Here is a 57,258-nt window from a genome sequence, read left to right as displayed (position 1 = left end):
CCCCCTTCGCAGTCGCTTCCCGGTAAGCTTACTTTAGCATCGAAAATGACTCGACGTTTCTTCTAATTTGCTGAATCAGAACTTATGCATTCATTCCTCTAGTTGTTACTGAACCTCACTTTGTGAGAGCGGAACTTACGATCCTTATTACAGTCTGTGTTGCAAACTTGTTTAACTTACTATAATCAAAAAAATAGCCGACACTCGCATTCTTTTGCTTGCACATGACCTTACGTCATATGATTCAATAAAAATGGGAGGAAAGGGATATGGATCAATCGATTTACACCGTTGGTGAACTTACGGCGAGTATCCTGATGAGATTAACGAAAGAATACTTGCATTTATTGAACGAAATTCCAACGACAAAAGATGATGAACCCCTGATTTTGTCTTTCAAAAAGAGCCCGGCTCCTGCTTCGGGCTCTTTTTTAGCCGATTTTATCCGTCAAGCACATCAATATTTCTGTGGACGTGAAGAGGAGAATTAAGTGGAAGATTCCATTATCGGATATGCCTTATACCTGTATATTTAAGAGGCAGCACGCCCCTGCCTTTGTTGCTGCTTTTCCACGTTTCCTTCAGAAACCTTGATCGCCCTTCCCGCCCAGAAAAAGAGAAGGGCGATCAAGGGGATGATCCCGGATTCTGGGGGAAGTTTTGGGATAAAGAGACGTAAACCATCACCGATCAACCCATACCATGTATGGGTGACTTCGTTTAACAGGGGAACATTTAGAGGGGTTAAGGATACCAGCACAGGCAAGTGAAGCAGCCCCCACATCACCATGCTGTTGCTTGTTGACTGGCCGTAAACATGAGCGGAAATGGAGCCAAAACCGGCATAGGCATAACAGGTGACAACCGCCACCATCATCACCATCCATTCCAACATGCGGGCGGCATCGTCGCCAATGGGAAACCATTGCCAGATCAACCATGGAAACACCCATTCTTTCAGGAGTATAATGGCTGTCAATACAAACACCATCTCTCCCAACATGGCTGTTCGTCTCCTCCGATGGCTTGACTCCATTTGATACACCCCCCTGCATGTACATCTATGTAACCACCGCATAAAAAAGAACCGCCCTTTTGGGGCGGTAGTAATGGATAGGAGTGGAGAGAAACCATACTATAAACTTATTATAAGCAGGGCATGATCCCAGGTCAAGAGTTTTTCACAAATTTTCTGATTCGACTTAACCATTCGTCAATCGATGGAGTGTATGCTCAAAGCCAGGGAACGATATATCGATGGCACCGGCACGCCCCACCGTAACCCCACCATCAGCAATCAGTCCTGCAATCGCAGTCGCCATGCCAATGCGATGATCACCGTGACTGTTACAGTGGCTACCTTTTAAAGGCGTGCGCCCTTCAATCACCAATCCGTCCGCCGTCTCTTCCACCACGGCACCCAATCGACGCATCTCTTGTGCGGTTACAGCGATACGATTCGTCTCTTTCACCTTCAACTCCGCCGCATCACGAATAACCGTTCGACCATTCGCCTGTGTGGCGACAACGGCCAATATCGGAATCTCATCGATCAGCCGGGGAATGCGATCACCTTTTACCTCGACCCCCTTAAGAGCGCTAGATGTTACTGTGATATCGCCTACCGCTTCACCAGACCATTCACCGGTCTCTACTATCTCGATGGCTCCCCCCATCTCACGGAACGAATCCAAAATGCCTGTGCGGGTGGGATTTAAGCCGACATTGCGAATCGTAATATGGCTGTTAGGCACAATGAGAGCCGCTGCAATCAAAAAAGCGGCAGAGGAGATATCCCCAGGCACTCGTACCTCCCCAGGGCTGGATAATTGCTGATCTCCGGACAGCGAAACCTCATTTTCGCTCTGTTGTAGCTCAATCCCAAATGCCGGCAACATCCGTTCCGTATGATCGCGCGAGCGGTACGGCTCCTGGATACGGGTGATACCGTCCGCCCGCAATCCCGCCAAGAGCAGACACGACTTCACCTGTGCGCTGGCAACCCGGCTCACATGTTCGATACTCGACAGATTGCCACCACGAACCCCCAAGGGGGTAAAAGAACCACCTTTTCTCCCTTCGATCTGTGCCCCCATCCGGCGCAAGGGTTCCACTACCCGATCCATCGGACGACGCGCAATCGATTCATCCCCGATCACTGCCGAATAAAAGGGAGACCCTGCCAAAATCCCTAACATCAGACGGATCGTAGTACCGGAATTCCCCACATCTAAGAAGGAATCCGGCTCCGTCAACCCGTTCCAACCACGGCCATGAATCGTGACCACTGTTTCCTCTTCCCGCTCAATCGCTACCCCCATACGGCGAAAACAATCAATCGTACTTAAACAGTCCGCACCGGGTAAAAACCCTGTTACCCGCGTTGTGCCTTGTGCCACCGCCCCAAACATCACCGCCCGATGCGAAATCGATTTGTCACCGGGTACCGTAACCTCTCCCTGCAGTGAAGCGGCGGGTTGTATCGTCAATGTTTCCACCATCAAACCCCCTTTAGTCCACCGGATCGGTATCCGGATCAAAAATGGAATATCCGTTTTGGGACAAACACGCTTTAGCTCGACTCCATTGTTCTTGATCTGCTAACACCAACCGCAGAGCCCCAGGACGCCCTTCCCTGCTTTGCATCACCCCAATGTTGACAATACTGATCTCCTCTCGACCGAGGAGAGTCGTCACCTCTCCAATGCCGCCGGGACGGTCAGGGAGATCGACATAACACTCCCAGGAAGGTTGGATTACCCCTTTCTTTCGTTCCGGCAATCCTTCCCGCGCCTGTTTTGCCTCTTGGAAAAAGGATTCAATCGTTGCTCCCTCTCCCTGTTGAATGGCACGCTGGATCGCTTCCATCTCACTTGTCCAATCCGCCAACAGTTCAAGAAGAGCCTCTCGGTTGCTCAACAAAATATCTCGCCACATTACCGGATCACTGGCAGCAACCCGGGTCAAATCGCGAAACCCTCCCGCAGCCAAGCGATGGTACCATTCATTTTCCTGATTGTAGCCCGCAACTTGATTAACCAGTGCCGCCGCCAACACATGCGGAAGATGACTAATCGCCCCCACGACGCGGTCGTGATGATCGGCTTTCATAATCACCAGACGCGCCCCCGTGGAACACTCCAAACACTCACTTAACCGTCGCACTTGATCCATCGATGTATCCACTAATGGTGTCAATACATAGTAAGCATTTTCAAACAGATGGGCACGTGCCGCCTCCACTCCTGATTGATGGGACCCCGCCATCGGATGTCCGCCGATAAACCGCGCTGCCAATGCCGGGTGGGAAACAGCTGTACGCAAAATGTCACCCTTGGTACTCCCGACATCGGAAATGATGCATTGATCCTGGAGCGGCAACTGAGCCAGCTCTGTTAAAATGGCGGAAGCCACTCCCACCGGCACCGCCAGGAAAACCACATCCGCCTCACGTACAGCTGCTTCGAGGGATGTGTGACCGTGATCGATTATCCCTAAGGCTTCCGCCTTTGCCACCGTTTCTGGGGAAGCGTCATAGCCATGCACCGTCACGCCACCCCTCTCTTTTAGACCCAGCGCGAGAGAACCTCCGATCAGGCCAATCCCAATCACCGTCGCTTGTTTTATACGATCGAACTCGGCTTGTCCAGACATGCCGCTAACCCCTCCAAGAACAGCCGATTTTGTTCCGGTCGGCCTACCGTCACCCGAATGGTTGTCGGATATCCCAGAGCGGAACCTGCGCGAACAATGATCCCCCTTTGTAGTAATCCTTGAAACACCTCATCCGAGGATCGACCCGTATCCAGCATGATAAAATTGGCTTGTGAGGGGAACCAAGACAAGCCCCATTGTTCCAGTTGTGATTCAATCTGCTGCATGCATTGACGATTAGCCTGCTTGCATAGCTGCACAAACCCTTGATCCCCCAATGCCGCCAAAGCCGCCCGCTGGGCGAGACGATTGGCGTTAAAAGGCTCCCGTACCCGCTCCAACTCCATTACGATCGCAGGATCTGCGATCGCATATCCGATGCGGAAGGAAGCCAAGCCGTATATTTTTGAAAAAGTACGCAACACCAGCAAGCGCGGATCCGATTGCGCGAAGGCCAATGTATCCGGGTAGTCTTCTGCCACCACATATTCGTAGTATGCCTCATCGACGACCACCAGAACTTGTGGAGGAATACGATCTAAGAATTGTCGTAAGGCCGCTTCAGAAAAATAAGTTCCGGTGGGATTATTGGGATTACACAGCCAAACGATGCGTGTCTTTTCATTGACCGCAGCCGCCATCGCTTCCAAATCATGCGTACCGTCTACCAGCGGAACCGTCACCGGACGGCTTCCCTCAATCCGAACTTGTGTATCGTAACGGGGAAAAGTGATCTTTGCCATCACACTCTCCGTACCTGGCTCCAAATAAGCGCGGGCAATCATTTGAATAATTTCATCGGAGCCGTTGCCAAAAACAAACCGCCCTTCCTCGATACCGAGGTGATTGGCCAATTGCGCACGTAACTCCGGTGCTTGCCCCTCCGGGTATAGAGCCAAGTTTTCCCGCTCCTCCAGCAGCGACTGCCACACACGCTCCGAGCAGCCAAAGGGATTTTCATTGGAGGCTAATTTAATCACTTCTGTTAATCCAAACTCCCGTTTCACTTCTTCCAGGGGCTTGCCGGGTTGATAGACTGGCAAGCCTTGTACCGTCGATTTTGCTTTCATCTTCAAGCCTCCTGGTTTTTCTTTTTCTCTCTATCTTACAACAGTGCGAAAAAAACCCCAAGAAAAAACCCTTGAGGGATAAGGAGAATCGAGCAAAGCTGCTCTTTAGTGAATCATAAGTGAGTGTAGATAAGAGAAGCCCGGTGTCTAACGGAAACACCGGGCTTCATTCCTATGTTACCTTCCCCCCGACAACACATATTCCGCAACCACTAAGATCACGCCCGATCGGTTACCTTCCTGATGTTACCCTTCCCTTTTTTCCTACCAAGTTGCGGATCATCTGCCTTACCTCATCCAAAGCGGCTGCACGACTCTCCTCCTGTTGCAGCCGTTCACCCAACGACTCCAGTAGCCGCACCAAAGCGCTTCCCACCACAACAGCATCGGCGTGCTTTGACATTTGTTCTACATGGTGTGGTTGGGAAATGCCAAATCCGACTGCGATGGGCACCGGACTGGAGGAGCCAACCTCATCCAAAAACGATTCCACCCCATCGCTAAAATGCTGCCGGATACCGGTTGTACCAAGGGAGGAAACACAGTAGATAAAGCCACCTTTGCGTTTCGATACAATCGCGCGGATGCGTTCATGCGAGGTGGGTGCTACCAAGGGAATCAAGTGCAACTCGGCATCGGTGGCCATACGATCCAACGCCTCACTTTCCTCCAACGGAAGATCCGGAATGATAAAACCGTCAAAACCGGCTTCTTTCGCCGCAGCCACCAACCGCTCCACACCGTAATGCAGCACGGGATTGTAGTAGGTAAACAAGATAAGTGGGGTTTGTACTCCAAGCTGGCGTGCTTGCTGCGCCAACTTCAGCACACCCCTTAAATTCATACCAGCAGCGAGTGCACGATCCGACGCCGCCTGGATAACCGGTCCATCCGCCAAGGGGTCGGAAAAAGGAACCCCTAGCTCAATCGCCGTCACACCCTCTTCATCCAACAGTCGGATCAACTCCAGACTGGTCTTGGCATCTGGATCTCCCGCCGTGATAAAGGGAATCAAACGATAGCGGTCGTTATACCTTTGGAAAGCTTGATCAATCCGATTCATCATGCAACCCCTCCAACCCCTGCCGAATCGACTCCACATCTTTATCCCCTCTGCCGGAGAGACAGACGAGCACTACATCCTGATGCGAACGGTTTGCAGCCAGCTTTAACGCTTCCGCAATGGCGTGCGCCGACTCCAACGCCGGCAAGATCCCTTCCTGCTGGCATAATGTCTGTACGGCTACCAATGCTTCCTGATCCGTCGCTGTTGTATAGCGCACACGCCCACTCTCCTTGAGATAAGCGTGTTCCGGTCCCACCCCGGGATAATCCAACCCCGCAGAAATCGAGTGGGCGGGCAACACTTGCCCATGCTCATTCTGCAACAAATAACTGAGGGAACCGTGTAGAACCCCTGGACTTCCCTTGGTTAACGTGGCAGCGTGACGATCGGTATCCACCCCGGCACCAGCCGCCTCCACTCCCGTCAGTCTCACCTTGTTATCGGAGAGGAAAGCAGTAAACATCCCGATGGCATTGCTGCCGCCTCCGACACAGGCAATCACCTCATCCGGCAAGCGCCCTTCCCGTTCCAACAGCTGCGCACGGGCTTCATCCCCGATCACCCGCTGAAACATCTTTACCATCTCCGGATACGGGTGTGGACCAACAGCGGAGCCGATCAGATAAAACGTATCTTCCACATGAGAGACCCAGTGACGGATTGCCTCATTGGTGGCATCTTTTAAGGTGCGGGTGCCGGAGCTGACCGGGACCACCTCTGCTCCTAACAGCTCCATCCGAAACACATTGAGCCGTTGTCGCCGTACATCCTCTTCTCCCATAAACACACGACACTCCAACCCGAGCAGAGCCGCCACCGTCGCCGATGCCACCCCGTGCTGACCGGCACCGGTTTCGGCGATCAGCTTTTTTTTGCCCATCCGTTTTGCCAGCAAACCTTGGCCTAAAGTGTTGTTGATTTTATGAGCGCCGGTATGGTTGAGATCCTCCCGTTTTAAATAAATCTTGGCCCCACCGATCGACCGGGTTAAATTTTCCGCCAGTGTTAATGGTGTCGGGCGACCGGAGTACTCCGTCAACAATCGGCGTAACTCAGTTTGAAAGGCGTGATCCGCCAGCGCCTCACGATACCCCGCCTCCAACTCCAGCAAAGCGTTCATCAGTGTCTCCGGAACAAACCGGCCGCCAAAAGAGCCAAACCGGCCCCGTTTATCTGCTTTTTCCTGCAATCCCACATTGCTCAACCTGTCTCACCCTCTCCACCAATCGTTTCATTAAAACCGGATTTTTACGGCCAGCCGTTTCAATCCCGCTGGAGACATCCACCCCGTCCAGCCCATAGCCCAACAGCTCTGTCACATTTTCTGGATTGATGCCACCTGCTACCCATAACGGAACCCCGAGGGAATGCCACTGTTGGCGGATAGCGGGAATCCGCTCCCAGGCAAAACGCTTACCGCTCCCCCCGTGTACGCCCGCCACCACAGAGTCGAGCAATGCGTGATCGATCCAGGGGGCATACGTCTCTGTGTCCGAGATTTCATCCGATTCCGCTTTCATGTGAAACACCTTGATCACATTGACCCCCATCGCTTTCAACCTGCGGCAAAAGGCAGGGGATTCTTCACCATGAAGTTGGATGCCATCCACCCTTACCGTTTGCAGGAGCGACTCTACTTCCTCCGCAGTGGGATCCATCATGACAGCAATCGTACGCACCGATGGCGGCAATAGCACCTGTAACCGCCGGATACGCTCTGGCGTCACCGTCCGTTTGCGTTGCGGCACCAGAATAAAACCGGCTGCATCCACATCCAGCTCTTGGATCACTTTTACATCTTCCTCAACTTGCAATCCACACAGCTTAATCATCGTGCGGCTCATACCGTTACCTCTGCCAATAAGTTTTCCACTCCGGCACGAGGAGAGGATTGCCGCATCAGATACTCGCCGATCAACACACCATCCACTCCTGCCGCCTGCAAGCGCTGCACATCTGGTAAAGATGCCACCCCGCTCTCGCCGATCACCGGGATTCCAGCAGGCACCAAGGGACGCAATCGCTCCGTCACTGCCAAATCGGTTTCAAAGGTGGACAAGTTGCGGTTATTGATGCCCAATACATCCGGTTCTGCCGCCAACGCCCGCTCCAACTCATCTTCCCCATGAACTTCGATCAATACTTCCAACCCGTAAGCGCGAGCTTCACGCCGTAGTGCAACCAGTTCTTGTTCCGTCAACATCGCCGCAATCAATAAAATCGCATCCGCCCCCAGATAACAGCTTTCTTCCACTTGCAACGGATCCAGGATAAAATCTTTGCGCAACAGCGGCAGCTTGACCGTCTTTCGCACCTGTGCCAGTGATTCTTTTTTTCCGCGGAAAAAAGGTTCATCCGTCAGTACCGAAATCGCCGCCGCTCCTCCGGCTTCATACCCTTGCGCCGTTTTTACCGGATCTACTTTACTCCGGATCACTCCCTTGGAAGGAGAAGCCGGTTTTACCTCCGCGATTACCGCCAAACCTGGAGCAGCAACGGCTTTTGCCAGTGAGCGTAGGTCGTCTTTTGCCGCGGGGAATGGGTTCGCCTCCACTTGCCGCCGCAACGCTTCCACCTCTACCCGCTTCGCCTCCACAATCCGCTTAAGAAACATGGGTCATCACCTCCGCCATCTCCGCCAACTTCTCTTCCGCTTTTCCGTGATCGATCGCCGTCGCTGCTCTTTCAACACCCTCACGCAGAGAAGAGGCGCCACCGGCGAGAACAATCACTGCCCCAGCATTGGCCAATACCACATCCCGGGGGGCACCGAGCTCACCCTTCAACACACGACGGATAATGGCGGCATTAACGGCGGCGTCACCACCTGCCAATTCTGATAACGCATGCCGCTTTAAGCCCAATTCTTCTGGGGTGATATCGATCGTGTGGATGTTTCCATCCTTGGCTTCACTGATGCGGGTCTCCCCGGATACCGAAATCTCATCGATCCCTTCCAATCCCGCTACCACCATAACGTGTTCCGCTCCTAAGCGCATCAACACTTCCGCCACCGTTTCCGTTAAGGATGGATCATATACCCCTACCAGTTGCCTTTTTACCCCTGCCGGATTGGATAAAGGGCCCAGCAGATTAAAACAAGTGCGAAACCCCAACTCGCGCCGGGTCGGCATCACATGTTTTATCGCCTGGTGAAAAAGGGGGGCAAACAAAAAGCAGATCCCCTGCTTCTCCAATACTTCCGCCGCCTCTGCTGGCGACAGCTGCACCGGCACACCCAGGGCTTCCAGCACATCGGCACTGCCGCTACGACTAGAGACGGCGCGGTTCCCGTGCTTAGCGACGGTGACTCCCGCTGCCGCCGCCACAATCGCCGCTGCAGTGGATATATTGAAAGTTTTGCCACCGTCACCACCGGTGCCGCACGTATCAACCGCAGCGGGAACTGCCTGTGGCAGCTTTACTGCATGAGCGCGCATCACCGCTGCAAACCCGGTTAGCTCCTCCACCGTCTCCCCTTTCATCCGCAACGCCGTTAACGCTGCTGCGATCTGGGTTGTCGGCACTTTTCCCGTCATCATTCCGTTCATCAACACTTCCGCTTCTTCCTGCTCCAGATTGCCTCCAGTCACGATTTTTCCTAAACTCTGCTTCAACTCATCCATGCTCATCTCTCCTTTGCTCCTGTTGCCGTAGCGGATAATAGTTGCTCCGTCATGGCCAAAGCCCGTAACATACCCCGTGCTTTATTACGCGACTCCTCGTATTCATTTTGCGGCAGAGAATCGGCTACAATCCCGCCGCCGGCTTGGACAAAAGCATCCCCGTCGCGGAAGTGAATCGTGCGAATGGTGATACAACTGTCCAAGTTGCCATCAAAGCTGAAATATCCGATTGCACCACCGTAACTGCCCCGCGCTTCCGGCTCCAACGAAGCGATAATCTCCATTGCCTTCACCTTAGGCGCTCCTGTCAATGTGCCAGCGGGGAAACAAGCACGAAAAGCATCCAATGGCGAACGATCCGGTGCCAGCTCCCCCTTTACATGGGAAACCAGATGCATGACGTGCGAATAATTTTCCACCTTCATCTGCTCCGTCACCTGAACTGTCCCATAACGGCACACCCTGCCAAGATCGTTCCGCCCCAGATCCACCAGCATCACATGCTCCGCCCGCTCTTTTTCGTCTGCAAGCAACTCCTGTGCCAGTGCTTCATCTTCCGCAGGAGTGCGACCCCGTGGGCGCGTACCAGCAATCGGGCGGGTCTCCACGATCCCGTCCGTCACCTTGATCAACATCTCCGGTGACGTTCCCACAATCGCCTCATCCCCCAAGGACAACAGATACATATAGGGAGACGGATTTAGCGTGCGCAACACCCGATAAACGGCGAGAGGCGGCGGGGCATCCTGCCAACACCAACGTTGGGACAATACCAGCTGAAAGATATCGCCTCGGCGGATCGCCTCCTTCGCCTCCTCCACCGCTTCACAAAAACGATCCCGGGTGGTATTGGAACATGCGCGATCAAAGTCGACCGCCATCTCCTGCCAAGCGCCCGACAGCGGCGGTTGCCCGTCTTGGCGCGGTGCCGTCAGCGATTTTCCCCATTCCAGCAAACGGTCGCAGGCCATACGGTAGCTGCTTTCTAGATCGATCTCAGCGGAAATATGCAGATTGATCACCAGCGTCATTGTCCGCTTTAAATGATCGAAAATAATCAGCTTATCACAAAACATCAAATGGATATCGTCAGAAGCGGCTGCCGTAGCACGGGGGACCGGTTCCAGCTGGGTGATGGCTTCATAGCCGATATATCCCACCGCCCCACCCAAAAACGGTGGAAACCCATGGTAGCGGGGAGCACGATAACGTTGCAACAGTTCTGCCAGTGCATCAAAGGGATTCTCCACCACCACTTCCCGCTCACTGCCCTGCTCGGTGACCTGGATGTGATTGTCACGGGAGCGAAACAGTAAAAACGGATCAGTACCAATAAAAGAATAACGCCCCTGCCGTTCCCCGCCATCCGCACTTTCCAGCAGAAAGGAATGGGCGGGTTCACCCAAACGTCGATACAGACTGACGGGTGTTTCCGTATCCGCCAACAAGGTATAACATAAAGGGATCATCGTGTACGCGTGGGAGAGATCCTGTACACGGTCAAATGAGGGTTCAATCACGATATCGCTCCTCTCGGTCATCGTTGCCGAGTTGAGTCAAATCGCGACAGAGGAAAAAGAAGAAAAATTAAAAACCCAAACACAGAGGGTTTGGGTTGGAAGTCCGTACTTATGGCTCCGCTCTCCTCTGCTCGACTTACTCATCTCATCTAAAATCTCAGCTCTACTCACTTACTACATACTGTAACGAAGAAAAGGATTACTGTCAACGCTTAATCTTCCGCTAAATCCGGTCGTAGACGCTTCGCTTCACCTAGATAGACATGTTTTACTTCACGCTGAGACTGGGTGGTATCAGTCAGGATCAACAGGCGGATACAGCGGGGAAGACTGCCGGGAACATCGATTTCACTGGCACACATCAAGGGCACCCACTCCCATCCCGGCATGGTACGAATCGCTTCAGCGGGGAAAGTGGCGTTTAAATCGGAACTCATGGTGATAAAGACACTGGCGATATCATCAGGCTCCACACCGTTGGCAGCTACGATTGCTTCCAGCAACTCCCGCGTCGCCGTCAAAATGACTTCCGCATCATTGGCAGTAACGGTCGTCGCCCCTCGAATCCCTCTCACCATGATAGACCCTCCCCTTTCAATTGTGTCAGCACCTGACGCACCGCCGCCTCCGGTACCTCTTTCACGATTTCCACCGAGCCGATCCCTCGCGGCAACACAAACGTAAGCGCGCCTTGGGCCGCTTTTTTATCCCGGCGCATCGCGACTAGTAACTCATCCACTTCTGCTGTTGTCGGTAGCTGATACGGTAGACCGTAGGATTGAATCAGCGCCTGCGTCCGTTGGGAGACATTAGTAGTAAGGCCTAACCGTTCTCCCAGCAACGCCTCCCCTACCATGCCGATAGCTACCGCCTCCCCATGAGTAAACTGACCGTAACCGGCGACCGCCTCCAACGCATGGCCAATGGTATGACCATAATTGAGAATGGCGCGCAAGCCTGACTCCTTCTCATCCTGGGAAACCACTTCCGCTTTCATGCGGCAGCCGCCTGCAATCGCCTCCACCAACCGAGCGGCATCCAGCGCCATCAGTCCCGCTCGATTTTCCTCCAGCCAACGAACAAAGGTTTCATCCCAGATGAGCGCTTCCTTGATCACTTCCGCAAACCCGGAAGCAATCTCCCGCGAAGGCAAGGTTTTTAGTGTATCCACATCAAAAACCACCAGATCGGGCTGATGAAACGCTCCAATCATATTTTTACCCAAGGGGTGATTGACGCCTACTTTTCCGCCCACACTGCTGTCATGGGCCAACAACGTGGTGGGCAACTGCACAAAGGGGATGCCACGCATAAAGGTAGCGGCCAAAAAACCGGCGGCATCGCCGACAACCCCACCACCGAGCGCCAAGATGCCGCTTTTACGATCCAACCCCTGGCGGAGCGCCTCTCCCGTCATCTGTTCCAACGTTTGTAGCGTTTTGGAGGATTCCCCAGCGGGAAATACCACACTTCCCACCGTATAACCCGCTTGTTGTAACGTAGTGACGGCCTCTTTCAAATACAAAGGGGCTACCTGCGTATCCGTCACCACAAACAAGCGGCGCTCCGGCGTCCAGCCCACCTCCTCCAACAAAGACGGCAATCGTTGCAACAACCCGCTCCCGATCTGAATCGGATAGCGGTGCGTCGTTGTTTCCACCCATAATGTCCGCATATCAGAAACCCTTCGCTTTCTCGCGACGGGCTTGCACAGCCTGCACCAACTCCTGCAAGGTATCGGCAGAAAATTGCTCTACCAGCGCTCGTGCCACTTCCCACGCAACCACATTTTCCGCAACCACCCCAGCAGCGGGGACAGCACAGTTGTCGGAACGCTCAATGCTGGCGGCAAACGACTCCTTGCTGTCGATATCCACACTTTTCAGCGGTTTATACAACGTGGGGATCGGCTTCATCACTCCACGGACCACAATCGGTTCACCGGTGGTCATGCCACCCTCAAATCCACCGAGGCGATTGGTCGCCCGATAAAACCCTTCTTCTTCTGACCAGAGGATCTCATCATGTACCTGGGAACCACGCAAGCGCCCCGCTTCAAATCCGATTCCAATCTCCGCCCCTTTAAAGGCATTGATGCTGACCACCGCTTGTGCAATGCGGGCATCCAATTTGCGATCCCAGTGAACATGGCTGCCTAAACCAACCGGCACATTTTCTACGATTACTTCCACGATCCCTCCCAGGCTGTCACCATCCTGTTTGGCCTGATCGATCTCCTGGATCATCGCCTTTTCCGCATCCGGGTCAAGACAGCGCACGGGGGAGGCCTCCGATACCCGTGCAATCTCCTCTACTCGCCATTCTGCGCTCGGCTTCGCCTCAACCGAGCCGATTCGCACCACATGACTAGCAACGCGAATCCCGCATTCCTCCAGCAGCAGACGAGCGACAGCACCGACGGCGACACGGGCGGCAGTCTCACGGGCACTGGAGCGCTCCAGTACATCGCGCATATCGCGATGGTCATATTTAATCGCTCCATTTAAGTCGGCATGGCCGGGGCGCGGACGTGACACCCGTCGTTTTTCCGCCTTCTCGCCATCCGGCTCAGGGCTCATCACTTCCACCCACTTGGCCCAATCCTTATTTTCAATCGCCAGTGCCACCGGTGCCCCAGTTGTCTTACCAAAGCGAACGCCGGACAAAATCTCAACTCGATCCGTCTCAATCTGCATACGGCGTCCGCGGCCATATCCTTTTTGCCGTCGGGACAGCTGTTCATCCACCTTATTTTTGTCAAAGGGCAGCTGACTCGGCAACCCTTCCACGATCAATGTTAGTTGCGGTCCATGGGATTCTCCCGCTGTCAAATAACGCATCTGTTTCCGTCCTCTCCATCCTAGCCTATTTTTGCTTGCACAGTAGCAGCACGAAGAAAGTTAGAGTTATCTTAACACAGGTAACAGGAGGAGAGAAATCTCTTTTTTCTATTTCCGGTTTGTAAAGCAAACTTGTTTACATTGTCCGGTCGCAAATAAACCCCCGCTCAAGCCGGAAGGGGGCGAGCCTCTCAATAATGGAAAAACACCTGGAATAAAATATCCCAGGTGTTTTTCCTTTTTAATTTAAGCAATCAGTATACCCAACGATTCAATAACTTCTCCCAGGATGCGATCTCCTTTTCATCGAAGAAGAGAGCGATCTCACGCTTGGCACTGGTGGGAGAATCGGAACCGTGGATAATGTTTTTGCCCACGGTGACGCCATAATCGCCACGAATCGTCCCCGGCGTTGCTTCAGCCGGTTTCGTTTTGCCCATCATCTGCCGAGCGGTCGCAATCACATCTTCACCCTCCCATACCATGGCAAATACAGGGCCAGACGTGATAAAATCGACCAACTCGCCAAAAAAAGGTTTATCTTGATGTTCCCCATAATGCTGCTCTGCGACAGAGCGGGGGATCACCATCAGCTTGGCGCCTACCAACTGAAATCCTTTGTTTTCAAAGCGGGAGACAATTTCACCGATCAATCCGCGCTGTACACCGTCCGGCTTAACCATCAGGAATGTTTTTTCCATGTTTAAGCTTCCTCCATCTTAACAATATGTATCGAAAAGCGATTCGTATTTACGCCATCGAAATTGTAGCAAAAAGAGAAACGAAAAGCAATGGCGGTCACAAGCGGCGCTTTTCCGCTGGAACTGTCAATACGAGCGCTTCCCTATAAATTGAGCGATAATATGCAATGAATGGCGTGCCTCACCTGGAGGGAGCCCCTCCAAGCACTGGAGCGCCTTATCCAGATAGCGGCGGGAAACCGCATTGGCATACGCGATTCCGTCGGAGCGACGTACCCGCTCTAATACATCTGCGATGCCAACACCTTCCCCCCGAGCAGCCAAGTAATCTCGAATCCGCCTCACATCGTCCTGGGAACCGTGATGCAGCAGATAAATCACTGGCAGAGTCACATTACCCTGCCGCAAATCACTGCCGGCCGGTTTACCTAACTCTTTTTCGTCCCCGGTTAAATCCAACACATCATCCGTAATTTGAAACGCCATCCCTACATAGTACCCATACAAACGCAACCGCCGAACTACCGCTTCCTCCGCCGAAGCGACCATCGCCCCCACCTGACAGCTGACCGCCATCAGCAGTGCGGTTTTCCGTTTGATACGCCGCAGATAACAGATCAGATCTTGATCGGGATTGTAAAACTCCCGAATCTGTTCAATCTCACCTCGACACATCTCCCGAATGGAGCGGGACAGTACTTGATGGACACGAGGATCGTCCAATTGGGAGGCAATTGAGAGCGCACGTGCAAACAGAAAATCGCCGGTATACATCGCCACCCGATTATCCCACTCCGCTTTTACCGTCGTCCGACCCCGACGCGTCTCGGAATTATCGATTACATCATCGTGCACCAGCGAAGCCATATGGATGATTTCCAAGGGAACAGCCACCTTTTGCAGCCTGTCCATATCGTAATCCCCAAATTGGCCCGCCAACAACGTAAACACCGGGCGTATACGCTTACCGCCGGCTTCCAACAAATGAGCGGCAGAACGGTCCAGCTCAGTGTGATTGGAGCGGACTGAACGAGACAGCTCCCGTTCCACTACTCGCAGATCTTGGCGCAGATTTTTATAGATGTCCACTAGCTTCATGTTTTTCACCTTGGTTTGCACAAATCTCGGCCCCTCTCGCCTTCCTTGGGGGTGCCGTCCATCAGCGCAGGAAAATGGAGGGGCTGATCAAACCCCTCCTTTGACCCGTCCGACATGCAATGCGGCAATGCCGCCTGTCAATGGCTTCACTTCCACTTGTTCAAAACAACCGTCTTCCTCCATCACCCGGGCCAGCTCCTTGTAGTCCGGAAAATTGACCAGTGACTCCGGCAACCATCGATACTGTTCATACCGATCGGCAAACCATTTTCCCAACCAAGGCAGGATCCGTTGAAAATACAGATAATAGACAAAGCGGAACGGCGGCCACGTCGGTTTAGAAAGCTCAAGGGAAACTACCTGCCCCCCCGGTTTTACCACGCGGGCCATTTCCTGAAGCACATGGCGGTAATCCGGCACATTGCGCAAGGCAAACCCGATGGTGGCATGATCAAAGGTGTCATCGGGAAAGGGAAGCTCCATTGCGTTGCCTTGAATTAACTCCACCTGTTCCGTCCGCTGTCGAGCCGCCACCTTTTTCTCTCCTACCTGTAGCATATTGCGACTAAAATCTAATCCGACCACCCGCCCCGTCGCGGAGGCTTCCGCCAGGGAGATGGTCCAATCACAGGTGCCGCAACAGACGTCGATAGCAGTATCCCCCGCTTGCACGGCCATTTTTTTCATCGCGGTGTTACGCCAGGCTTTATGGCGGCGAAAACTTAAAAGCGTATTCATGCGATCGTAATCGTCTGCAATGCTTTCAAACACCTGGTGTACAAACTTTTGTTTGCTTTCGCCTGTGATTTTCGTCTGTCGGCTAATATTGCTCACCCTTCCCGCACCATCCCTTCATGGACATGGGGGGCGATCGTTCGCTGCATATGATGCAAAAGCTCATGACGCACATCCAAGGGACGCACTTCCTTCGCCAATCGCCAGGTATCCGCGGCTAAGCTTTGAAGTAAGTGGTCCGGAACACCCACTACAACATCCGGTGCTTGGTTCATCCGATCCAACGCCATTAAATGGCCCGCCAATGATGGCCACGGGTCCAATTGGTTGCCATCCTGACAAAAAAAAGAAGAGACCGCTGCGATCAACCCACCATGAATCCGTCTCATTAAATCGACAACCATCGGTCCCGAAGGTGACTCTACTTTCCGCAGGTAGTATAATTCCATCTTTGCTTCATTTACCTTACAGACTGCTTCGGATAAACAGGTGATCCCCTCAATTTCACCAGCCTGAGACAAGGTTTGATAAAAAAGGCTGCTAAAATAATCGCCTGCCAACACCGTCAACTGGCGTGAGTAGAGGCTGCCGTTTTCATCCGCTGAAATCCGCTCGTGAGTATCGAGCGCCATTTGCAGCAGTGTAGTAGTGACGCAATACAAATGCACACGTTCCAAAGACAACGGACGCGAACGAAGGGCATGATAGAGAACCGTAACAAAGAAGGCCGGCACTCCCGGTCGCTGGATATTCTGATCCACGAAGGTATGGCTGGCCTGCCTCTCAATATCTGCTATGATGAGATTGATGCGGTTCTCCGTCACTGTCATTCGTTACGCCCCCTCCACCCATTGTCCAATGCCTATCCTGTAATCGCCACTTAAGTATAACACAATTTCAAGAAAGCGGCACTGAGCCTTAATCGTCCCGGTCCGCCACTGTCAGGTGAAAATTTCGTTGTAAATATTCTTGCGGAGTAAAGCCAGTACCATTTTCCATCTGAGTATCATGTCCCAACTGTTGGCGGGAAGCGCGCAGAACCAAGATCTTTGTCGAATCTCCCACAGTTGCGCTCACATGCAGCTCCTCCACATTAGCCGTATAGACGAGAGCGGAGCGGGTTAAGCGAAATAAATCCTCATATACCCCATCACTACTGGAACCGCTCCACCTTCCGACCAGCTCCAAGCGGCCATCGTTCCAGTCCGCTCGTTCCCACTCCCAACCTTCCCCTTCTTTCACCAAAAAATCAACCAGATTTCCCGCTTCCAACCGATCATCTCCGGAAGGGCCGAAAGCAGGCACCTCCTTCTCTGTGTTTACCTGATCCAACAGAGGGAGCATGGATAACAGTGCCGCCAGCAATACCGACACAAAGACAGAAGCGAATAAACGACGGGCGATTCCATACACGCGACCCATCCCTTTCCAATCACTTTGTCTTCATTGTATCGGCTAAAACGCTTGTTCATGACAACGTTAACTTTCGTCGCCAGTTTCAACCGGCCCAAAAGGCGTCACAATCACCGCACGCCCCCGTACTTTAACAGCGGAGGTGTGTTCCGTAAATTGCACCACCATCGCTTCGCCCTTATCCAGCTTTTCCGAATGATGAAAACGGGTATCCTTTCCCCGTGTTAACCCGATGACGCTGACACCGTTTTCCTTGGCTTTCACTACAAAATAATCATTTAAGGGATTCTCCATCGCATAAAACCTCCTTGTTCATATCGAGATCAAGGAAAAAGGCCCTCCATGCCTGGAGAGCCTATCATTTGGTCGGGCTAGCCGGATTTGAACCGACGACCTCTTGCGCCCCATGCAAGCGCGCTACCAAGCTGCGCCATAGCCCGACAATTTCCCGTAAAGTTTGCTTTCAATTGAAGCGACAATGATTAGTATATAGTGCTTCAACAGAAGTGTCAAGAGGGTTTGTCGGTTTTTTCTCTCATTATGGCCAGCAAGGGCGCTGTTCGATTATTTACCGATTCCGATCAGGCTAAACACTTCCGCCCGGGAAGCGGGATCTTTTTCAAATACACCGCGAACCGCGGAAGTAACCGTTTTGGCACCGGGCTTCTTGACTCCACGCATCGTCATACACATATGTTCCGCCTCCATCACCACGACAACACCATGCGGGCGTAACGTTTTCATGATGGAATCAGCCACCGTGTACGTAATCCGCTCCTGCAATTGCGGACGCCTGGAGATGGCTTCCACGGCACGGGCCAGTTTACTTAATCCGGTCACACGTCCGCTTTGAGGAATATACCCCACATGGGCTTTCCCGAAAAAAGGAACCAAATGATGCTCACACATGGAGAAAAACGGGATATCCTTCACCAGTACCAACTCTTCGTGATCCTCACTAAAAATTGTTGAAAAGTATTCCTCTGGATCTTGCCCAATCCCCCCAAACACCTCTTCATACATACGAGCCACCCGTGCCGGTGTATCTTGTAACCCTTCGCGATTAGGATCCTCTCCTACCGCTTCTAGGATCATTCGTACCGCTTGTTTGATCTGTTCATGATTAACTTCCATATGTATCTGCCTCCGTCCATCCCTAGCATACACTTATCGAAAAGAGTTCCCCTCGATATTGTGGTTGATACCCGAAAAATTGAAGAATAAACGCGCCAAAAAGAAACAAAGGCCCTGAGGGCCTTTGCCGCTATCGGGCCACCTTTTGTTTCATACCGCAGAAAAACGGATTTTTCTCTCCGTTTCAACGACGGCTTGTGGCATAACCGAACACTTTACTTAGAAGTGTTCACTTCTTCTTTCAGCGCTTTACCCGGTTTAAAAGCCGGAACTTTGCTAGCAGCGATTTGGATCTCTTTCCCGGTCTGCGGATTGCGGCCTTTACGGGCAGCACGTTCACGGACCTCAAAGTTGCCAAAACCGATCAGTTGAACCTTGTCCCCGGAGCGAAGCGCTTCGGTGATCGTGTCTAACACAGCATCGACCGCTTGCGTTGCATCCTTTTTGGTCATGTTGGTCTTTTCAGCAACTTGGGAAATCAATTCCGTTTTGTTCATGACTTCTCACCTCATATCCAACGATTCGTGACTCAAATCCAAGTCTTATCCGGCTGACCGCAACTTATTCGCAGATGTGGGCATCACGGACAAACCTATAGTAATACAGGAAACCCGCATAATTCAAGTGTTTCGGCGTTTTCATATGAAAAAAGCAAAAAAAAAGCACTCTAAACAGAGTGCGAAGCTGCTGATAAACCATTGATTAAAGGGAAAAGGGAAGCGATTTCCACTACAGAAATCGGGACCCGAGCCCATTTTGACAAAGGGGTATCCGCAATTTAATCAAAGGATGATCGCAATCAATCCCCCTGAACCCTCATTGATGATTCGTTCCAACGTCTCCTGTAATTTATAGCGAGCATTTTCCGGCATCATCGACAATTTCGCCTGAATTCCTTCCCGTACAATCGAATGCAGCGAACGGCCAAAGATATCCGATTCCCAAATGCTGAGCGGGTCCTGTTCAAAGTCACGCATCAAGTAATTGACCAGCTCCTCGCTCTGCCGTTCCGAACCGATGATCGGTGCAAATTCCGAATGGACATTGACCCGGATCATATGAATGGACGGTGCCGTCGCGCGGAGGCGCACACCAAAACGGGGGCCCTGCTTAATCAGCTCCGGTTCATCCAGTGCCATCTCCTCCAACGTCGGAGCCGCTACCCCGTAGCCAGTGGTACGCACCATCTGAATCGCATCGGACACTTTGTCGTACTCCCGTTTGGCATTACTAAATTCCTGCATCAACTGCAACAGATGATCCTTGCCTTGAATCTGAACACCTACTACTTCGGTCAGGATTTGATCATACAGATCATCCGGTGCATACAGATCAATCTCGGCCACACCCTGCCCCATATCCATTCCTGAAAGGCCAGCACGCTCGATAAAGTCGTACTCCGTAAATTGCCCAACTACAAAATCGACATCGCGCAAGCGCCGTATATCCTTTACCGTGTCACGGACAGAACTTTCGAAATCCCTGCGCAGCCAATGGTCTTCATCCAGTACCATCACCCAGCTGGGAAGATTAACATTGACTTCATGTACGGGGAACTCATACAGCACTTCTTTGAGTACGGCATATACTTCTTCTTCTCCCATGGTGGCCACACTGATCGCTAAGACTGGGATATCATATTTCTCGATCAGCTGATCCCGCAACTCCTGTGTTTGATCGCTGTAAGGACGGGTGGAGTTGAGAACCATGATAAACGGTTTGCCCACTTCCTTCATTTCCTCGATAATGCGTTCTTCTACCTCTTCGTAGTCATGACGGGGGATGTCCGTAATGGAACCATCCGTCGTCACCAACACACCCAAGGTGGAATGCTCCTGTATCACTTTACGTGTACCGACTTCCGCCGCTTCTTGAAACGGAATCGGTTCCTCATACCACGGTGTATTGATCATACGCGGTCCGGCCTCGTCTTCGTACCCACGAGCTCCCGGAATCGCATATCCCACACAATCCACCAACCGTACATTAATGTCGATCCCCTCATGCACATGAAGCCGAACTGCCTGATTGGGCACGAATTTGGGCTCAATCGTCGTAATCGTTTTTCCTGCCCCGCTCTGGGGCAATTCATCCGTCGCCCGTACGCGATCCGCTTCCTCGCTGATGTTGGGGATTACCACCTGCTCCATAAATCGCTTGATGAAAGTAGACTTCCCGGTGCGGACCGCACCGACCACACCCAAATAGATGTCTCCTCCTGTGCGTTCCGCAATATCTTTGAAGATATCGACTTTCTTCACGAATACCCCTCCCTCGAATAATCCGACTGATCAAGTGTGTCGTCGGTGCGAAGGCAGCCCGCCTTCTCATGCGCTCCGCAGGATTTGGACACTATAAATATATGAGGGGGGGACCGCTTTATGAATCAAGAGCACGAAAAAATGAAACGAGCGGTCACGATGACCGCTCCAATCCCTTTACTGATTTATTCCGTTGATAAAATCGGCTCGCCATCCTTCTCTTCCATCAGCGGAGAATAGGCGGGTACATACACGGAGTCCTCCCATAAGCGTTCACGCAAGTCCGCTTTTTTCTCCGTATCTTTGTCTTCCTTCTCCAACAGCTGCATCACTTCTGCACGATAGTCCAGGAATAATTCTCCATCCGCATTGATCAGGACAGATAAGGACCCTTGGCCGGAGTAGGGGCTGGGAATCGTCACAGGATCGATCCCCAACTTTTTATAATCCAAACGGTAAAACTCTTCCCCCTCGCGCTCCCCTTGAGGCCATTCTCCATTGGAGCGTTGATAGTGATCCACCCGGCGATTGAGATCACGCAACTCTTCTGTCACCCGTAAATCCAGCACCCGCACCTGATAATTCTTCCCTTCACCCGGATTGGCCACAACGAAGACAAAGCTTCCACCCTTTTCAAAGGAATTGGCTGGACGTGATCCCAAGAATGCGTCCAATTGTTTTAAATCCAGCACATACTTCTCATAAAAAGAGTGTCCCTGCGTCGATTTGATGGGCAATACCGGTGTTTGCTCCATATACTGATCCAACGCGGTTTGGACTTGTTGCACTTCCAGTGGTAAGTCTTGCATCACCCGTTGGTTAAATTCCTGTGTGCGGACATTGCAACCCGCTACAAGCAAACTTACAATCACAGCCACCATCGCAACCTTGATGCGCGTCATCCTCTTCCCTCCCGGGAAATCGTTTTCCGTTACAATAGCGCGCGGATACCAAACAACACCGCCGGCAACAAGAGCAGAATCGCAACCGTCATCAGGAGCACCCGTATCCATCCGCGACTCAGTTGGCGGGTCCATGCCATGATAAAGTTGGCAATCAACAATAGCATAATACTAATTAACGCATCCATTCCGTTTTCACTCACTCCCTGCCAGTATAACACCAGTATAGCAAATCCGCGATCGCCCACCAATGATACGGGCTACTGCCCCAATCCAAAACGGGACGAACGCATAGGATAGGGAGACAACAGCCCGAAAGGGAGGCGATGGATTTGTCGAACCCCCGCACACCTACACGTCCACGCCAGGTGCGTAAACCCCGACCCCGCCGAGCAGGGCCACGAGCAAAACAACAACTTCCCCGTCAGTCGACAAACCAATCAAAAAAAATTGATCTATCCTCTGTAATCAATGGTTTTTTCACCTTTCGCACAACCGTCAAAGATTTGAGTCTATCGTTGCAGCGGTTGGAAAACATTATGGATAATGCTTTTCGGATGTTTGAGATGGCCACAGGTTGGATGGGCCAAAGAAGGCCAGGTCGTCGCCCTCCACTCCGCTTGATCCGACCCCGACAGGAGCTGGATGAGGATATTCCACGCCTCGATCTGCCGCTGGACGATTCTCCGGGAATGGGTAGAAGACAGACAGGCGGAAACCCCCTAGCTAAAATGATGGAAAACGTGGATATGACACAATTGTTTAAGTTGATGCAATCCCCGATCGTACAACAACTGCTGAAAGGGATGATGCAAGCGCGCACTTCCGACGCCCAGACGAGACAACACAAACCCAAACCGCGGGCACGTAAACAGGGGTAACGCAAGCAGCGTTACCCCTTTCTACGAATCCGAACCCTCAAGCGGCAACTGGTCCCTTTCCCTTGCTAAGAGCTCATAATTGGGAAGCGGATTCGTTTGTTAAACAGCTTATGATCCAACTTGACCAATTGCGACGATAAAAGCCCACGTAGAAATTGATTTACGGCAATGGAGATTTTTGTACCATATCATTCCATTCATCCGTCTCTCCCCGTGCCATGAGATCCTCTACCGCTTGGCGCGGATCTTTATCTTGAAACAAAACGGCATACAACTGGTTGGTAATCGGCATCTCCACACCATAGCGGTTGGAGAGATCATAGGCGGCCTGGGTGGTCTTTACCCCTTCCACCACCATTCCCATCTGATCCAACACTTGCTGCAAGGTATGTCCTTGGCTCAATAGATTACCCGCACGCCAGTTACGGCTGTGTCGACTGGTGCATGTGACAACCAGATCACCCACACCGGACAAACCGGCAAAAGTGATCGGCTCTGCCCCCATGGCCATGCCGAGACGGGCCATCTCTGCCAATCCCCGCGTAATAAGAGCCGCTTTGGCGTTGTCTCCAAAACCCAATCCATCCGATAAACCGGCACCTAAGGCGATAATGTTTTTTAAGGAACCGCCTACTTCCACACCGATCACATCCGAATGGGTATAGACGCGAAAGGATTGATTGTTGAGAAAGGATTGCACCGCTTTGGCCGTGCGTTCATCTTTTGAGGCGACCACTACCGTCGTCGGTGAGCGGCGAATCACCTCTTCCGCATGGCTGGGCCCCGAAAGGACTGCAACTCTTCCGCGGTGGTGGTGACACTCTTCTTCCAGCACCTCGGAAATTCGCTTTAACGTGCTCCGTTCAAACCCCTTGGAAGCATGAACCAACAAAGCATCCGCCGGAATATGGGGAGCCGCTTTCTCCGCCGTTTCTCGTACCGCTTGTGAAGGTACCACCATCAAAACCAGTTGTGCTCCATCCAATGCTTTTGTTATATCAGTGGTTGCTTGAATACCGTCGGGGAGCTTTGTATCCTGCAGATAGCGCTGATTTGTTCTGTTTTGATTGATTTCTTCTGCGATTCGGTGTGAGCGAGCCCAGAGGGTAACTGCGTGTCCGTTTTCCGCCAGTACGGCAGCCAGCACCGTTCCCCAACTGCCGGCCCCTAACACCGTAGTCCGTTTTTTCAATGTCGACGCCTCCCCTTATCACACATACCGGAGTCCGGAATTGTTGAATATAGTCTAACTTTTGGCGCCTAGCTTACTCTCTGTCCCCTGCAGCAGCCGCTTAATGTTGGCGGAGTGACGGATAAAAGCCATAACCGTGATCACAAAGCTAAGATAAACGTATGAAGTCGGATAATCAAACAGAAAAATGGCAATCGGCAAACCTGCGGCAAACAGCAATGATCCCAGAGAAACATAACGCGTGATCAATATGGCGAAAATCGCGACGGCACCAGCCACCAGGGCCGCGGTAAGCGTTAGCAGTGCCGTCACCCCGATCGTGGTAGCGATCCCTTTTCCACCGCGGAATCCAAGAAAAATAGGCCAGTTATGACCCACGATTGCTGCAATCCCGGCACTCATCATCCAAGTCGGTTCTCCAGTCAGAACCCAAGCCAATCCTACCGCAACCATTCCTTTCACCATGTCCAACAAAAAGACAGCCAGTGCCGGTCCTTTTCCCACTGTGCGCAACATATTGGTGGCACCGGCATTTCCACTGCCTTGCGTACGAATATCGGTTCCGCGGAGGATTTTTGTAATCCAGAAGCTAAAACTGATTGAGCCCAACAAATAAGCGAGCCCAATTGCCAATGCCTCTCCCACCTCTTCTCCCTCCTCTCTTCTAATCTTTATTCTTTTTTCGCAACATCAGACGAACAGGGGTACCTTTAAAGCCAAAAGCTTCCCGCAGTTGGTTCTCCAGATAACGGATATAGCTAAAATGAAACAGCTCCGGTTCATTGACGAACAATACGATTGCAGGGGGTTTTACCGCTACCTGGGTTCCATAAGAGAACCGTGCCCGCCGTCCCTTTGACGTCGGAGGCGGAGTCGCCATCACCGCATCCTGTAGCACTTGATTCAACACTGAGGTGGAGATCCGCAGCGCATGCTGCTCCGCTACTTCCTGCACCATCGGCAACACTTGCGCAACCCGTTGTCCCGTTTTTGCCGAGATAAACAGGATCGGAGCGTAATCCATAAACGAAAAATGATCCAGCACTTCCCGGCGAAAGCGGTTCATCGTCTTTTCATCTTTTTCTACCGCATCCCATTTATTGATGACAAACAAAACCGCCTTACCCGTTTCATGGGCGATCCCAGCCACGCGTTTATCCTGTTCCGTTACCCCCTCCTCTCCATCCAGAACCACCACAGCCACATCGGAGCGATCAATAGCGCGAAGAGCACGGATCACACTGTATTTTTCCGTGGATTCATATACCTTCCCTCGCTTACGCATCCCGGCGGTATCGATAATGACAAAATCCTGGCCCTCACGTGTGAGCGGCGTATCGATCGCATCTCTTGTCGTTCCTGCCACTGAGCTTACAATGACACGCTCTTCTCCTAAAATCCGATTGACCAAAGAAGATTTACCCACATTGGGCCGGCCGATGATCGCCACCCGAATGGTATCGTTATCATAAAACTCCTCCATTGCAGGAGGAAAATGGGCAATCACTTGATCCAACAGATCCCCGGTCCCCGTCCCATGCAAAGAGGAAAGGGGGATCACCGCTTCAAAGCCCAGTTGATAAAACTCATACATCTCATCATAATGCTTCACATGATCGAGCTTATTTACCGCCAGTACTACCGGTTTTTTGGAACGATGCAACAGGCGGGAGACTTCCTCATCCGTAGCAGTAATCCCTTCGCGGCCATCCACCGCAAACACGATCACATCCGCCTCTTCAATCGCCAATTCCGCCTGTTGGCGAATATGATCCGTCACTTCGTCCGCCTGCCCAAACTCCAAGCCGCCCGTATCAATCAGGTGAAACTCGCGCCCGGACCAATCACCGCGGCTAAAGATCCGGTCCCGGGTTATCCCCGGTTTATCTTCCACAATCGCAATCCGTTCACCGGCAATCCGGTTAAACAAGGTGGACTTTCCAACATTGGGTCGCCCCACAATCGCAACAATAGGTAAAGTCATTAGTATGTCTCTCCTCAACCGTCGGAGAAAACTCCCTCCCGCTTCAACAAAATGTGCAAGCTTGCCATCATGATTCTACCACACGTGATTCGCAAATCATAACCCATCTCCATATAAATCCCGTTTTACTCCATCCACCAATGCCAATAACTTGGGGTAACTTCGCCGGATCCCCCAAGCCGCTAACGGCCGTCCCACAGCTGGCCAACCGTAGTGTCGAGATAAGGAACCGCCCACTTTGGTCAACCAGGTAATGGAATCCAAAGCTCTTACCAAATGGAACCCTTCCGCTCCGTGAATTTCCAACATCGAGCGTAATGCCCGCACTCCCGCTTCCCAATGATGCCCAAATCCGACGGTATACACCATAGTGCCGCGTTGATCTTCTCCTTTGAAAAAAAGCGTTCCAATCTCCTCCGAGCGAGCGCGATCAAAATCCGGCAGATGTAACACTTCCTCTTTGGTAGGCAGCCGCTCCGTTGGAAGCCGTCCCAAGTGAATGGCTGCCGCCACTACTGAAGAATGGGCACTACCGTAACAATGGTAGATTAAACGCTTTGTCATCCTTTTCCCTCGCTTTCACCAAGCGGGTATATCCCCGGCGAAATTTTCGCCAGGAATTGATTGACGGCGCTGAAAGGGACACGTTTATAAACTGCCAACGGTGAGAATCACCTTGGATCAATGGAAGTAAATGATTCCAAACGCGAATCAAAATAGCGGGATCTCCCGGAAAACCACACACATACCATTTTTCATCCTCATCGGTTTTTACGGGGCAGAGAACACCGGGCTGCGACCAGGAAAATTCTTGTCCTTGCCCCCATTTCATCACCTTCTCTACCGGTGGAGGGTAACCCTCTTTTCCCCATCGATCCCATGCCGCCGCCAACCAGGCTCCCGCCCCGTGATCGCTGCTGATATAGATACGATTCATCATCAATGTCTCACAATAATCATCGTGTCGGGATTTAATTGATGGGCCATGCCGTCTAGGATTTTCTCCAACAAAAACGAGAGTTGTTCCAACTCCTCGCGATCGCTGGCGAAAAAAATGGGAGCCCCACCTCCGACCGAAGTTGATTCCAACGCAATGACGGCTAAAATCTGATTTTGCAGGATCACGTTCACAGAATCACACCCTTTTCGATCAGTCAGCGTATCTTAAAATGCTTTTCTGGTCTCTCCGTCGGCATACGGACAGCACTTTCCAATACAGGCACCTTTTTAATCACTTGAATCACCCGTTCAGGATCCCGATTTTGCGGTAACACCAATATTCCCAGCCTCCCATCATCCAGATCCAACTTGGACAACGGAACCAGAGAGGGTTCCCCCGTATCCCGAAATACCCCCAACACAGAAGACACATCAAATAAAATCGCTTGTCGTTGTCCGATATTGGCTAACGTGAGGGCACAATTTCTATTTTTCGGCGTTGCAACCACCCCTACCCCCTGTTCCATAATGCGATCGCGGTTATCTTGTAAGCCGATATTCATCAGATAAATATTATCGACATACAAGTTGGCACCTTCCATTCGCAACGGGGCCAACGACACATCCGCAATATGCTCCAAATACTTGCCCGAGCGCAAGTAACCAGCCGCCACGATCGCCACCACTCCAACCGCAATTCCCCCGTACCAGTGTGCCAGAACGACGGTGAGAGAAACGAGAAACGCGGATAATATCACAAGATAATTACGCCCCTCAAATACCAGGGCGATTCCTTCGATATAAGAAGCTCCCCGTTGTACCAGCTCCATCTCATCCAGCTTTGATAAGGTTTCCCGTTCCATATTGCGTACATCGCGAAACTGCTGTGCCGCCAACACCAGAAATGTGATGGCGGTATAATCCTTTGTCAATAAAGCCGGTACAGCGATCGCTCCCAACCCCGCTGCGATAAATCCCAAAGATAAATGGATGATTTGCCCGTGCAGGTATGTGGGATATTGGCGGTAATCCGTTCGCAGCAAACGGATTCGCACCATTAGACCGGCGATCACACCGATGATAATCGCCCATGTATAGGTCCCCATGATGCCTTCACTCCCTTCGATACTCAGCTGGAAGGATTAGGATTCCCCATACGGACACTTATCCAGCGTAAGGCATAATGGAACAGAAAAATGCCGCTCAACACCAGCCAAAACCGATCAAGCCATGCACTTTCCCCCAAAATGACGGGGGAGAGCTCATCGCGATGAATCAGCAAGCGCAGAAACTCAGCCAACATTGTCCCTCCACCTCCGATCAACATCCGCTCATACAAGCAGGTGGATGTTATCATGGCCACCGGCAACGTGATCGCCAGCCACGTTCCCGGAATATCCCCCCAACTAGTCGACGATTTCAACCATAACCACTCCTGCAACAACAACAGACAAGAGCTGACCATCATCAATGCAGCAAACACGGCGACACTTGAATTGCTTCGTACCCCTCGCCATAAAAAAGGAAAGAAACCGAGCCACAACAGGGTTCCGATGTGAACAACCCAAGTTCCCAACGGTACATAAGCAAATGTTAAACTGCTTTGCAGCAGCATGAATACCCCCACTATCCCACGGGAGATTGACAAATCCTTTTCTAATCCCTGAAACCATCCCGTCTGCACAAGAACGGCCAAGGACAACGCTGCTATTAAAGCCATACTACCCGGCACCCACAAGGTTACGACTCCTCTCTCTGTTCGTTCATGGGTTAGTATGGCTGGATACCATCCGTTTCACACAAAAAAACAGACCGCTAATCGCGGCCTGCTGCTGTATCACTCTTTACTTTAAGCGACGAAGCTGATCCCCAAACACATCGCCCAAGGTAACGTTCATGCTGTTGTTTTGATCCAGATTTTCGATTTCCCGACGGTCCTCTTCTTGCTCTGCCTCTTTGATGCTGAGGCTGATCCGTTTTTGTTCCGGTTGCATATCGAGGATTTTCACTTTTACTTCCTGCCCTTCTTCCAATACTTCGGAAGGGGTGGAAATGTGACGACGGGAAATCTGAGAAATGTGAACCAATCCTTCTACACCTTCATACACCTCAACAAAAGCGCCGAAGGATACCAGCCGCTTCACTGTACCGGTAACCACATCACCGGTTTGAATCGCTTCAGAGACACGTTCCCAGGGTCCTGGTTGAGTTTCCTTGATGCTGAGGCTGATCCGCTCATTCTCTGCATCCACCTTCAGCACTTTCACCTTGACTTGATCCCCTTCGGACAGTACCTCAGCGGGATGTTCTACCCGGTTCCATGCTAGCTCGGATACATGGACCAGACCATCGACCCCACCGATGTCCACAAACGCCCCAAAGTCGGTCAGCCGTTGAACAGTACCGTCCAACACCTGATCTGCTTCCAAGCTGTTGAGGATCTCCCCTTTTTTCCGTTCCAGCTCTTCTTCCAGAACGGCTTTACGGGAAAGGATCAGTTTGTTTTTGACTGGATCGATTTCGATCACTTTAAGAGTCAGCGTCCGCCCTTTATAATCGGAAAAATCTTCTACGAAATGGCGTTCCACCAAAGAAGCGGGAATAAATCCGCGAACACCCAAATCGACGACCAGACCACCTTTTACGACATCGGCGACGGCAGCTTCCAGGTTTTCGCCGCTTTCAAACTTTTGTTGGAGTTCATCCCATGCACGATCAGCATCGACCGCTTTTTTGGAAAGAACCAGTTTATCTTCTTCATCATTGAGGCGGATCACTTTTACTTCCACCTCATCCCCTTCAGCTAAAACATCGGATGCTTTGTCCACGTGCAGGCTGGACAGTTCCGAAATCGGGATGACACCGTCAAATTTGTAGTTGACATCAACCAAAACTTGATTATCATCCACTTTAGTCACTTTTCCTTTGACTACATCACCGCGGTTTAGCGGGGCGACTTCCGCCATTTCGGATTTCATTTCTTCCACCATGACGACAACCTCCTCATTTACCTGCAAACTGATCATCCAAATTTATACTCCCTGATAGAGGGAGAAAAACAAGTCAACGACTCACCATTGGAAAAGGTGAGCTTGTAACGATCCAGTCATGCGAGCGTCTTTCGACTCTGACCTTAAATGGATGTTACATCAGGGTAGGTTGACCACTACCCGCACTCGACCAGGCCTGCTGACCGAGATCCTGCACAAGGTACTCAACTTCCCAAAGGTGCAGAATATTTATAGCTTCAGTAGAGCATTTCCTACTGTAACTCCCTAGAAATTCATTTGTCGGAACAGCTTATCGTTGTTCCTGTAAAGCTCGGATCTCGTTCATCACCCGATCCGTCACTTCTCGCACCGATTGGCTGTTGGTGCGATCTTGACGATAAACGGATAGATCGATCGGATCACCAAAACGGATGCGAAGTTTACGGAAAGGGCGATAAGGACCGATAATCGCCGCCGGAACGACCACCGCCTCACCCCTTAGGGCGATAAATGCAGCACCGGTGTGCGCCTCACCCAAATCCCCAGTTTTAGAACGGGTGCCTTCGGGAAACACACCTAAGAGCTTCCCCTGCTTTAACAGTTCCAGCGAAGTCTTTAGCGCCTGTCTGTCGCTTTTGCCCCGACTGATGGGAAAAGCGCCAAAGCGATGGAGCAACCAGGAAAGTACCGGAATGCGGAACAGCTCTTCCTTCGCCATAAAGTAAACTTGACGGTGAAGCGACGCCCCAACTAATGGCGGATCCAAATTATCGATATGATTGCAACAGAGAACAACAGGCCCTGTAGCGGGAACTTTCTCTTTTCCGATCACTTCCCACCGGAAAAAAAAGAAAAAGAAGAGGTAAAAACACCGGCGAAAAAATCGATACCACATCTTACTCCCCACCGCCCACTTTGGTTCGACTCAGATCCAAGATCGCTTGAACGACTTCAGGAATCGTAAGCCCTGTCGTATCCAGATGTACCGCATCATCAGCCGGTTTAAGCGGGGAATGCTGCCGGTTTCGATCTTGTTCGTCCCGATAGCGAATCTCTTCTTTTAACTGCTCCCAATCCAGCTGATACCCTTTTTGCACCAATTCATTGTATCGACGTTGGGCTCGTTCTTCGATGGAGGCGGTGAGATACACCTTTAACTCGGCAGCGGGCAGGACATGGGTGCCGATATCACGCCCGTCCATTACAACCCCGCCTTCCTCGCCCATCTCCCGTTGTTTCTGAGCGAGGATCTTTCGTACCTCTGGATTTCCCGCCACCGCTGATACATGTGTTGTCACCTCTGGGGTTCGAATTTCCTCGGTTATGCGTTGGCCATCGACAAAAACATCCAGTTCTCCATCTGCGGGTGTTAATGCGATATCCATCTGGTTGGCCAAACGGGCAACCGCCCCTTCATCGGTTACATCGATCCCTCGCTTGAGAGCTTGGAGGGTGACGGCCCGGTACATGGCACCGGTATCAACATAGGTTAAATGTAATTGCTGGGCAACGAGACGAGCGACTGTACTTTTTCCAGCTCCCGCCGGACCATCGATCGCAACTGATATTGACCTCATAAACGACAAGTTCCTCCAAAAACGGGATAAAAAATCGAGCAGGATTGGCCTGCTCGATTTGGATGAACAGTATTTGATTCATCTCAGTATCAAGGTTGATTCCCAAACGGAAACCTGCGGCCAGCAACATGTCACGGATTTAGTAATCCGCTATGTATTCCTTTGTGAGAATTCTTTGTGAACGCCTCTCATAACCACCCCACAAGAGTGGTTCCGGCTATTCCCTTGATTTTGGGATGACCGTTCGTTTGCGAAAGGAACTCTTCCCGTCGCTTACCATTACCATATCACAAAGTATCCCTGCATGCAACGCCAGATCTCGTTTTTTCGAGGTTAAAAAGCAATCTGACCCGCTCCGAGAGAGTGCGGGTCAGAGGATTTGTTATAAGCGGTTTTGATCCGCTTCTTTAATCTTTTCCACTTTCTCTTCTTCGCCGTTCTGTGCATTGATAAACACGCGATACGGGCTTTTGCCCAGGTTACCCATAAACTCATAACAGAGCGTTTCCTGACCATCGTCATTCAAGATAACCGCCAACCGGCTCTCCTTCACCTTTAGGCGAGGATTTACATTTTTCCGAGCATCCGCTTCGCTGATAGTGGGCTTCGTGTTTCGCTTTTCCTTGAAATTGAACACATAATTCTCCGCTTGATACCCTAACACTTCACCGTTATCCATCGCGACTTTTACGACGAGAGTCTCAGGATAAATCAAGGCCTTATCCTGTTTGCGCATAAAGGTAAAGGAGGCGGTGTTACCCACATCGTCGTATGCCGTCGCCTCCATCTGCGGATATCCCAGTTGATCCAAGAATTCAATTCCTTTTGCCTGCGCTTCTTCCAGCTTTAGCTTTCTTTTTTTAACGGTGCGGTCATTCATCATCCACACCACATAATTTCCTGTTGTCGTCAGATCGAAATGGCTTTCTCTGTTTCCTCGTTTGGCACGAACACTGTAAGTTTCATAATCCCCTTTTCGGTTTTTGACTACATCCATGCCTTTCGTTTCGGACAGATCCAGAATATCGGCCACTTTCTCCTTGGCGTCTTCCGGCGTAGCCATTTTTCCTTTTAACTTGGTATAGCGATTACGTTGTGCCGCTTTTGCGTTGTTCATCGTCGGGCCCCAGTCGATTTCGTCAAGTCCCTCGGATAATTTATCCACTTGTTTAAAACCGTCGATAATGGAGTTATCCATTTTTTTATCTTCCGATGCCATCGCCATTTCGACATCCATCCAGCGCAAATGTTTGGTCAGCACTTGATTTTGCACTTTTTGCAGATCGTGTTGCACCGTATTGGCCCGTTTATACAAGGTGCGAAGAGTTTTGTATTCTTTTTCCGTCAACGGTTCACGATCCAAATCCCGCACACCGACCCGATAGGTGAAGTTCCCTACATTCGTCAGGAAATCCTCTGTTTTATCAAAAGGGATCAAGGTGAGTGGTAGCTGACCGATATCGTTCTGGGCCGAATAACTAAGACGCCACACATTGGTCATACAGGTGGATAGTTGGCGACGCGTGTTTAAGGCTAACGCTTTGCCCAGTTCATCCTGTAGTTTGTCCATATGGAAGTTTAGATCGTGAAAAGCACGCTGATACTGATTTTCTGATTTAATCAGTAAGCTGTTTTTATCCTGATTCTCCTGATAGCCCCAAAAGCCTAACCCAATAATGGCAACCAAAGCTACGGGAAACAGAACGGCGGCGATCCGTCTATACACGACAGAGTCACTCCTTTGTTTCTTGAAGTATGGGGAAACCGGGTATCCCACCGAAAGAGAGAAAAAACCATCCGCTCCCGGTTTTCGTGGATAGTCTGAGCAGCCTTGCCAACATTTATGCAAATAAAAAAGACGCCCACCGTTCCAGCCATAAAGAAAAAAGCCACACTTCTTTGAAGAAGCGTGGACATTTATGGAAGGGGTTTTTGAAAAGCAAAGTGCCTTTGCTGTGCCACTCAGCGGATAAAAGATCCAATGATGGGATAATCGAAGCGGCGATCTTGCAATGCTCTAATTATCCCGATAATCGGGGCGATTAATCCGATCAGCCCAAAAATGATCAGAAACGGAATCCCGATCAGAACGATGGAAAAGAAATACGAAATCGAGACCAACAACCAAATCACAAAATGAAAAACAATCGCTTGCAACGACAGTCGTTTTAGGTCATCTTCTTTTGCCAGCAGCCACACGAGCAACGGGACCAAAACCGGGGCGAACCAAGTACTGGCATGAATCAATATTTTTACGACCTTCATCATCACCCCTCCTTTTTTCTAAAAAGTATTACCCATCGATGATCACCGGCACGGCCTTCCCCCAATCCATAGAAAAACGATCAAAACCCCCTTAACCGGGGGCTTTAAAGCTTTTCCGTCAGAATTTCAAATTCTGATTCGTTATTGCACAAACACTGTTTAAAGCCGGTTTCTACCCTGTCTTTTTTATAACTGCCCTTCAGTATAAATCGTTCGCCGCACTGTTTGCAGCGAATCCGTACCAAATAACGTTGAACTTCCAATCGATATCGTCCTTTCCCGTTTCTCTTTACAGTTTGGACGAAATCGGCACGCTTTAACCCCGGCAAGCGCGAATCCAATTGATGGCCGCGCTTGCCGTCAGCCGGGATCAACATACGCTGATGTTTACCCTCAACCCGTCGCCGTCTCTATCCGCTCCTGAATGTGGGCGGCGATTTTACCGCCGTGGAAGCGTCCATTTTCGATAAAGATGGAATTAGCGTCAAATCCAGCGGCAATTACACCGGCAATATACAATCCGGGCACTTCTGTCTCCATGGTATCTGAATCGTGTACCGGTGCACCGGTGTCAGAATCGATGGTGGCGCCAAGCCGGTTTAGCATCTTTGTCTGTGGATGGTATCCGGTCATGGCAAACACCGTATGGTTGGGCAATGAAAAGATTTCTCCCTCTTTTTCCAAAACTACATGCTCGGGGGCGATCTCCTTCACCACCGTATTCCAGTGCATGGTGATCCATCCCTTGTTGAGAGCACTCTCAATTACCGGCTTTACCCACGGTTTGACGCTTTTTGTAAACGCCTCCTGCCGATAAGCCATCGTCACCCGCGCACCCGCTTGATAAAGATCCATCGCCGCATCGACCGCAGAATTTTTCCCTCCGATCACCAACACATTCAAGCCGGCGTAGGGATGACCGTCCGTGTAGTAGTGATGAACTTTGGGCAACTCTTCACCCGGCACTCCCAGCATATTGGGGGAATCATAATATCCCGTCGCCACGACCAGTTTGGAGCTGTGGTATGTATGGGTGGTGCTCTGTTTTTCAGTATGGACGGCAAATCCATCCGCTTCTCGCTCAACACCGACGACTCGTTCATAGGTATTGACACGCAGAGCGAAGGCTTTCACCGCAGCGCGATAATATTTTAACGCTTCATGGCGGGAAGGCTTTTCCCCTGCTGTCACAAAGGGGAGACCTCCGATTTCCAACAGTTCCGGTGTACTGAAGAATTGCATCGCCGTGGGAAAATGATAAACGGAGTTTACCAAGCTCCCTTTTTCAATCACAAGCGGATTTAGCCCTCTTTTTTTAAGCTCAATCGCCGTCGACAACCCACATGGGCCAGCACCGATCACAATCACATCTTCCATCCAAACTCCTCCTTTTTCTCCCGAAACAGAAAAACACCCTTGTTATCAGGGTGTCTTATCTGCCTTTCCCTTATGCGAAAGACGCCCGCCTTCGGCTACACCCAACCTCTGAAGCGAGAAGCCTCTGCCATCTTTCTTACCCCAACCATATAGGCGGATAAACGCATATCCAATTTACGCGACTGCGAGGTTTGGTAGACGTTCTCAAAGGATCGTACCATGATCTCCTCTAAGCGCTTTTCCACTTCTTCTTCCGACCAGTAATAACCCTGGTTATTCTGTACCCACTCAAAGTATGAGACCGTCACACCCCCGGCACTGGCCAACACATCGGGAACCAACAGCACTCCTCGTTCCGACAGGATGCGGGTTGCGTCTAAGGTCGTGGGACCGTTGGCCGCTTCCACCACAATATCTGCCTGAATGCGATGGGCATTGGCTGCTGTGATCTGGTTTTCAACAGCCGCAGGAACCAGAATATCGCAATCCAGTTCCAAAAGCTCCTGATTGGAGAGCGTCTCTTTAAACAGATTGGTTACCGTTCCGAAGGAGTCCCGGCGATCCAGCAGATATTCGATATCAAGACCGTCTTCATCATGCAACGCGCCGTATGCATCGGAAATGCCAATCACTTTGGCTCCCACATCGTCCATAAATTTGGCGAGATAACTACCCGCATTACCAAAGCCCTGGATAACCACACGGGCCCCCTCCAGGGGAATCCCCTTCTTCTTGGCCGCTTCCCGGATCATAATGGTAACGCCTTTGGCCGTAGCCGTCTCTCTTCCCTTTGATCCACCCAGCACCAGCGGCTTACCGGTGATAAATCCAGGCGAGTCAAATTCGCGAATCCGGCTGTATTCATCCACCATCCAAGCCATGATCTGCGAATTAGTAAATACATCTGGAGCGGGGATATCCTTGGTCGGGCCGACAATTTGACTGATTGCCCGCACATACCCGCGGGAAAGGCGTTCCAATTCCCGGAACGACATTTTGCGGGGGTCACACTGAATCCCCCCTTTACCGCCACCATATGGCAGATCGACAATCCCTGCTTTTAAACTCATCCATATTGAAAGCGCCTTCACTTCGCTCTCAGTTACATCGGGGTGAAAGCGCACCCCGCCCTTGGTTGGGCCTACGGCATCATTGTGTTGAGCACGATACCCGGTAAAAACTTGCACACTTCCATCATCCATCCGCACCGGGATTCGCACATGCATCATCCGCAGCGGTTCTTTCAATAGATCAAATACATGCTCAGGGTATCCCAACTTGCCCAATGCACGTTTAATAACCGTTTGTGTAGAGACAAGCACATCGAGATTTTCATCGGTTGACCGATTGGGCGTATCAGACTGCTGTTCCATCCCTAACCACCTCAAAAAAGTAAGATCCCATGAATCCATACAACAGTATACAACATTTGGCGGGGGAAAGAGAATACGAAACTTTGAACAGTATACCCGCTTTTCTTCATGGGGCAATCATGGTATGAATGAAAGAGGCTCCATTTCGATATGATTGTAAATGTTGACCTGTTTTTACCATTCGATAATCGAGGAGGAAACGGAAGCGCCCACCTTTAGCGCACCCCGATCAACCTATGAAAAAGCTCGCATTTGTATTTGCTCACCCTGACGATGAAACGTTTGCCTGTGGCGGTACCATCGCCCGTTATGCCGCCGATCCCCAGTGCCGGGTCACCTTGTATTGTGCCACTCGTGGAGAAGCGGGCAGCACCGGCCACCCCCCTTTGTGCCGACCGGAAGAATTGGGAAACGTGCGGGAGCGGGAGTTAATGCAAGCAGCCGCCATTTTGGGACTGGATCACGTTTATTTGCGAAACTTCGGTGACGGACAGCTGCAAACAAAACCGATGCAACCGTTGATCGCCGATGTAAAACATTATTTTGAAGAGGAACACCCCGATGCTGTCGTCACTTTTCCTCCCCACGGCATTTCCGGTCATCCGGATCATAAGGTTATTCAGCGTGTTGCCGCAGAAGCCATCCGGCTAACGGAGCGGTCGATTGGGCTTTATCATATTGTTGTCCCAGAAGTCAACCCTCAACCATCGCAGTATCGTGACACGATTACGAACACCATTGACATAACCAACCACCGACATCAACTAATAAACGCGCTACTAGCCCACCGTACCCAACACCGCTCAGTGGAGCGAGTATTTCCCGCTGCGATAAAAAGGGATGTCAACCGGATGCGAACGGCGGAATATTATCAAGCTGTCCACTCGATTGCTGGAATACCCGACGATCAACTCTTATAAATATAAAAACAACCGCGTCCCTGTGGATCGCGGTCTACCATATTTATGAGAAGTAGCGAACAATTTCGCCCACTGCTTGGGATTCCCAGATTGTTTTTCCGTATTCAGCTAAGACATGTTCAGTGATAGTGGATGGTTCCGCAAACTCTGTTAAGATGGCGATCGCTTGTTTTAACGTCTCTGTTTCCATATCCGTATCGAGGACTAAGTAATACTGCCCTTGATAGGCGAAAACTTTACCGCCGTCCCCCATAATACGCTGTAGAGTATGAGCGGTCTGAACCAGATGTTCAAAGTCGGCAAATTGGAAGATCACTTGATCACTTTCTTCCAATGTTACCTCTAGTTCGTACATATCATCTCCATCCAGATCATCCAAATCGGATGGAGAGGGTGTACGTCCCCGTGTCACCACAACGACCATCCCCTGGGCCGGAAGGGCAAACACTTCCACCGCGACTGGACCCGCGATTTCAAAACCCAGCTCTTGATAGGCCTGATCCATCATATCGTTAAAAAGTTCATGCACCTTTGGAATATCCCGCCACATATCTTCTTTTTCAATCCCTCGTTCCATTAAGTCATCCAAGGATAAAAAGAAGCGGATTTTGTCTCGGCTCAGTCGCTCGACACGCATGGTTTACCCTCCCTCGCTGGAGACCCGCAATACAGCGTATGAGAGTGAGGCTTTCATCGTTACGCGGTCAGGTCTCCTTTTTCTTTCATTTTACCCCATCATACACGATAATTTGACCGGATGCATCAATCCCCTTTCCCCATGCAAAAAAAGACTTCATAGGTTAAAGATGCGTCAATTTTTTTCATGTATGAAAAAACGCCCGACCGCCAAGCCGGAACGCCATCATCATAACTGGCGGAGAGAGCGGGATTCGAACCCGCGCGGGGCTATACCGCCCCCTAACGGTTTAGCAAACCGTCCCCTTCAACCTCTTGGGTATCTCTCCCTATCAGTGACTGGATAAACACAAAAATGGCGGAGAGGGAGGGATTCGAACCCTCGAGACGGTGGTAACCGCCTACACGATTTCCAATCGTGCTCCTTCGACCTCTCGGACACCTCTCCAGAAAAAAAAACGAACGATATGGAAGTGTTACGATCGACATTTTATAATACGTTTCCACTGCTTGTCAAGGTTCTCACCTCATCTTTTTTCCCCATCCACTTTCGACGAGGAGGCGATGACTCCTTAGCCAGCGCAACCACTCCCGCAACATAAACAAACCCAGGATAAACAATGTATGCCCCGGTAAAAAAGTGAACAGAAAAACCCCAGCTCCCACAGCGGTAAAAATCATCAACCCCGGTCCGAAGCGACGGCGGTCCACCAACGGTAACGGCACATCCAACACCCATCCCAACCAACGGCGCACACGGGAGGCGAGCAGCCAAGAGGCCCATATGAGACTGGCTGAACAGAGCGCATAATCGAGCGACACCCACCGCCACCAACCGGCAACACCCGCTTCCGGTTCTGGTGGAAAACGCGCCACAGCAACCCAGGCCAATAGCCAAATCCAACCGACGATCAACCATCCATGCATCCAACCCCCCCTCTCCTCCACAGCATATTCGGGAGTAAAGAGGAAATATCACTTCCACCCTTTTCGGATCAGCACACCAAAAATAAAATCAATGGTAAAGTGTGCCGCGATTGCCGGTGCAAGTGATCCAGACCATTCCACCATCCACCCTAACACCGAGCTGATCACAAACAGCATAATAATCAAACCCCAATACCGCCAATAGCGAAAATGGATCATCGTAAAAAGAATACTGGTTCCCACCACCCCTAACCAGTGTTGCAGAGCCCCGCGAAACAAGAGTTCTTCAGCGACAGCTACACCAAAGGCGATTACTGCGATCACAGGGATGGGTAGATTGTGAAACAAAGCTTGATTGATACCCCCATCATCCACCCAGGAAGGCAACACAAAGCGACTTAAAGCCCAGTCAACCACCACGATACACAATCCAACGCCAACTCCTAAGAGCCAAGCGGAGACATCCCCCCACCCGAACAACTGCCAATGGAGTCGCCCTTGCATCCACAGCAATCCTACCGCCACTGTCCCAATCATAACCTGAGTCAAAAACAGATTCCACAGCAGCCATTTTTGTGAAAAGCGAGGTTGGGAAGATGCTTCCATACAGTTTTGCTCATCCTCCTGTAAGGGGACATTCTCCTGATCGATCATACGGGATACCGCTCCTTACTAGGCTTGAATTTCCGTCGCTCTCGTTCTACAATGAAGAGTGATTATAGACTGGATACTGCATTTCTTAAATGATGGGAAGGAGATTGTTATGCGCACTTGGGTAGATAAAGATACATGCATCGCATGCGGTGCTTGCGGTGCCGCCGCCCCTGACGTCTATGATTACGATGAGGATGGAATCGCCTACGTAATCTTGGATGACAACGCCGGGACCGCTGAAATACCGGAAGAATTACATGAAGAGGTACGGGACGCTCAGGAAGGTTGCCCCACGGATTCAATCAAAGTAGAAGAGTAAAATAGATACAAAAGCTGCTCCTCAGTGGGCAGCTTTTTTGAACACCTTCGTTATCGCGATCCATCCGCTCCTGGTGGTAGATCTTTCTCCTCTAGGTGAAGTGCTACCTCCGCCAGTCCCCCGTTTACATGAACAAGGTCCCACTGTTTCAGCTCGGCTAACCATTGAACGGCATAAACACTACGAACCCCATGGGCACAAAAGACAAACAATTCTCGTCCCACTTCCAGCTCGGGCCACCGTTGCGAAAGAGAATTTAGCGGAATTAGCACCGATCCAGGCACATGGTAAACTTTCCATTCCCGCGGTTCCCGTACGTCCAGCAAAAGAGCGTGTTGCAGCTCCTTTTTTTTTATTTTATCTGCAAACATTGCCGCTGTGATCTCCCGTATTTGAGACACAAACCGACACTCCTGTTCTTTCGTTTTAAGCTGTCCGTTTTCTTTGACCTTCTCCATTGTAACACGGACAGGGAGAGTACGTTGATTCTATTGAAAAAAGGGTCTACAATAGGGTGGATAGCGCACTCTTGGTAGGGTGTCGGTACATAATGAAACCTTGAGGAGGTTACCAAAATGGCAACAAATGAATTGATCGTCGACGCTTTTATTGAAATTCCCACCGGAAGCCAAAACAAATATGAATTTGACAAAGAGAGCGGCGTCTTTCGTCTCGACCGTGTACTCTACTCTCCCATGCATTATCCGACTGAATACGGTTACTTGGAAAACACCTTGGCCGAAGACGGTGATCCGTTGGATATCCTCGTCCTAACCACCTTCCCCACCTTCCCGGGATGCGTTATTGCAACGCGCGTCATCGGTGTACTGCTGATGTCCGACGATAAAGGCAAAGATGAAAAACTGCTCGGTGTACCAGTCGATGATCCCCGCTGGAACGATGTCAAATCCCTGGAAGATGTGCCCGCCCACACCCTAAAAGAAATTGAACATTTCTTCCAAGTATATAAAGACCTTGAGAATAAAGAGACCAAAATCGAAGGCTGGAAAGGCGCCGATGTCGCCGACGATCTGTATCAAGCTTCCCTTTCCCGCTACAAAGGCTAAAATAGGAGCGTACCGCTAGGTGCGCTCTTTTTTGATACAGGTGATTGACGAATTAACGAACTTTAATTAGCTGTTGACACCATTCCTTTACCGTGTTAGAGTAATCTCAACATTTTTCATGACATTGTGACGATGAAGGAGCCAAGCCCAAATGGGGAGCCTCAGAGAGCCGGTGGTTGCTGCAAACCGGTGCCCCCAATGGGTGGAGCACTCCCGAGTTGTTCGGCTGAATCCCAGTAGGCCGGACCGGCGATCCGTTATCTCAGGGTTCCCACGAGCGAACCCACAAAGGCCCGCGGCTGTGAAGCCCGGGCAAATGAGGGTGGCAACACGGCCTTTCGTCCCTCACTTCCCCACGGGAGGTGTGCGGTCGAAAGGCTTTTTGTATAGAGCAAAAGGAGGAGAGAAACCGTGAGCATGTTACAAGACAAATTTCGTCTGCAAATTCCGGGACCTACTCCCGTCCCCACACGGATTCAACAAGCGATGTTACGACCCATGATGGGCCATCGCGATCCCGAGTCATCCGAATTGGTGACCGCGTGTAGCCAGCGCCTGCGGCCACTGTTCGGCACGAGCCAACCGGTCCTCATCCTTACTGCCAGCGGCACCGCCGCACTGGAAGCCGCCGTCGTCAACAGCGTAAAACCCGACGGTGAAGCCGCTGTCGTCGTTACCGGCGCCTTTGGTGACCGCTTTGCCAAAATCCTAAACAAAAACAACATTGTCACCCATCGTTTGGATATCCCCTGGGGAAAAGCGTGCACCCCGGAAGAGTTGTCTGCCTTTTTAAAGGAGCGACCACAGGTGGAAGCCGTCTTCTTTACCTACTGTGAAACCTCCACCGGAGTGTTAAACCCGATCCGCCAACTGGCCGCCGTCGTGAGGGAACAGACCGATGCGTTGGTGGTGGTCGACGGCGTCAGCGCCGTCGGAGGAGCTCCGGCGCTCGCCGATGAATGGGGAATTGATATCCTGGTCACAGGAAGTCAGAAAGCCTTGATGCTTCCCGCCGGACTCTCCTTTGCCGCCGTCTCGCAACAAGCGTGGAAGCGGATCGAGGCCAATACCCGCCCCCGCTTTTACCTGGATCTAGCCGCCTATCGCGATAGCCTGGCGAAAAAAACCACCCCCTATACACCCGCCGTCTCCCTTTTCTACGGATTGGAAGCGGCCCTCGATATGATCGAAGAAGAAGGATTGGAAACCATCTTTGTCCGCCATGAGTTGATGATGCGCATGACCCGTGCCGGCGTTCGGAGCATGGGGCTAGAACTGCTGACGACGGAATCGGATGCCTCCCCTACCGTTACCGCTGTCAAAGGGGAAAATGGGAGCGCAGAGTCGATCCGTGCAGAGATGAAAAAGCTAAATATCCGTCTGGCCGGTGGGCAACAACATCTCAAAGGTAAAATCTTCCGGATCGGCCATATGGGCTATAGCGATCCCTTGGACATCGTAACAACGATCGCCGCCCTAGAAGTAGCCGCTACCCGTGCCGGAGTGCCGATCAAGCTGGGAGCCGGCATCCAAGCAACCGAGGAGGAATGGATTGATGCATCGCGTGCTGATCACTGACCCACTTAGTGAACAAGGAATTGAACAACTACTGCAAGCCGAAGACATTGAAGTGATTCGCAAAACTGATTTGACACCGGAGCAGCTCCTGCAAGAAATCAAAGAAGCGGATGCGTTGCTGGTTCGCAGTCAAACCCAGGTCACCGCCGAAGTGATTGCTGCCGGTAAGCAGCTAAAAGCGATTGGACGAGCGGGGGTAGGTGTAGACAACATCGATATCCCGGCCGCTACCAGCCGCGGCATTATCGTTGTCAACGCTCCCGACGGCAACACCATCTCCACCGCTGAACACACTTTTGCCATGCTCATCTCCCTGGCCCGCAACATCCCCCAAGGCTACCGTTCCACCATTCAGGGAGAATGGAAGCGAAAGCAATTTGTCGGTGTAGAGCTAAACAAAAAAACCTTGGGGATCATTGGATTGGGTCGAATCGGCACCGAACTATCGAAGCGAGCGCAATCATTTAATATGAAAGTATTAGCCTTTGATCCGTATCTCACTCAGGAACGGGCCCATAAAATCGGTGTCACGCAGGCGACTCTTGACGAAGTAATCGCCCAGTCGGACTTTATCACCGTTCATACGCCACTGACCAAAGAGACCCGCCATTTGATCAACGCAGACGCTTTCCAACGGATGAAAGGCGGGGTGCGGATCATCAACTGTGCTCGAGGCGGCATCATTGATGAAAACGCACTGCTGGAAGCGATCCAGGCAGGTAAAGTAGCCGGGGCCGCTCTCGACGTTTTTGAAACGGAACCGCCCGGTCACCATCCATTGTTTGAGCTGCCTCAAGTGATTGCCACTCCTCATCTGGGCGCTTCTACCCGGGAAGCACAGGAGAATGTGGCGATCGATGTTGCAGGGGAAGTGCTTCATATCTTACGGGGTGAACCTTTTAAAAACGCCGTCAATCTGCCTTCCATCCCCGCAGAACTACAGGAAAAACTGCGTCCGTATCAGATGATGGCGGAGAAGTTAGGCAGTTTTGCCAGCCAAGCGGCAGCAGGTGCACTACAGGAAGTAACCGTCAGCTTCTCCGGTGAACTGGCCGAGTGGGATACCGCTCCTTTAACCCGCATTATTCTAAAAGGAGCCCTCTCCCACTACCTGTCTGATGTCAACTATGTCAACGCTCCCCACCTGGCTAAGGAGCGCGGTGTGAAGGTGACAGAGCAAAAAGTGTCCAAACGGCATGGCTTCACCCATCTGATCCGGGTTCATGTCGCAACGGATACCCAGGACATCACCATCGCCGGTGCCCTGTTAAACGGATTAGGTCCGCGCATTGTCCGTATCAACGACTACTCCGTCGATGTGGAACCGGCCGGTCATCAGCTCTTCATCCAACACCATGATCGTCCCGGTGCCATTGGACGCGTCGGTACCATCCTCGGCAATCACGATGTGAACATCGCCGCCATGCAGGTCGGTCGCCGCGATCTTGGCGGCCGAGCCATCATGATGCTCCATATCGATAAGGCGGTGCCGGAGGGATTGTTGGAAAGCCTGGAAGAACTGGACGAAATCGATCACGTCACCGCTATCGATTTATAAGCCGACCAATGGTCGGCTTTTTTTACCGGCAAGGTTTCAATCCTTCCCCACAATGGGAATTCGGATGAAGGAAGCAAGGACCCGACCAAAAGGAGGAAGCGAAATGTCCAACAACCTTACCGAAAAAACCGCCATCGTTACCGGTGCCAGTAAAGGATTAGGGCGGGCCATCGCCCGTCGCCTCAACCGCAGCGGAATGACAGTAGTGGCCGCCGCCCGCAGTGAAGCAGCCTTACAGGAGATGGCGGCGGATCATCCAGGAATCATCCCTGTCGTTACGGATATCACCCACAGCGACGATGTGAAACAGATGGTAGAGACGGCGCTCTCCCACACTGGGCGCATAGATATTCTCGTCAACAACGCCGGCCTTGGCCACTTTGGCTCAGTGGAAGAATTAAGCGAAGAAGAGTGGGACCAGATGATGGATGTCAATCTAAAAGGGGCATTTCTCGCCTGCAAATTCGCCATCCCCCATCTAAAAAAGCAGAAAGGGCACATCGTCAATATCTCAAGCGTCGCTGGTACCGTCACCTTTCCGGGTGGCGGCGGATACTGCGCCTCAAAGTTCGGTCTGCAAGCCCTTTCCGACGTGTTAACCCAAGAACTGAAACAAGACGAAGTAAAAGTGAACACCCTTTGCCCCGGCTCCATCCAGACGGAGTTCTCCCATAATCCTAAATCTTACGCCTTGACAGCAGAACAAGTGGCAGAAACCGTCTGGATGATGGTTTCCGCCGATCCCGCCGTTATCTTCAACCAAATTATTATGCGCCCCCAGGTTCCACCGGAACTGCAAAAGTAAAAACGGAGCTCCCTTCCTGTGTGCGGATGGGAGCTCTGTTTTTAAACGATTAAAAGCTTAAGCGTCACCCTGGGCATGCCAGGGAAGATAAACCTTAAAGGTGGTACCCTCGTTTAGTTTGCTGTTCACCTCAACACTGCCCTGATGAGCCTCCACAATGTGTTTGACGATGGCCAATCCGAGGCCGGTGCCGGCCTGACCACGGGTGCGCGCTTTATCCGCCTTATAAAACCGTTCAAAGATAAAAGGCAGATCTTTCTCAGGAATGCCGCTACCCGTATCATGGACATTAAGCCGTACACCGTTTTCCAATTCAGTCACCTCAATCGAAACCCGTCCCCCGGCGGGAGTGTGACGGATGGCGTTGTCTACCAAATTGGTCAATACCTGCTCCACCTTATCTTCATCCCATTCAACGGTGGGAAGAGAGGTAGGGATATCGCCGATCAGCGTCACCTTCTGCTCCTTGGCGATCGCCTGAAATTTGCGTAAAACGCGGCGAATGAGTGCGGTAGCGTCCACCTTTGCCGTCTCCAACCGAATATGTCCTGCCTCCATTCGGGCCAGATCCAACAGCTCCCGTACCAGACGGCCCATACGCTGCGATTCATCGTTGATCACCTTGGCGATCTCTGCTTGTTCCTCTGGCGTCTGTGCAATCCCATCCAACAACGCCTCGCTGTATCCTTGCAACATTGACAGCGGTGTGCGTAACTCATGGGAGACATTGGCGACGAAATCCTTGCGCAGTTTATCGGTGCGCCGCTCTTCCGTCACATCCCGCAATACCGCCACAACTCCCCTTACCTGCTCATGGGCATATAGGGGAGCCATCACTACGGCCCAAGTGCGTCCATTGACAGTAATATCGCCAAACTGCTCCTGCTCACTCTCCACCACAAGCCTAAAAATCTTCCGTAAAGGAGAGGGCAGAGCGGGAGCTTCCTCTTCATCTCGACGCCAATGCTTCAATAGTTCCGCTGACGGCGGATTGGTCACGATCACCTGACCCTGGGCATTCATCGTGATCACTCCATCAGCCATACTGTGCAAAATACTGGCCAACTGTTCCTTTTCCTGTGATAGCGCATGAATTGATTCCTCCAACTGGGCCGCCATGCGATTGAAAGTGGCCCCCAGATCCGACAGCTCATCACGCTCATGGGAACGAACCGGCACACGGGTGGAAAACTGACCCTCCGCCATTTTTTCGGCCGCCTTTTTCATCTGAATCAATGGTTGCGTAATCCGCGTCGACAGAAAGAAGGCAAAGATGGTCGTCAAAACAATCCCAATCAATGCGGAAAAAAAGATCAGCTTCTTGATTTCATTTTCATTTAACTGTTCTTGTGTACGATAAAGAACCACCGCTCCTGTAATCTGATCCCCGTCATGGATCGGATAGGCCACCATCATAATTTCATCTTTAAACAAGGGAAACGTCGATTCTCCATCCTTACCCACCATCACCCGGCTGCGAAGCACTTGCTTCTCCCCTTGAAAAACCCGATCGATTTCGGTCTGTTCTAGAATATCCTGCCATGGAAACTCGGGAACATCAGGAGAGACTTCCAATTGCTGCGCCGATCTGTCCGGTCCCAGGATGATCGCATACGTGTCCCATAGATCCGCCACTTTTAAAAGCGAGCGGAGATACTCCGCTCGCTCGCTGTCGGTTCCCGGCTCTTCCAGTGATTGTTGTACATGTTGGGCCAACTGCTCCAAGTTGTTTAATTCCGCCTGATAATAAGCGTCCATAATCTGCTGGGACAAAAACAGGCTGAGCATGACCAGGATCAGCGTCACCAAAACAATGATCGTCAACCACAGCTTTCCGACGACACTGCGTAATATCACTCTTTTGGCACCTCAAGTTTATAGCCGACACCCCAGACCGTATTAATCATGGCGGCAGCAGGCGGAGAGACTCGGTTCAGCTTTTCCCGCAGGCGTTTGATATGAGTGTCCACTGTGCGCAAATCGCCAAAGAACTCATAATTCCATACATCGCGGAGCAGTTCTTCCCGGGTGAACACCTTATCCGGGGAAGCGGCCAGATAGTGAAGCAACTCATACTCCTTCGGGGTCAGCGACACTTCCATCCCACCTGCCCGTACTTCATGGGCATCGTGATCGATCGTCAGATCTGGGAACACGATCACATTGTGCGTCTCCGTCTCCGTCGATAAAAACGCTGTCACCGACGAACGGCGCAATACCGCTTTTACCCGGTGCACCAACTCACGCGGGCTAAAAGGTTTCACCACATAGTCATCGGTCCCAGCCTCAAAGCCTTCTACCCGGTTGCTCTCTTCCCCGCGGGCGGTCAACATAATGATGGGGGTTGCTTTTTTGCTGCGAATATTTCGGCACACTTCCAGGCCGTCGGAACCTGGAAGCATTAAGTCCAACAAAATCAGATCATAATCGGTTTCGATCGCTTTTTTCAATGCTTGCTCGCCGTCTTCCGCTTCATCGATGTGATAACCTTCCCGTTCCAGATACATGCGGAGCAGGCGGCGGATGCGATCTTCATCATCCACAACTAATATATGTTCCGGCTTGCCCACCTGACTCACCTCTTTTTACAATCCTCATATTCAGGCGTCTCTGATAATCCCACTGGATGCAGGAGGGTTGATACCGTTGTACCAATCGATAACGGACATACCGGATCGTACTCCCGCATATGGAAGGGATCAGAACGCTTAACAGACTATCTTTATCATACCATATCTTGTCATCCTTCTACTCAGGCATAAGAGTGAAGCCCTGCAATCACCAAATTGATCACAATCAAGTTGATCAAAATAATGATAAAACCGCCCACCGCCAACCACGCCGATTTGACTCCTTGCCATCCGCGCGACAGACGCAAATGAAGGTAAGCACTATAGAACAGCCAGGTGATTAGTGCCCACACTTCCTTGGGGTCCCATCCCCAGAAACGTCCCCAGGCTTCATGCGCCCAGATCATCGCAAATATCAACGCACCCAAGGTAAAGATCGGATAGCCGATGGCAATCGCCCGGTAACTAATCTCATCCATCGTTTCCAGATCCAAATTTTTCACCAAGGGATACAAGAGCTGGTAGAGTGGTTTACGGAAGGCCAACCGTAATATTCCGTAGAGGATTAACCCCGTCAACACAGACCACAGCACCGCATTCAGCTTGTTGGCCGCCTTTTCCCCCTGTATCCAGGAAGGAGCCTCAAACAGCGGGCCCTGCACCCCCAAAAAGGCAGGCACATCAACCGTTTCTCCCTGGTGTGGCCCTACAATGGGCGGCATCGAATACTCCTGCACCACCTGCTGCCCGTCTATCTGATGCTGGAAGGTCGCCTCATATCCGCCGAAACCGAAGGAGAGCAGGACAAAACTGGCAAACATCAGCACAACTGACAACGTCACCTCCAACCAGAGGGCGGTGGCAGTGTGATCCCGATCTTTACCGACCCAGCAGATCAAATAGATTAAACCAGCCATACATCCCACCGCCAATGCTCCCTCTCCCAGAGCGGCGGTGGTAACATGGATATGGAGCCAATAACTCTGCAGAGCCGGAATCAGCGGTTGCACCTCGCGCGGAAAGACCGATGCATATCCCAGCATAATCACAGCCAGCGGCATCACAAACGCGCCTAAGGTAATGGTGCGATACAAAAAGTAAATCACGATAAAGGCAGCCACAATCGCAAAACAGAGAAACGCGGTAAACTCAAACATATTGCTGGTAAAATGGCCACCCATCATCACTCGGATCACAATAAAACCGATATGGAGGGCGACACCAGCGATCGCCAAGAAGATTCCGCGTCGCCCCCACCGCGACATATGCACTTCTTTGCCGTCACGGGACCCTTTTCCCGTCACTGCCATCACAAATGTGATGGAAGCCAACAAATACAGAAAAAAAGTGATGAGCAGGAGTATTTCCATCGTTTGTTCCATTGTAAGTTCCTCCTACCGTTATTCCGGTTGTTCGGGAGAAAAAGAGAGCGGTGTGCCGGCTTTTGCCGTTGCTTCCTCCAAATCTTTTCTTAACCCGAACCAGTTTTTATTGGTATGAGCCCCCACAAACAGACTCCCTTCATGCCAGCGAATCCATACACGCCGATGGAACCAGAAGAATCCCATACATAAGCCAACCATAAAAATACCGAGTCCAAAGAAAATCACCGGCAAACTTTTATCGATACGAACCATCAACCCGGACGCGTTCACCATCTCAATATCCTTCAGCTCCATGGCATAGCGATTGGCGTCGTTGACATCGTCCAGATTGGTTCCCGAGATCATCCAAGATTTCTCCGGCTCATCCAGTTGGGGCGAGTTCACCGCAAAGATAAAGGCGGGTCGATTGGGGACTTCCGATTTGGTGGTGGGGCGATTCTCCTCCAGCACAAAATCGGGGAAGTAATCCAAAATCCGGACCGTCACTCCATCCTCCAATTGATACTCAGTTTTTGGATCATATAGATCAATCGTAATCGATCCCAGATCCTTATCCCCTTCCCGATCTTTCATATTCAGGACAATTGTCTTGGCCTGATTGGGTTGAAAATCGGATTGATACAATAACAACCCTTCATATTCCAGCGGATGGTTTACCACGATCGATCCGCTCTTCACTTCCCGTAAATCGCCACTTTCTTCATCTTTCTCATAAAGAACCACTTCGGTTTCATATTTCTTTACAACAGCTGGCGTCTCATCCAGCTGTTGTGGCATTTCATCCTCATCATACAATTCAGCGAAGGCACGCTCATTTTTGATGTAATAAGGAACATCTGGGAGCTTTTTTGTCTCCCCTTCCTGTAGATAGACAAAATCATCCAGATACCAACCGGGAATGAGCCGCATCAGCGTACCAAACAGAAAGATAATCAGACCGATATGGTTAACATAAGGACCCCAACGACTAAAACGCCCTTTTTCCGCCAGAATGGAGTCCCCTTCCCGGCGAACGCGGTAGCGCTTGTCGGCCAGTTCCTCAGCCAACCGGTCCAGCGTCTGTTCCTTCTCCTCAGCCTTGACCGCGTGGGAGCGACTCGCCCGCTGGCGTTGGATAAAGGTGATATTCTTGACGACCCGCTGATTTTTTAACGCTTTATACAACGGCACAACCCGATCGAGACTACATACCACCAATGATATCCCAATCATCGCCAACAAGGCGATAAACCACCATGAATTGTACATATCGGAAAGGCCCAAACGATAAAAGAGATCGCCCCATATGCCGTATTCCTGTGCATAATAAACGTCAGGCCGGTTTGATGGGATAAATCGTTCCTGCGGCAACAGCGTGCCTAAGATCGACGCTAATAACGTAATCACAATCAAATATATCGCCACTTTGACAGATGAAAAAAAGTTCCAGATCCGATCCAAGATCGTTTGGTTTTGCGTTTGCGAACGACGGGCTTTACCCTCGTACCGCATCTCAAGCGGCTGGTCCTCTTTTTCCTCATCTAACGGCTTCCCACAGTACTCACACAACGTGGTACCGACGGGGTTGTTATGTCCGCATTCACACTTGGTGTTAACCACCGATTTCACCCCCGCTTCCCGGGAGGAATCCCAACATTGGAGAAAACCCCCGTTCATTTCCCCATTATACCGCCAGGTCATCGATACAACCGTCGATTCCTATGAAGATTGTTTGAAAACCCAGCTTAATCCCCCATCCGTTTCCACAATTGCGTCACTTCGGCTGGCTTTAACTCACGATGGCGACCCGGCCTTAAACCATCCAGCGTAAGAAAAGCGACTTGTGTGCGAATCAATCGCCGCACCGGATGACCAATCGCCTTCAGCATGCGCCGGATTTGGCGATTCCGTCCCTCATGAATAATCAGTTCCAGCCAGCTTCCCTTCTCCTCTTTTTCCAACAGTCGCACCTGAGCCGGAGCCGTCCAGCCATCTTCTAGCTTGATCCCCCGGCGCAACCGTTGCAGCGCCTCCTCTCCAGGATGGCCCACAACACGGGCCTGGTACACCTTGTCCACCTCATGGCGGGGGTGAGCCAAGCGATTGGCCAACTCCCCATCGTTGGTCAGCAAAAGTAACCCTTCGGTATCATAATCCAATCGACCCACAGGATAAACCCGTTGATCCACCTCGCGGAAAAAATCAGTCACCACCCTCCGTCCATGCGGATCAGAAAGACTGGTGATCACCCCCCGCGGTTTATAGAAAAGAAAATAACGCTTGGACTCCTGGCGTATCTCCCGTCCATCCACCTGAATACGATCTTTGATCGGATCGACGCGTCGTCCCAGCTCTGTCACCGGATGACCGTTCACCTGCACCCGGCCTAAACGGATGAGCTCTTCACACTTCCGCCGGGACGCCACACCGGCATGAGCCATCACTTTTTGCAATCGTTCCATGTTTTCACCTCAATAGCCATCTTATCCATTTGCGGCACCCTTCACAAGCCGCCGGACAATCAGACAAAATAAAAAAAGCCCAACAGGGCTTTGAGGCTGCTGACAAACTAGATTAGGAATAGGGGGAACGATTTCCGACATAGCGCCCTTTGCACGAAAGCACAAGTCTCGACTTGGTCACTCCATTCCCGGATCTCGCTTTGATCGATTACCTAGCGGAGTCTCCGCAGTTCCCAACCGTTTAGCGGCCACATATGCTTTTCGCATATACGCTGGTTGCGGACGAAGGAGGCGGAGCGGGCATCCTCACTTCCTTGAAGCGGTAATAAAGCCTAAATCACCCACCAAACACCCACAACACAATCATCCATGATGCCAACACCCCAGTCAGATCCGCCAGCAACCCCACCTTTACCGCATAGAGCGAACGGCGGATTCCCACGGCGCCAAAATAGACCGTCAAGACATATAAGGTGGTATCGGTACTCCCCTGCATCGTGGCAGCCAATCGCCCCAAAAATGAATCCGGGCCGTAGGTAGACATCAGATTTTCCGCATAAGCCAAGGCGCCGGTACCGGTGATCGGTCGTAACAACCCTAGGGGCAGCACCTCTTCCGGAAAGTGAATCCAGGCCAGCAGCGGCTTAAATAAACTGAGATAAAACTGTAACGCTCCGGTTTCTCGAAAGATAGAGACTGCCACCATCATCCCCACCAAATGGGGAATAATTTGGATAGCGGTGGGAAAGCCTTCTTTGGCACCTTCGACAAAACTTTCGTATGCCGGTACTCCCCGCACCAAGGCGTACAGGGGGATAAAAGCTAGAATCGCCGGAATCGCAATTGCCGATAAAAACGAGATCGTTTGCATCATTCTACTCCCCCTCACCCCTAGAGCCTATGATTCCATTCGTCTGCTCATCCGACGGCGAAACCAACGGTCGAGCAAAATCGCAGCCAGTGAGGAGCAAAAGGTAGCCACCAATGTCGTTCCGATGATGGCTGTCGGCTCAGTGGAACCCAGGTCCATTCGCAAACCGATCATTGTGGTAGGGATTAAGGTTAAACTGGATGTGTTGAGTGCCAAAAGCGTACACATCGCCGGAGTGGCCACCTTTGGATCGGGATTTAATTTTTGTAATTCTTCCATCGCTTTCATCCCCATGGGAGTAGCCGCATTTCCCAAGCCAAACAGATTAGCGCTCATATTGGATACAATATAACCCATCGCCGGGTGATCCCGGGGAACATCAGGAAACAAAAGTCGTACCACTGGGCCCAGTAAACGGGCCAACACTTTTAAAAGCCCGGCATCCTGTGCAATTCGCATAATCCCCAACCAAAATACAAGAATACTGATCAAGCCGATACATACGGCCACCCCATCTTTCGCTCCCTTTAAAGCGGCCTGGGTGACAAGGTCCATCTGTCCCTGAGCGGCGGCTGCAACCACCCCGCTGATAATCATAAACAACCAGATATAATTGATCACGGCGCCTCTCTCCCCGCCATATAACCGAGCACCTGCAGCCATGAGGTAAAGAGGGAACCCGTTTCCACCTGCTTCACTTGTGACACCAATGGGATGGAACCTACCTGTTTTCCATCGACATAGATACGAGCCGTTCCTACCCGCCTCCCTTTTTCTTGAATGGCCGCTGCGGGAAGCGTAAGCATCGGTTTTACCTGGATGCGGTTCCGTTCTTCCTCTTTTAAGGGATAAGTGAAACCTTTTTCCGCCACTGCCACCCAACCGGGATCCTCCGATTCGGGCATATCCGCCACTTGTTCACCCTTTTCCAACAGAGGCACTCGCTCAAATTGATTAAACCCATACTCCAATAAGTGCATCGAATCGTCCCAATCATCGGGTGCGTTTAACGTTACCGTTGCCACCTGCCGTCCGTTCCGGGTGGCGGAAGAAACCAGGGTTCGCTTCGATAATTTGGTATAGCCCGTTTTTACCCCATCGGCACCGGGATAAAGGCGTAACATTTTATTTTTGTTGTACCATTTCCGATGCCACTCTTCTCCCGGCCAGGGAACCGTTTTAATGGGAGTAGATACGATTTTTTTAAAATGAGGATTACGAAGGGCATAAGCGGTTAGTCGGGCCATGTCCGCCGCTGACGAATAATGTTCCGGTGCGTCCAGGCCATGAGGATTAGCAAAATGAGTCTGCTCCAGTCCCAGATACTCCGCTTTTTCATTCATCAGCATGACAAACCCTTCCAACGACCCACCTACATGCTCCGCGATGGCTACCGCTGCATCGTTGCCCGATCGCAACATCAAGCCGTACAAGAGGTGTTCCAAGGGGACCTCTTCCCCTTGTTGCAGGTAGATGGAGGACCCTTCCACCCCCACCGCACGGGGACCTACTTTTACTTTCTCCTGCAGGTCGCTGTTTTCCAGCGCCACAATTGCCGTCATAATTTTGGTCAGGGAGGCGATGCGCATCTGCTTGTTCGCTTCCTTCTCATATAACAACCGACCGGATTCCACATCGATCACCGCCGCCGCATGGGCACTTAGCGAAAGAGAATCCTCCTCCCCCGCCGCCTGCGGCACCCGAGCGGTCCATACCAGCGCAACCGCGCACAGGATTGCCATCATCCGCATGGGTTCCCCACCTTCAGGCTTTATTTTGGTACATGTATATGCCGGTTGGACAGGGTTATGAAAAATAAAAACCCGCCATTATACGTGGCGGGGAAAACTCAAATATCGGATTCCGGACCGTTAAAACCGTTTCTTTTTCCTTTTACCATTCGTTGCAATCGCTCCACCAATCCGGGAGCGAGATCAAGTAGACGATCATACAGATGGTTGGACCCTTCTACATTGAGCATGCGAACCCCGGTCTCACTCACTACCAGAAAGCCGATGGGGGTAATGGAAACCCCGCCCCCGCTGCCACCACCAAATGGGAGGGGAGGGGGTTCACTGCCTCCCTTTTTATCGCCTTCTCCTTGATCGCCCGGCTTGGAGCCGGCAAATTCACTTCCGCCCGCTGCAAAACCAAAGCCCACTTTTGAGACGGGGATAATCACGCTGCCGTCAGGCGTTTCAACTGGATCTCCGACAATGGTGTTAACATCCACCATCTCCTTGATGTTCTCCATCGCCGTCGTCATCAGGCCTTGAATTGGGTGTTCTGCCATGTCCCTTCACCCCCCTTTCCGCGCATGCGCATCAACAGTCGAAGAATAGCAAGAATAGCATGCCCGATGCGAAAGCGGATCATGCAATCCAATTCCGTTTCCAGGCGACGCTCCTGAAAATGAGGAACCACATCCAAGCGCGGACGAACCAACCAATCGATATAAGATCCCAACATCCCCACCAGACTGGTTTTAACCCCCCATGCCAAGCCGGTGATCACACCCGTCTCCGCTGCATCCCCGGTTCCGAGATGACTTTTCCAGATCAAGCGTTCACAGGTAACATGACGGAGAAAGCGATAAAACACATCATATAAACCAATCACTCGATATTTTAAAATTCTCCAATCCTGTCGCACTCGCTGCAATGTTTTCAACCCGATCGTTTCAAACCAGGCGGGCTTTTTTCCCGACAACGGTGCTTTTGTTTTCTCCTTTACATCTACTCCCTCGGATGTGAGCCGAAATTGCGGAAAACGATACTGGAAGCGAAGGAGACCTGCCCACATACGAACATGAACCGACATCTCATCATCTTCGCCTTGTCGGCGGTACAACAAACGGATACGTACCGTCGAAACAATCATCACCACAAAAAACAGCACCGCAATACCGGCTGCCAACAACCAACCCATTTTACGCCACCGCCTTATTCCTTCACATCGATAGTATCGACGGCAGCTATTCGCTTCATACCGGGTAGGAATAGAAAAAAGCCCCGGATATCCGGGGCTTCAGAATGATAATGTGGCCCGAGTCTCGATTTTCGTCTTCGCGCCTCTTTCATTCATCAATCATTTGTCAGCCAGGTCGTTCAGGGCCTGGCCATCAACTGCTTACGATCGTTCTGCTGCTTCCAACGGTACCTCTGCTACCTCATCCTCCAACTCTTCCTCTTGCGGTTCCACACCCAAACGCTGATACAGCTCTTCCCGTTCCTGTTCCCACTCTGTCCAATGAAAAATGGAATCGACAGGAGGGAGTTCATCCAAACTCTTTAATCCAAAATAATCCAAAAAATCCCGTGTCGTCCCATATAAAATGGGTCGGCCAACTCCTTCCGCTCGTCCAACCTCTTTAACTAGCCCTTTTCGCTTCAGTTGGTAAATCGTTCGCTCACACTTCACCCCACGAATCTCTTCCACATCGACCCGAATGATCGGCTGTCGGTAAGCGATAATCGCCAAGGTTTCTAAAGTGGAACGGGAGAGTTGCGAGCGGGAGGGAGATTCCGCCAATTTTTCAAAGTAAGTACGGTGTTCCGGCAGTGTAGTCAATTGGAATACCTGGGCCACTTCCACAATTTGAATCCCACGGCCCGCTTCTTTCCACTCCACCGCCATCTCTTTTAACAGCCGCCGAGCCTCCCGCGTATCCAGCTGCAAAATTTGTGCAATTTCTTTTGGCTTTAACCCCTCTTCTCCCGCCGCAAACAACAATCCTTCAATAATGGGTTTCCAATTCTGCTGTTCCAGTGGGTACCCCTCCATCCGGCTTTACGCCCACAATTTCGATGTCTTGGAACAGTTCCCGTTGCATAATATGGACACGTTTGGTTTTCATCAGCTCCAACAGCGCCAAAAACGTGGTCACCACCCGATCCTTGGTTACCAATTCCCATACCAACAAATTGGAAAAATGCATTCTGCCGCCTTTCTGCCACAACGTTTCCGCGATTTCCTCCATCCGATCACTTACCGAAACCTCATCCCGGCTTAAGTTGGTCATCGGCGGTGGTTCCTCATTACGCGGGCGAGTCAATGCCTCGGTAAACACTTGTAACAGATCATCGACAGAAAGCCCCTCCACCGGGTTTTCCACCGGCGTATATGGCGTCAGGTCCATCGGCATCCGGGTATATACCTGGCTTCGCTCTGCTTCCCGTTCCCGTAGCACCTCAGATAAACGCTTGTATTTCTTGTATTCCAACAACCGCTGCACCAATTCTTCCCGGGGGTCAAGCCCCTCATCCACCTCCATCATATCACTGAGATCGACGGGCTCCGCCCGTGGAAGCAGCATGCGGCTCTTAATCGCCAGCAGCGTCGCCGCCATCACCAGAAATTCACTGGCAACATCCAGTTCCAGCTGTTGTGACGATGACAACACTTCCATATACTGATCCGTAATACGGGCAATCGGGATCTCACATACATCCAGCTCAGAACGGTCAATCAGATGAAGCAACAAGTCCAAAGGCCCTTCAAACATATCCAGTTTAATCTTTACGTCCAAAGATCAACATCCTCTCCTCAATCCGAGAGACCCTTTTGCAAGGCTGCCTGCACATTGGCCGTTTCAATGGCGCTAACCGCCGCTTCCCATCCTTTGTTGCCCGCTTTGGTACCAGCCCGCTCAATCGCTTGCTCAATCGTATCCACCGTGAGTACACCAAAAATGACCGGCAGACCTCGCTTCAGACTGATGGCCCCCACACCTTTGGCCGCTTCATTACATACATAGTCAAAATGAGGGGTGGAACCGCGAATCACCGCTCCTAAGGTGATTACCGCATCAAATCGGCCTGAAGCAGCCATCTGATCGGCAATTAACGGGATTTCAAAAGCTCCCGGCACCCATGCTACCTCCACATCTTCATCCTGGGCACCATGACGCTTGAGAGCATCCTCTGCCCC

Annotated in this window: 65 protein-coding genes and 3 tRNA genes (1 of these 68 cut by a window edge); 8 read left to right on the top strand and 60 right to left on the bottom strand. The window is 51.3% G+C overall.

What is annotated here, in order from left to right; genetic code table 11:
• The first annotated feature begins 269 nt into the window (after window positions 1-269).
• Window positions 270-491, top strand: a complete 222-nt coding sequence (locus C8J48_RS06250) for a hypothetical protein (RefSeq protein ID WP_107725462.1) — start codon at window positions 270-272, stop codon at window positions 489-491.
• Window positions 492-532: 41 nt separating this feature from the next.
• Here the strand turns inward: C8J48_RS06250 and C8J48_RS06245 are convergent, their stop codons facing one another.
• From C8J48_RS06245 to C8J48_RS18525, 25 genes are all read right to left on the bottom strand, one after another.
• On the bottom strand, window positions 533-1,036 hold the full coding sequence (locus tag C8J48_RS06245) for a hypothetical protein (protein ID WP_146160455.1): 504 nt from the start codon (window positions 1,034-1,036) through the stop codon (window positions 533-535).
• Between the two features lie 166 nt (window positions 1,037-1,202).
• Window positions 1,203-2,489 carry a 3-phosphoshikimate 1-carboxyvinyltransferase gene (gene aroA / locus C8J48_RS06240; protein ID WP_245891186.1) on the bottom strand — a complete coding sequence of 429 codons (1,287 nt, stop codon included), beginning with the start codon at window positions 2,487-2,489 and terminating at the stop codon, window positions 1,203-1,205.
• Between the two features lie 22 nt (window positions 2,490-2,511).
• Entirely contained in the window at window positions 2,512-3,654 is a 1,143-nt protein-coding gene (locus C8J48_RS06235) for a prephenate dehydrogenase (protein ID WP_107725459.1), read from the bottom strand.
• The gene (gene hisC, locus C8J48_RS06230; protein WP_107725458.1) at window positions 3,624-4,724 is read right to left on the bottom strand and encodes a histidinol-phosphate transaminase; all 1,101 of its coding nucleotides are present in this window, start codon (window positions 4,722-4,724) and stop codon (window positions 3,624-3,626) included. Before hisC ends, C8J48_RS06235 begins: the two co-directional genes overlap by 31 nt.
• A gap of 232 nt (window positions 4,725-4,956) precedes the next feature.
• Window positions 4,957-5,787 carry a tryptophan synthase subunit alpha gene (gene trpA, locus C8J48_RS06225; protein ID WP_107725457.1) on the bottom strand — a complete coding sequence of 277 codons (831 nt, stop codon included), beginning with the start codon at window positions 5,785-5,787 and terminating at the stop codon, window positions 4,957-4,959.
• Entirely contained in the window at window positions 5,774-6,994 is a 1,221-nt protein-coding gene (gene trpB, locus C8J48_RS06220) for a tryptophan synthase subunit beta (protein ID WP_245891079.1), read from the bottom strand. The genes trpA and trpB overlap by 14 nt, the downstream gene beginning before the upstream one ends.
• On the bottom strand, window positions 6,960-7,634 hold the full coding sequence (locus C8J48_RS06215) for a phosphoribosylanthranilate isomerase (protein ID WP_107725456.1): 675 nt from the start codon (window positions 7,632-7,634) through the stop codon (window positions 6,960-6,962). The genes trpB and C8J48_RS06215 overlap by 35 nt, the downstream gene beginning before the upstream one ends.
• Window positions 7,631-8,404: an indole-3-glycerol phosphate synthase TrpC gene (gene trpC, locus C8J48_RS06210; protein ID WP_107725455.1), complete on the bottom strand. Its 774-nt coding sequence runs from the start codon at window positions 8,402-8,404 to the stop codon at window positions 7,631-7,633. The genes C8J48_RS06215 and trpC overlap by 4 nt, the downstream gene beginning before the upstream one ends.
• Complete coding sequence (trpD, locus tag C8J48_RS06205) at window positions 8,394-9,416, bottom strand: anthranilate phosphoribosyltransferase (RefSeq protein ID WP_107725454.1); 1,023 nt, start codon at window positions 9,414-9,416, stop codon at window positions 8,394-8,396. Before trpD ends, trpC begins: the two co-directional genes overlap by 11 nt.
• Before the next feature lie 2 nt (window positions 9,417-9,418).
• A complete protein-coding gene (trpE, locus tag C8J48_RS06200) occupies window positions 9,419-10,936 on the bottom strand; it encodes an anthranilate synthase component I (RefSeq protein WP_245891078.1) in 1,518 nt (505 codons plus the stop codon).
• 212 nt (window positions 10,937-11,148) lie between these two features.
• The gene (gene aroH, locus C8J48_RS06195; protein WP_107725452.1) at window positions 11,149-11,517 is read right to left on the bottom strand and encodes a chorismate mutase; all 369 of its coding nucleotides are present in this window, start codon (window positions 11,515-11,517) and stop codon (window positions 11,149-11,151) included.
• On the bottom strand, window positions 11,508-12,611 hold the full coding sequence (aroB, locus tag C8J48_RS06190; protein WP_107725451.1) for a 3-dehydroquinate synthase: 1,104 nt from the start codon (window positions 12,609-12,611) through the stop codon (window positions 11,508-11,510). Before aroB ends, aroH begins: the two co-directional genes overlap by 10 nt.
• 1 nt (window position 12,612) lies before the next feature.
• Window positions 12,613-13,776 (bottom strand): chorismate synthase, encoded by a 1,164-nt coding sequence (gene aroC, locus C8J48_RS06185; RefSeq protein ID WP_107725450.1) that lies wholly within the window; start codon window positions 13,774-13,776, stop codon window positions 12,613-12,615.
• A 254-nt stretch (window positions 13,777-14,030) separates the two neighbouring features.
• The gene (gene ndk / locus C8J48_RS06180; RefSeq protein WP_107725449.1) at window positions 14,031-14,477 is read right to left on the bottom strand and encodes a nucleoside-diphosphate kinase; all 447 of its coding nucleotides are present in this window, start codon (window positions 14,475-14,477) and stop codon (window positions 14,031-14,033) included.
• A 126-nt stretch (window positions 14,478-14,603) separates the two neighbouring features.
• Entirely contained in the window at window positions 14,604-15,575 is a 972-nt protein-coding gene (hepT, locus tag C8J48_RS06175; protein WP_107727614.1) for a heptaprenyl diphosphate synthase component II, read from the bottom strand.
• Window positions 15,576-15,662: 87 nt separating this feature from the next.
• Window positions 15,663-16,400, bottom strand: a complete 738-nt coding sequence (locus C8J48_RS06170) for a demethylmenaquinone methyltransferase (protein ID WP_281261215.1) — start codon at window positions 16,398-16,400, stop codon at window positions 15,663-15,665.
• A gap of 5 nt (window positions 16,401-16,405) precedes the next feature.
• A complete protein-coding gene (locus C8J48_RS06165) occupies window positions 16,406-17,140 on the bottom strand; it encodes a heptaprenyl diphosphate synthase component 1 (RefSeq protein WP_107725448.1) in 735 nt (244 codons plus the stop codon).
• An 88-nt stretch (window positions 17,141-17,228) separates the two neighbouring features.
• Window positions 17,229-17,732, bottom strand: coding sequence for a hypothetical protein (locus C8J48_RS06160; RefSeq protein WP_146160454.1), 504 nt, complete (start codon window positions 17,730-17,732; stop codon window positions 17,229-17,231).
• Window positions 17,733-17,789: 57 nt separating this feature from the next.
• Complete coding sequence (gene mtrB, locus C8J48_RS06155) at window positions 17,790-18,017, bottom strand: trp RNA-binding attenuation protein MtrB (protein WP_107725446.1); 228 nt, start codon at window positions 18,015-18,017, stop codon at window positions 17,790-17,792.
• 69 nt (window positions 18,018-18,086) lie between these two features.
• A tRNA-Pro gene (locus C8J48_RS06150) sits at window positions 18,087-18,163 on the bottom strand.
• Between the two features lie 124 nt (window positions 18,164-18,287).
• Window positions 18,288-18,857 carry a GTP cyclohydrolase I FolE gene (gene folE, locus C8J48_RS06145; protein WP_107725445.1) on the bottom strand — a complete coding sequence of 190 codons (570 nt, stop codon included), beginning with the start codon at window positions 18,855-18,857 and terminating at the stop codon, window positions 18,288-18,290.
• Between the two features lie 215 nt (window positions 18,858-19,072).
• Complete coding sequence (locus C8J48_RS06140) at window positions 19,073-19,354, bottom strand: HU family DNA-binding protein (protein ID WP_107725444.1); 282 nt, start codon at window positions 19,352-19,354, stop codon at window positions 19,073-19,075.
• A gap of 285 nt (window positions 19,355-19,639) precedes the next feature.
• Window positions 19,640-21,118: a stage IV sporulation protein A gene (gene spoIVA, locus C8J48_RS06135; RefSeq protein ID WP_107725443.1), complete on the bottom strand. Its 1,479-nt coding sequence runs from the start codon at window positions 21,116-21,118 to the stop codon at window positions 19,640-19,642.
• Between the two features lie 185 nt (window positions 21,119-21,303).
• Entirely contained in the window at window positions 21,304-22,020 is a 717-nt protein-coding gene (locus tag C8J48_RS06130; RefSeq protein WP_107725442.1) for a hypothetical protein, read from the bottom strand.
• A gap of 29 nt (window positions 22,021-22,049) precedes the next feature.
• Complete coding sequence (locus C8J48_RS18525) at window positions 22,050-22,241, bottom strand: hypothetical protein (RefSeq protein WP_146160453.1); 192 nt, start codon at window positions 22,239-22,241, stop codon at window positions 22,050-22,052.
• A 111-nt stretch (window positions 22,242-22,352) separates the two neighbouring features.
• Here C8J48_RS18525 and C8J48_RS06125 point away from each other — a divergent pair, with 111 nt between their 5' ends.
• Entirely contained in the window at window positions 22,353-22,901 is a 549-nt protein-coding gene (locus tag C8J48_RS06125; protein WP_107725441.1) for a hypothetical protein, read from the top strand.
• A gap of 160 nt (window positions 22,902-23,061) precedes the next feature.
• Here C8J48_RS06125 and C8J48_RS06120 read toward each other — a convergent pair whose 3' ends face one another.
• The 16 genes from C8J48_RS06120 to C8J48_RS06045 form a co-directional block, all read right to left on the bottom strand.
• Window positions 23,062-24,093 carry an NAD(P)H-dependent glycerol-3-phosphate dehydrogenase gene (locus tag C8J48_RS06120; RefSeq protein ID WP_107725440.1) on the bottom strand — a complete coding sequence of 344 codons (1,032 nt, stop codon included), beginning with the start codon at window positions 24,091-24,093 and terminating at the stop codon, window positions 23,062-23,064.
• Window positions 24,094-24,147: 54 nt separating this feature from the next.
• On the bottom strand, window positions 24,148-24,738 hold the full coding sequence (gene plsY, locus C8J48_RS06115; RefSeq protein WP_211316595.1) for a glycerol-3-phosphate 1-O-acyltransferase PlsY: 591 nt from the start codon (window positions 24,736-24,738) through the stop codon (window positions 24,148-24,150).
• A gap of 19 nt (window positions 24,739-24,757) precedes the next feature.
• The gene (gene der, locus C8J48_RS06110; protein ID WP_107725439.1) at window positions 24,758-26,077 is read right to left on the bottom strand and encodes a ribosome biogenesis GTPase Der; all 1,320 of its coding nucleotides are present in this window, start codon (window positions 26,075-26,077) and stop codon (window positions 24,758-24,760) included.
• Window positions 26,078-26,173: 96 nt separating this feature from the next.
• Complete coding sequence (locus C8J48_RS06105) at window positions 26,174-26,641, bottom strand: DUF3189 family protein (RefSeq protein ID WP_107725438.1); 468 nt, start codon at window positions 26,639-26,641, stop codon at window positions 26,174-26,176.
• Window positions 26,607-27,014, bottom strand: a complete 408-nt coding sequence (locus C8J48_RS06100) for a hypothetical protein (RefSeq protein WP_107725437.1) — start codon at window positions 27,012-27,014, stop codon at window positions 26,607-26,609. Before C8J48_RS06100 ends, C8J48_RS06105 begins: the two co-directional genes overlap by 35 nt.
• A gap of 2 nt (window positions 27,015-27,016) precedes the next feature.
• Window positions 27,017-27,208 (bottom strand): capping complex subunit for YIEGIA, encoded by a 192-nt coding sequence (locus C8J48_RS06095; RefSeq protein ID WP_425430446.1) that lies wholly within the window; start codon window positions 27,206-27,208, stop codon window positions 27,017-27,019.
• A 23-nt stretch (window positions 27,209-27,231) separates the two neighbouring features.
• On the bottom strand, window positions 27,232-28,122 hold the full coding sequence (locus tag C8J48_RS06090) for a YIEGIA family protein (protein WP_107725436.1): 891 nt from the start codon (window positions 28,120-28,122) through the stop codon (window positions 27,232-27,234).
• 23 nt (window positions 28,123-28,145) lie between these two features.
• The gene (locus C8J48_RS06085; RefSeq protein ID WP_107725435.1) at window positions 28,146-28,754 is read right to left on the bottom strand and encodes a hypothetical protein; all 609 of its coding nucleotides are present in this window, start codon (window positions 28,752-28,754) and stop codon (window positions 28,146-28,148) included.
• Between the two features lie 106 nt (window positions 28,755-28,860).
• The gene (gene rpsA, locus C8J48_RS06080; RefSeq protein WP_107725434.1) at window positions 28,861-30,006 is read right to left on the bottom strand and encodes a 30S ribosomal protein S1; all 1,146 of its coding nucleotides are present in this window, start codon (window positions 30,004-30,006) and stop codon (window positions 28,861-28,863) included.
• Between the two features lie 310 nt (window positions 30,007-30,316).
• Entirely contained in the window at window positions 30,317-30,901 is a 585-nt protein-coding gene (locus C8J48_RS06075; RefSeq protein ID WP_107725433.1) for a lysophospholipid acyltransferase family protein, read from the bottom strand.
• Window position 30,902: 1 nt separating this feature from the next.
• Entirely contained in the window at window positions 30,903-31,583 is a 681-nt protein-coding gene (cmk, locus tag C8J48_RS06070) for a (d)CMP kinase (RefSeq protein ID WP_107725432.1), read from the bottom strand.
• A 382-nt stretch (window positions 31,584-31,965) separates the two neighbouring features.
• A complete protein-coding gene (ypeB, locus tag C8J48_RS06065) occupies window positions 31,966-33,309 on the bottom strand; it encodes a germination protein YpeB (RefSeq protein WP_170105215.1) in 1,344 nt (447 codons plus the stop codon).
• A gap of 236 nt (window positions 33,310-33,545) precedes the next feature.
• Window positions 33,546-33,848: a magnetosome magnetite crystal formation protein family gene (locus tag C8J48_RS06060; RefSeq protein WP_245891077.1), complete on the bottom strand. Its 303-nt coding sequence runs from the start codon at window positions 33,846-33,848 to the stop codon at window positions 33,546-33,548.
• Window positions 33,849-33,952: 104 nt separating this feature from the next.
• Window positions 33,953-34,225 carry a hypothetical protein gene (locus C8J48_RS06055; RefSeq protein WP_107725429.1) on the bottom strand — a complete coding sequence of 91 codons (273 nt, stop codon included), beginning with the start codon at window positions 34,223-34,225 and terminating at the stop codon, window positions 33,953-33,955.
• Window positions 34,226-34,241: 16 nt separating this feature from the next.
• Window positions 34,242-35,225, bottom strand: a complete 984-nt coding sequence (locus tag C8J48_RS06050; protein ID WP_107725428.1) for a YpdA family putative bacillithiol disulfide reductase — start codon at window positions 35,223-35,225, stop codon at window positions 34,242-34,244.
• A 95-nt stretch (window positions 35,226-35,320) separates the two neighbouring features.
• On the bottom strand, window positions 35,321-36,598 hold the full coding sequence (locus C8J48_RS06045) for a Glu/Leu/Phe/Val family dehydrogenase (RefSeq protein ID WP_107725427.1): 1,278 nt from the start codon (window positions 36,596-36,598) through the stop codon (window positions 35,321-35,323).
• A gap of 236 nt (window positions 36,599-36,834) precedes the next feature.
• Here C8J48_RS06045 and C8J48_RS06040 point away from each other — a divergent pair, with 236 nt between their 5' ends.
• Complete coding sequence (locus C8J48_RS06040; protein WP_107725426.1) at window positions 36,835-37,518, top strand: PIG-L deacetylase family protein; 684 nt, start codon at window positions 36,835-36,837, stop codon at window positions 37,516-37,518.
• Between the two features lie 43 nt (window positions 37,519-37,561).
• Here the strand turns inward: C8J48_RS06040 and C8J48_RS06035 are convergent, their stop codons facing one another.
• The 5 genes from C8J48_RS06035 to C8J48_RS06015 form a co-directional block, all read right to left on the bottom strand.
• A complete protein-coding gene (locus C8J48_RS06035; RefSeq protein WP_107725425.1) occupies window positions 37,562-38,155 on the bottom strand; it encodes a genetic competence negative regulator in 594 nt (197 codons plus the stop codon).
• A gap of 235 nt (window positions 38,156-38,390) precedes the next feature.
• A tRNA-Ser gene (locus C8J48_RS06030) sits at window positions 38,391-38,483 on the bottom strand.
• 27 nt (window positions 38,484-38,510) lie between these two features.
• Window positions 38,511-38,602 (bottom strand) — tRNA-Ser (locus C8J48_RS06025).
• 74 nt (window positions 38,603-38,676) lie between these two features.
• Window positions 38,677-39,081, bottom strand: a complete 405-nt coding sequence (locus C8J48_RS06020) for a hypothetical protein (RefSeq protein ID WP_107725424.1) — start codon at window positions 39,079-39,081, stop codon at window positions 38,677-38,679.
• Between the two features lie 48 nt (window positions 39,082-39,129).
• A complete protein-coding gene (locus C8J48_RS06015) occupies window positions 39,130-39,735 on the bottom strand; it encodes a CPBP family intramembrane glutamic endopeptidase (protein WP_107725423.1) in 606 nt (201 codons plus the stop codon).
• A 109-nt stretch (window positions 39,736-39,844) separates the two neighbouring features.
• Between C8J48_RS06015 and C8J48_RS06010 the strand changes: the two genes are divergently transcribed.
• Entirely contained in the window at window positions 39,845-40,054 is a 210-nt protein-coding gene (locus tag C8J48_RS06010) for a ferredoxin (RefSeq protein WP_107725422.1), read from the top strand.
• A gap of 50 nt (window positions 40,055-40,104) precedes the next feature.
• On the opposite strand, the gene C8J48_RS06005 is transcribed toward C8J48_RS06010, so the two are convergent.
• Complete coding sequence (locus C8J48_RS06005; protein ID WP_170105211.1) at window positions 40,105-40,455, bottom strand: rhodanese-like domain-containing protein; 351 nt, start codon at window positions 40,453-40,455, stop codon at window positions 40,105-40,107.
• A gap of 174 nt (window positions 40,456-40,629) precedes the next feature.
• Between C8J48_RS06005 and C8J48_RS06000 the strand changes: the two genes are divergently transcribed.
• The 4 genes from C8J48_RS06000 to C8J48_RS05985 all read left to right on the top strand — a co-directional run bounded on the left by C8J48_RS06000 (window position 40,630) and on the right by C8J48_RS05985 (window position 45,062).
• Entirely contained in the window at window positions 40,630-41,121 is a 492-nt protein-coding gene (locus tag C8J48_RS06000) for an inorganic diphosphatase (RefSeq protein ID WP_107725420.1), read from the top strand.
• Window positions 41,122-41,538: 417 nt separating this feature from the next.
• A complete protein-coding gene (locus C8J48_RS05995; RefSeq protein ID WP_107727610.1) occupies window positions 41,539-42,699 on the top strand; it encodes a pyridoxal-phosphate-dependent aminotransferase family protein in 1,161 nt (386 codons plus the stop codon).
• Window positions 42,677-44,257, top strand: a complete 1,581-nt coding sequence (gene serA / locus C8J48_RS05990) for a phosphoglycerate dehydrogenase (protein ID WP_107725419.1) — start codon at window positions 42,677-42,679, stop codon at window positions 44,255-44,257. The genes C8J48_RS05995 and serA overlap by 23 nt, the downstream gene beginning before the upstream one ends.
• Before the next feature lie 103 nt (window positions 44,258-44,360).
• Complete coding sequence (locus C8J48_RS05985) at window positions 44,361-45,062, top strand: SDR family oxidoreductase (protein WP_170105209.1); 702 nt, start codon at window positions 44,361-44,363, stop codon at window positions 45,060-45,062.
• 57 nt (window positions 45,063-45,119) lie between these two features.
• Here the strand turns inward: C8J48_RS05985 and C8J48_RS05980 are convergent, their stop codons facing one another.
• From C8J48_RS05980 to ribH, 13 genes are all read right to left on the bottom strand, one after another.
• A complete protein-coding gene (locus C8J48_RS05980; protein WP_245891076.1) occupies window positions 45,120-46,919 on the bottom strand; it encodes an ATP-binding protein in 1,800 nt (599 codons plus the stop codon).
• Complete coding sequence (locus C8J48_RS05975) at window positions 46,916-47,641, bottom strand: response regulator transcription factor (protein WP_107725417.1); 726 nt, start codon at window positions 47,639-47,641, stop codon at window positions 46,916-46,918. The genes C8J48_RS05980 and C8J48_RS05975 overlap by 4 nt, the downstream gene beginning before the upstream one ends.
• 173 nt (window positions 47,642-47,814) lie before the next feature.
• A complete protein-coding gene (ccsB, locus tag C8J48_RS05970) occupies window positions 47,815-49,014 on the bottom strand; it encodes a c-type cytochrome biogenesis protein CcsB (protein WP_107725416.1) in 1,200 nt (399 codons plus the stop codon).
• Window positions 49,015-49,032: 18 nt separating this feature from the next.
• Window positions 49,033-50,616: a cytochrome c biogenesis protein ResB gene (gene resB, locus C8J48_RS05965; protein ID WP_107727608.1), complete on the bottom strand. Its 1,584-nt coding sequence runs from the start codon at window positions 50,614-50,616 to the stop codon at window positions 49,033-49,035.
• A gap of 125 nt (window positions 50,617-50,741) precedes the next feature.
• On the bottom strand, window positions 50,742-51,458 hold the full coding sequence (locus tag C8J48_RS05960) for a pseudouridine synthase (RefSeq protein WP_107725415.1): 717 nt from the start codon (window positions 51,456-51,458) through the stop codon (window positions 50,742-50,744).
• A gap of 337 nt (window positions 51,459-51,795) precedes the next feature.
• Window positions 51,796-52,332: a spore maturation protein gene (locus tag C8J48_RS05955; protein WP_107725414.1), complete on the bottom strand. Its 537-nt coding sequence runs from the start codon at window positions 52,330-52,332 to the stop codon at window positions 51,796-51,798.
• 24 nt (window positions 52,333-52,356) lie between these two features.
• Entirely contained in the window at window positions 52,357-52,950 is a 594-nt protein-coding gene (locus C8J48_RS05950; RefSeq protein WP_107725413.1) for a nucleoside recognition domain-containing protein, read from the bottom strand.
• Entirely contained in the window at window positions 52,947-54,080 is a 1,134-nt protein-coding gene (locus tag C8J48_RS05945; protein ID WP_107725412.1) for a D-alanyl-D-alanine carboxypeptidase family protein, read from the bottom strand. Before C8J48_RS05945 ends, C8J48_RS05950 begins: the two co-directional genes overlap by 4 nt.
• Window positions 54,081-54,178: 98 nt before the next feature.
• On the bottom strand, window positions 54,179-54,622 hold the full coding sequence (ytfJ, locus tag C8J48_RS05940) for a GerW family sporulation protein (protein ID WP_107725411.1): 444 nt from the start codon (window positions 54,620-54,622) through the stop codon (window positions 54,179-54,181).
• The gene (locus C8J48_RS05935) at window positions 54,595-55,257 is read right to left on the bottom strand and encodes a DUF2953 domain-containing protein (RefSeq protein WP_107725410.1); all 663 of its coding nucleotides are present in this window, start codon (window positions 55,255-55,257) and stop codon (window positions 54,595-54,597) included. The genes ytfJ and C8J48_RS05935 overlap by 28 nt, the downstream gene beginning before the upstream one ends.
• Window positions 55,258-55,458: 201 nt before the next feature.
• The gene (scpB, locus tag C8J48_RS05930; RefSeq protein WP_107725409.1) at window positions 55,459-56,112 is read right to left on the bottom strand and encodes an SMC-Scp complex subunit ScpB; all 654 of its coding nucleotides are present in this window, start codon (window positions 56,110-56,112) and stop codon (window positions 55,459-55,461) included.
• Window positions 56,066-56,857 (bottom strand): segregation and condensation protein A, encoded by a 792-nt coding sequence (locus C8J48_RS05925; RefSeq protein WP_107725408.1) that lies wholly within the window; start codon window positions 56,855-56,857, stop codon window positions 56,066-56,068. The genes scpB and C8J48_RS05925 overlap by 47 nt, the downstream gene beginning before the upstream one ends.
• Before the next feature lie 17 nt (window positions 56,858-56,874).
• Window positions 56,875-57,258 carry the 3' portion of a 6,7-dimethyl-8-ribityllumazine synthase gene (ribH, locus tag C8J48_RS05920; protein ID WP_107725407.1) on the bottom strand. Its footprint extends 96 nt past the window's final position, so 384 of the gene's 480 nt are visible here — the last part of the coding sequence; its start codon lies beyond the right edge, outside the window — the gene reads right to left on this strand; it ends in the stop codon at window positions 56,875-56,877.

It is taken from the genome of Desmospora activa DSM 45169, assembly GCF_003046315.1.
GTDB classification, from domain to species: domain Bacteria; phylum Bacillota; class Bacilli; order Thermoactinomycetales; family DSM-45169; genus Desmospora; species Desmospora activa.
Note: the sequence above shows the minus strand (reverse complement) of the source record. Positions and strands in the feature narration are given on the sequence as shown.

What these genes read in the sequence shown, in the direction of transcription:
- C8J48_RS06105 (WP_107725438.1), bottom strand. Translation starts at nt 26,641, where the DNA reads ATGACAAAGCGTTTAATCTACCATTGTTACGGTAGTGCCCATTCTTCA.
- der (WP_107725439.1), bottom strand. Translation starts at nt 26,077, where the DNA reads ATGACTTTACCTATTGTTGCGATTGTGGGGCGACCCAATGTTGGAAAG.
- C8J48_RS05955 (WP_107725414.1), bottom strand. Translation starts at nt 52,332, where the DNA reads ATGATGCAAACGATCTCGTTTTTATCGGCAATTGCGATTCCGGCGATT.
- C8J48_RS06215 (WP_107725456.1), bottom strand. Translation starts at nt 7,634, where the DNA reads ATGAGCCGCACGATGATTAAGCTGTGTGGATTGCAAGTTGAGGAAGAT.
- C8J48_RS05985 (WP_170105209.1), top strand. Translation starts at nt 44,361, where the DNA reads ATGTCCAACAACCTTACCGAAAAAACCGCCATCGTTACCGGTGCCAGT.
- mtrB (WP_107725446.1), bottom strand. Translation starts at nt 18,017, where the DNA reads ATGGAGAATCCCTTAAATGATTATTTTGTAGTGAAAGCCAAGGAAAAC.
- C8J48_RS06245 (WP_146160455.1), bottom strand. Translation starts at nt 1,036, where the DNA reads ATGGAGTCAAGCCATCGGAGGAGACGAACAGCCATGTTGGGAGAGATG.
- C8J48_RS06140 (WP_107725444.1), bottom strand. Translation starts at nt 19,354, where the DNA reads ATGAACAAAACGGAATTGATTTCCCAAGTTGCTGAAAAGACCAACATG.
- C8J48_RS06130 (WP_107725442.1), bottom strand. Translation starts at nt 22,020, where the DNA reads ATGACGCGCATCAAGGTTGCGATGGTGGCTGTGATTGTAAGTTTGCTT.
- C8J48_RS06250 (WP_107725462.1), top strand. Translation starts at nt 270, where the DNA reads ATGGATCAATCGATTTACACCGTTGGTGAACTTACGGCGAGTATCCTG.
- C8J48_RS06100 (WP_107725437.1), bottom strand. Translation starts at nt 27,014, where the DNA reads ATGAATCGTATCTATATCAGCAGCGATCACGGGGCGGGAGCCTGGTTG.
- C8J48_RS06010 (WP_107725422.1), top strand. Translation starts at nt 39,845, where the DNA reads ATGCGCACTTGGGTAGATAAAGATACATGCATCGCATGCGGTGCTTGC.
- C8J48_RS05995 (WP_107727610.1), top strand. Translation starts at nt 41,539, where the DNA reads ATGTTACAAGACAAATTTCGTCTGCAAATTCCGGGACCTACTCCCGTC.
- C8J48_RS06160 (WP_146160454.1), bottom strand. Translation starts at nt 17,732, where the DNA reads ATGGGTCGCGTGTATGGAATCGCCCGTCGTTTATTCGCTTCTGTCTTT.
- C8J48_RS06090 (WP_107725436.1), bottom strand. Translation starts at nt 28,122, where the DNA reads ATGGGGACCTATACATGGGCGATTATCATCGGTGTGATCGCCGGTCTA.
- aroC (WP_107725450.1), bottom strand. Translation starts at nt 13,776, where the DNA reads ATGCGTTATTTGACAGCGGGAGAATCCCATGGACCGCAACTAACATTG.
- trpA (WP_107725457.1), bottom strand. Translation starts at nt 5,787, where the DNA reads ATGAATCGGATTGATCAAGCTTTCCAAAGGTATAACGACCGCTATCGT.
- C8J48_RS06050 (WP_107725428.1), bottom strand. Translation starts at nt 35,225, where the DNA reads ATGGAAGATGTGATTGTGATCGGTGCTGGCCCATGTGGGTTGTCGACG.
- C8J48_RS06235 (WP_107725459.1), bottom strand. Translation starts at nt 3,654, where the DNA reads ATGTCTGGACAAGCCGAGTTCGATCGTATAAAACAAGCGACGGTGATT.
- C8J48_RS06035 (WP_107725425.1), bottom strand. Translation starts at nt 38,155, where the DNA reads ATGCGTGTCGAGCGACTGAGCCGAGACAAAATCCGCTTCTTTTTATCC.
- hepT (WP_107727614.1), bottom strand. Translation starts at nt 15,575, where the DNA reads ATGAAGCTAGTGGACATCTATAAAAATCTGCGCCAAGATCTGCGAGTA.
- scpB (WP_107725409.1), bottom strand. Translation starts at nt 56,112, where the DNA reads ATGGAGGGGTACCCACTGGAACAGCAGAATTGGAAACCCATTATTGAA.
- C8J48_RS06075 (WP_107725433.1), bottom strand. Translation starts at nt 30,901, where the DNA reads ATGTGGTATCGATTTTTTCGCCGGTGTTTTTACCTCTTCTTTTTCTTT.
- C8J48_RS06060 (WP_245891077.1), bottom strand. Translation starts at nt 33,848, where the DNA reads ATGAAGGTCGTAAAAATATTGATTCATGCCAGTACTTGGTTCGCCCCG.
- serA (WP_107725419.1), top strand. Translation starts at nt 42,677, where the DNA reads ATGCATCGCGTGCTGATCACTGACCCACTTAGTGAACAAGGAATTGAA.
- C8J48_RS06055 (WP_107725429.1), bottom strand. Translation starts at nt 34,225, where the DNA reads ATGTTGATCCCGGCTGACGGCAAGCGCGGCCATCAATTGGATTCGCGC.
- C8J48_RS06015 (WP_107725423.1), bottom strand. Translation starts at nt 39,735, where the DNA reads ATGATCGATCAGGAGAATGTCCCCTTACAGGAGGATGAGCAAAACTGT.
- rpsA (WP_107725434.1), bottom strand. Translation starts at nt 30,006, where the DNA reads ATGGTGGAAGAAATGAAATCCGAAATGGCGGAAGTCGCCCCGCTAAAC.
- aroB (WP_107725451.1), bottom strand. Translation starts at nt 12,611, where the DNA reads ATGCGGACATTATGGGTGGAAACAACGACGCACCGCTATCCGATTCAG.
- ytfJ (WP_107725411.1), bottom strand. Translation starts at nt 54,622, where the DNA reads ATGGCAGAACACCCAATTCAAGGCCTGATGACGACGGCGATGGAGAAC.
- trpC (WP_107725455.1), bottom strand. Translation starts at nt 8,404, where the DNA reads ATGTTTCTTAAGCGGATTGTGGAGGCGAAGCGGGTAGAGGTGGAAGCG.
- C8J48_RS06000 (WP_107725420.1), top strand. Translation starts at nt 40,630, where the DNA reads ATGGCAACAAATGAATTGATCGTCGACGCTTTTATTGAAATTCCCACC.
- ndk (WP_107725449.1), bottom strand. Translation starts at nt 14,477, where the DNA reads ATGGAAAAAACATTCCTGATGGTTAAGCCGGACGGTGTACAGCGCGGA.
- C8J48_RS06040 (WP_107725426.1), top strand. Translation starts at nt 36,835, where the DNA reads ATGAAAAAGCTCGCATTTGTATTTGCTCACCCTGACGATGAAACGTTT.
- C8J48_RS05960 (WP_107725415.1), bottom strand. Translation starts at nt 51,458, where the DNA reads ATGGAACGATTGCAAAAAGTGATGGCTCATGCCGGTGTGGCGTCCCGG.
- hisC (WP_107725458.1), bottom strand. Translation starts at nt 4,724, where the DNA reads ATGAAAGCAAAATCGACGGTACAAGGCTTGCCAGTCTATCAACCCGGC.
- folE (WP_107725445.1), bottom strand. Translation starts at nt 18,857, where the DNA reads ATGGAAGTTAATCATGAACAGATCAAACAAGCGGTACGAATGATCCTA.
- C8J48_RS06020 (WP_107725424.1), bottom strand. Translation starts at nt 39,081, where the DNA reads ATGCATGGATGGTTGATCGTCGGTTGGATTTGGCTATTGGCCTGGGTT.
- C8J48_RS06165 (WP_107725448.1), bottom strand. Translation starts at nt 17,140, where the DNA reads ATGACAGTGACGGAGAACCGCATCAATCTCATCATAGCAGATATTGAG.
- C8J48_RS05945 (WP_107725412.1), bottom strand. Translation starts at nt 54,080, where the DNA reads ATGCGGATGATGGCAATCCTGTGCGCGGTTGCGCTGGTATGGACCGCT.
- trpD (WP_107725454.1), bottom strand. Translation starts at nt 9,416, where the DNA reads ATGGATGAGTTGAAGCAGAGTTTAGGAAAAATCGTGACTGGAGGCAAT.
- cmk (WP_107725432.1), bottom strand. Translation starts at nt 31,583, where the DNA reads ATGAGGTCAATATCAGTTGCGATCGATGGTCCGGCGGGAGCTGGAAAA.
- C8J48_RS06045 (WP_107725427.1), bottom strand. Translation starts at nt 36,598, where the DNA reads ATGGAACAGCAGTCTGATACGCCCAATCGGTCAACCGATGAAAATCTC.
- ccsB (WP_107725416.1), bottom strand. Translation starts at nt 49,014, where the DNA reads ATGGAACAAACGATGGAAATACTCCTGCTCATCACTTTTTTTCTGTAT.
- C8J48_RS05935 (WP_107725410.1), bottom strand. Translation starts at nt 55,257, where the DNA reads ATGGGTTGGTTGTTGGCAGCCGGTATTGCGGTGCTGTTTTTTGTGGTG.